This window comes from Faecalicoccus acidiformans (assembly GCF_014202635.1).
Lineage (GTDB): Bacteria > Bacillota_I > Bacilli_A > Erysipelotrichales > Erysipelotrichaceae > Faecalicoccus > Faecalicoccus acidiformans.
The window spans coordinates 1-57671 of record NZ_JACHHD010000003.1; the positions used below are offsets into that span (position 1 = coordinate 1).

A 57671-nucleotide genomic window follows, 5' to 3' on the forward strand; every position below is an offset into this window, starting at 1 on the left:
AAAAAGGGGTCAATTCACAGACCCCTAAAATGGTCCCCTAGATTGACCCCTAAATAGACCCCCAAATTGAAGACCCCTAATTATTTTGGATACCCGTTAAATATCCCAAACGCGAAACAACGCCTATGCAATCCTCTATAAACAACAAAGAAGTGAGCTCAAGCTCACTTCTTTACTCAAATCTATTAAAGCAAATTATTTGATGATTGAATAATATGTTTATAATAATAAAAAAAGGAGGTGTACTGGTGGCCAATATTGGCGAACGAATAAGAAAAATTCGCCTCTTACGTAACATGATGCAAGGCGAATTAACAGTGGCTATTGGATTTGAAGATAATGATTATGGTCGTGGAAGAGTTTTAAAATATGAAAGAGGAATACGTGTTCCAAAAGAAGATATGTTAATAAAAATTAGTAAAGCTTTAAATATAAACTCCTACTATTTAAGTCAGGAGGACAACACATATGCTTTAGATTTAGCATATGAATTATTCGATTGGGACGATGTATTACCTTTTAAATTTAAAAAAGATGAAAATGTAGTTGGGTTCAATTTGATAAGCAATATTTCGGTGACTTTATTAATGAATGGATAAAAATGAATCATAAATACATAAATGGAGATATTTCTTTAGAGAAATATCGTGAATGGAAATATCAATATGGAATAAAGGATAAATAAATTCTACGATTCAAAAATTCATCATCTAGGAGGGATTTTTATAGAAAATATTTTTAAATTTATAAAATTTCATAAAAAAACTGTAATTAGCGTTTGTATTTTATTATTTATAATAGTCCCCATTATCCCATTTATAAAGAGTCCTATAGGCATCTTCGATCGAGATTCAGCGTCCATTTTTATTCAATATTACGCGACCATTTTAGCTGGAATATCAGGTGGTTTTATTACTCTACTTGGCGTTTGGTGGACTATTGCTGATCAAAAAGTACAAAGAATTTATCAAGAAATCAAACAAAATGAGGATAGAAAAGAAGAATTAGAATTACAATACCGTTCTATTTTGTCTTTAAAACAAAATCCTCAAATTTTTTCTGAGTTAGTGGCAAAAAATTTCTTACAATTCAATTTCGAACTATTCAATTATGGAAACACGGAAGCCATAAACTTAGAAATTAGAATGAAGAATCCCAATGATTCAGTAATTTCACATAACTATATACATAGAGATATTTTGCTTCCAAATGAGAGTATAGAATTCACATTTACAGATTACAACAATTTTTATTCTCCCCTTGGAGCCCAATTAACTTGGCATGTAGAAATCTCATACAAAAATTCTTTTGAAAGCACATATATTACCAAATTTGATGTACAAGCTAAAATGATAAATCACGAAAAGTTTAAAATTCTTGATGATAAATTCTCAATAGAGAAAGTAAAAAAAGAAAAAATAAAAACCGCAAAGTTTTCAGCAGAAATAATCAACAATAGCATAAGTAAAATTAATTTTTAATAACTCATTTTTTATTATCCATTTGTAAAATGGTAGCATTTTGGTAGGACTCCTCGCTTAAACATTAAAAAAAAACGAAATATCCAAGAGTTCCAAACGACATCACCGATCCGGAATATTCCATCGAAGTCGGTGTTAAAACATTTACCGACTGCATTAAACAGGCAAAAGTTAAAGATCCTTTTAATACAGAAGACATCTACCTTGCGTTACAAGGATACAACTATGGAAACGGCTATATATCATGGGCCATCACCAATTTTGGTGGTTATTCCAAAGCCAACGCCAAAGTCTTCTCCAATATGAAATGTGAAGAACTAGGAGTCAACGGCTATGGTGACCCAGACTATATAGATCATGTCATGCGCTATGTTGGATTAGGATTTGGCAACATCCGAGGGGAACCAAACTTTGAAAATATGAAAGCTTGGGGCATGAATAACTATTACAGTCAGTTTGGATTATATGGCCAATGTACCTGGTTTGCCTGGGGAAGATTTTATGAAATCTATGGATACAGTCCCGGATTTACCGGAAACGGGAATCAATGCGTGGATCAGCTGGTTGCGGCACATCCTCATAAATTTGAAAAATCCAATACGCCAAAGGCAGGCGCTGTTTTCTCTGGTGTTGGACATAACCATGTCGGTATTGTGATCGCATGGGATGGAACAAATATCACCATCCAGGAAGGCAACATTGACGGCAAAACCAATACCTTCCAGGAAGCAAAAACGGACTGGCAAACTAAGACTTATACCCTTGCCCAACTTAACAGCATCTATAAAGGCGTGGTGTTTGCCAATCCAAAATAATCAACAAGTGAAAAGATGGTTGCCAACATTATTGGTTCCAACCATCTTTCCCAGTAATAATATTTATATTAAGAGTTAGTTCATTTTCCATTTTGAATTCTCACAGTAATTAAACCGTTAGAATTTCTTCCTCAGTTATTTGGCTATTAAAGTAATTCGTTTAAAAGATTCATGCATTTTATTTTCTGTTGCAAATTAGCACTACCATATACATTCAAAGTAAACGATACGTTTTTGTGCCCCAGAATCTCAGATAAAGACTTGATATCGAACTCTGGAATTTCTATTGCTCTAACCGCAAAAGTATGTCTTATTTCGTGGAATTTAACATTAGCCAGGTTATGACGCTTTAAGAACCTTGAAAAAAACTGCCTGTAAGTCCTTGGCTCGGTAGGCCTCGTCTTACCAGTTAAAAAATAATGATTTGGATTTTCATTGTAAAACTTCTTAATAATATTCACTAATAACGACGGTAAAGGAATAACTCTAGCAGATGTTTTTGTTTTTGGCGGACCAATATGAATAAATGATGTTCCTTTTTTCTTATCATAAATTCTTTGGACGGTTTTATTAATGTTAATCGTTTTCTCTGTCAGTGATATGTCCTTCATTTGTAGCCCACAAAGTTCCCCGATGCGAATTCCAGTAAATAGCGAAATTAATATCCCTGCTGTTTTTCTGTTTAAATTCATGTAAATGCATTGAATAAGTTCTTGTTCTTGATCTTTAGATAAAGAAACTACTTTCTTATTCCCCAACTCCTTAGGATATTCAATAAGATCCCAATTCAATAATGGTATGACTTTTTCTTTATAAGCATATTCCATTGCCAATCTTAAAACTAATACAACATCCCTAATTGTTTTAACAGTTAAACCCCCTGTTTTATCTAACCGTCCTGCATTATAAAGATAAACGATGTAATTTTGCACATCAGATTCGGTTATAGTTCCAATCTTCCTTTTGCCAAAATATGGAACTAAATGATTCTCCGTAATAAGTACAAAACTAGCAAATGTCGATGGCGTAATCATGGCTTTTTTGTTGTTTAACCATTTATTCACCAAAGTCTTAAATTGTGTATTTTCTGTCATAATGACCACCTCCACAAATATTATCTTGTAGAGGTATATCCATTAGTATTTATCCTCAATTAACGGTCTCGAAAAGTGTCCGAAGTTGCGATTTCCTGGCTTTGATGAGCCGTATAGGAAATACCAGATAGGTGATGTTTACGCCGAGCGAAGCCAGCGAGGAGCTGGCGATATGGAGCTACTTTCTGTGACAATGAATGATGGTGTAATGCCTCGCTCAGAGATAGAGGGAAAGGACAATTCAAGCGAAGATAAAAGCAATTACAAAATCGTTTGTAAAGGAGATATGGTGTATAACTCTATGCGGATGTGGCAAGGGGCAAATGGCGTTTCTAACTATAATGGAATAGTAAGTCCTGCATACACCGTGTTAATGCCTATCGAAGAGATTGATAATCAATACTTTGTAGCCTTATTCAAAACTTCAAATTTGATAAATGAGTTTAGGAAAAACTCGCAAGGATTAACATCGGACACTTGGAATCTTAAATATCCGCAAATCCGTGCCATCAAGCTCTATATTCCTTCTCTACAAGAACAGCACAAAATCTCTTCTTTCTTTAGTACACTCGAAGAAAGAATAGCCAAACAACGGCAACTCGTCGATACCCTCAAGAAGTATAAAAGAGGACTCTCGGATGAGCTTTTTGGGGAGAATGAGACAACCGAAGAATGGACAACAGTCCCGTTTGGTGAAGCTTTCGATCTGCTGCAAAACAACACATTCTCTCGGGACGAAATGTCATCCTAAAGCGGAATAGCTTATAACATTCACTATGGAGATGTTCTAATTAAATACGGAGTTGTGGTTGATCTTTCTAAGTCAAAGGTACCATACATTCGCTCGGATGTGAGCCTTTCAAAGTATGCTCAAAGCAGTTATCTGCGCGACGGGGACATTGTGATCGCAGATACCGCAGAAGATTATACAGTTGGCAAGGCGGTAGAAATTGTTGGAGTCGCTGATGTGAAGGCATTATCAGGACTTCACACAATACCATGCCGCCCTAAGATCTCGTTTGCACCTATGTATCTTGGTTACTTTATCAATTCCAAACGATTTAGAACGCAAATACTTCCGCTGGTACAAGGGACGAAGGTTTCCTCTATAAACAAAAGCGAAATTCTAAAAACTTCTATTGCATTTCCCTCATTCGGAGTGCAGTCACAAATAGCCACTATGCTTTATGCTTTGGATCATAGGATTGATATTTGTCAAGCTTGTGTTCAAGGACTTGCACGCACTAAGGAAGCATTGTTACAGCAACTTTTTATATGAATAGCTGCTGTAATAGTCCCTCTTTTAGATCGGACAAAAAAGCAAGCACATTTTCTTCATTCATAATCTGATCATCAAGCAAGGAAAGTAATCCTATAATCGTGTTCTGAGTGTTTTTATCCGGGTATGTCAATGTGAGTTTGCGCAATTCACTCGCTTGAATATGGACAACTGACTTCCCCTGTGCTATGCGGGCGATTTTTGCATTAACAACATGATTAAGCAGATAGCTTATAATTCGTCCATCCACCTTATCGCCACGGAAAATATTGAGGTCTCCGGCAAGAATGACACCGGGCAACATGACACAAGATGCAGTTGAAATCTCTTCTGGCGTTTCGCCGGAAGTCGGGATTACGACATCTCCTACACGGCTCAGAAATAACTCATCAACTTGTGCTTGCGTCCGCCGTTTAACACTGGTTATAACCTCGTTGTAGGTGGTATAAAGTTCTCCATAAAGGATAAAGGGTGTACCATCCTCGGATATATCGGCTTTGGAAAGAGGTGCTCCCTTTACAAAACTGCCGAGTTCACCCATCTTGGCAGTAGTCCATCTCGCTTTTTTCAGGGGACATGATTTTGGTGAAAGGAGATGCCTTACTGCACCTCTTTTATACTTCTTGAGGACGTCAATATATTTCCGCTGACAAACTATTTTTTCGTCTATGAGACCAATGAATTTTGATAACTTTTCCTGTTCGCGCTTTGAAGGCATATAGCACTTAACGGTCAAAAAGTCTTCCGGAGAAACTGCCATTCGCTCATATACAGTGCCTTGCTGATACCGTAAAGCCTTATTTATGAAATCCCATCTTGATAAGTTTTCACCAACAAAATCAGCGTCGTAATCGCTCTGGATTTCAAAGGTGACATATATGGGAGAAAAAATTGCATCCCCATATTTATTTAAACAAATTACACCAAATTTCAAATTTGCCGGATTGTAACACAAGTCGTTAATGTGCGTAACTTTGTACTTTTTGTTTTCGGTAGAGACTAGGAAATCACGATCATATCGTGCTGTTTTTCCGAATATTCCGTCTTTCGATAGCGTAGCATGTTCAAAGCTTCCATCTTTCTCTGCGAACTCGTTTTGGTACTATGTCAAGAAAATGGACAAGTTAAATAGAGAGTTTGTCCATTTTCTTGACATAGTACCACGTTTCAATCAGATCGAATATGAAAAGGCAGAGGATGTTCAGAATGCGCTGGAGAATCTCATCTCCAGATATCAAGATTCAGATCAACTCATATTCTATGATTTTTCTCGCTTTCTGGAATCCCACAAGGAAATGATCATCCATTCGTTCACAAGATTAAAGGTCCATAGAAAAACCGAAACCGAAGAAAAAGAATACTATAGCCGATTATCCAATGGACCGATGGAATCCTTCAACCGCAAGCCGAAGGATTATAAGAGAAACGCACGAGGCTTCTCTGATTTCCATTATACACGAAACCGCATCCTCTTAAGCATGCGAAGAAATCCAGCCATCAAGGGAGTCCCAAGACCCAGATCTGAGTTCAAGAAAAACGGGGCAAAACGTGGCTGTTACAATAAGACCAAGCTAAGATAATATATACATATACAGAATCAAAAATAGACTGGGAGATATGAAAAAGGAGAGCAAATTTTTGTCACCCTCCTTTTACATTTGAATTTTTAATTTAGGGGAGTAGAAAATTTTTGTCCTTGGGTTAATCCCCTAAATTCTCCCCCAGATTTTTGGCCGAGTCCCCTAAATTATTTGGTTACCCGACTATGAATTAATACTGCATTCTGATCAAGGGTCTGTATACGCTTCTAAAGATTTCAACGAAACCTTACCTCTTTATAACATCACAAGAAGTATGTCTCGTGCTGGTGCGCCTACGGATAATGGAGCTATGGAAGCTATCAATGGTTGGACTAAAGAAGAGTTGTTTACCGATTTTAAGATTACTGAATCGGATAATGTCTTAAAGAGTATCGGCGAGTATGTTATTTTCTTCAATAATGAAAGACCTGCCTACGCTCTTGGATACAAGACGCCTAAGCAAGTAAAGGATGAATACTTTCAGAGTGAGAAAAGCTAAAATTTATATGAAAGTGTCTACTTTCTGTTGACTAGTGCACTACATATTGGGAATTGATGTAAACTACATCCCATATTATAGAAGGAGTTCGTACTATATTTAAAATCTATATCGCCTAATTGTAGTTAAGAAATACTAGCTACATAAATATCATATTATTTCAGTTATGTTTTTTATTACTAATGCCAAAAATGATTAACTCTTCGCTTTAAATTCCTGCATACATATATAAGAAGCTTATTTTCAAAACAAGAAAACGAAATAATGTCCTTGTATAGAAACCCTGTTGTTTGGTCTACAAATGCAAAACTTTTTTTCTATACTGTTTCTGAATTTTTCTTTCGCTACACAGTGTTGCTTATTTTTAAGAAAGCTCTTCTTGAAATGAAAAGCCCAACCCGTGAACTTCATCAGTATCTGTCACAATTATAAATGCATTCGGGTCGACTTTCTGCGCTTCATATTGGAGTAGCGGATATTGTTTTTTTGAGACAACAACCATGATTACTGGACGATCTTCGTGTGTATACCCTCCATAACCACGGAGAATCGTAGTTCCTCTAGCTAAGTTTTGATGTATATAATGCAGCATTTCTTCATAGTGTTCTGAAATAATTATACAATTCTTTGACTTAATCGCTCCTAAGGTCAACATTTTATCTATAGAAACGCTGCTAATAAAGACAGATATAATACCCACCAAAGCAGCTTGAAAACCATACGTCAAAACGCCTAATAAAACGGTCAATGCATCCGTAATCAACACAAGTGTTGGTAAAGATATATGCGTATATTTGTGTATGACCAGAGGTGGAATGTCCGTACCCCCACTACTTGCCCCACAACGAAAGATAAGTCCAACACCACATCCCATAAAAATTCCGCCATAAATTGTTGCCAAATACCGATCCATGACAAAATAATTTTCTGGAAAATAAGCTGCTAAGAACCAAGATAATAATGAAATCAGCATTGGATAACAAATGGATGAAAGCAACGTTTTTAATGCAAATTGTTTTCCTAAAAAAATAAGTCCAACAAAAAATAAAGCTACCGTTAAAATATTAATGATAATCGTTGGATCAATGTCAATCAAAGGTTGTAACGCAACAGCAATTCCAGCAACACCACCTGTAAGTATATCGTTAGGCAAAACAAAAACTGTAACTCCAATCGCTAATACAAAATTACCTATAATAACCAAAAGGAAATCCTTCCAATTATCTTTTTTCATCATCATATCCACCTTCCTTTTACATTGTGTATCTTCCCAAAAAATTATAAATAAAAGAAAGATCATTAAAAACTCATGCAGAATATCACAATTTCTTTGTCCTTAATACCAATCAATTCTTTATCAGAATTAAAATAAAAACTTAACACCAACACATATTTGCTTTGAAAATAAAATCCTGGTTCAAACAGATTGTATTTTTACAAAAAATATAATAATTAAGAAAGCACTCAACAGTCACATGATCATCTAAATGGGTAGTGTCAACATTTATGTGTAAAAGTTATATCCCTAGCCAATTCAATTAGTCCTTAAACCAGTCTTCTCTTATCGTTTGTCCAAATCCTCGATGTATATGGTTCATATTCTTCTCGTTGTATCGATTAAATTGGATAACTAGATATTTCTCTTCTGATTGCTCCGTTGGAAACTGCTCCTTCTTTTTGAAGCTACGCTTAAGCTGCTTGTTATTTCCTTCGATCAGATTTGTAGAATAGATCGTTTGTCTAATACATTCAGGGTAGTCATAGAATGTGAACAGATTCTCATTGTTGCTTAGGCTTTTTACCATCGATGGATATTTGTGTTTCCATTTTTCGATAAACTGATCAAAAGCACTTGATGCGTCTTCTTTCGTTTTGGAGCGATAGACTTCTTTGAAGTCATTAGCCACCTCTTTTCGGTCAGAGACCCTTGTCTTGGCACATAAATTTCTTTGGATATGAACCAAGCATCTTTGGATATTGGATGCTGGAAAGGACTCGCTTATTACATTTTCCATTCCAGATAAACCATCTGTGCAGAACAAAGAAACACGTTCCACCCCTCTGGATCTAAGATCTTCCAAAAGTTCTTTCCAGATTTCAGAGGATTCGTTAGGAGCTATCTTGTAGCCTAAGATTTCTTTGGTTCCTTCTAGTGTGATCCCAAGTGCTATATGAACCATCTCTCGAGATACCGTGTCTCGTCGCAAGGCCATGGACGTACCATCAAGATAGATCACTGGATATTCTTTATTGAGCGTTCTATTCTTGAATGAATCGATACATTCCAAGGTCTTGTCGGTAATGTTGGAAATCGTCTGCTTGGAATAGTGATGTCCGCACAATTTTCGAATGATGGTGCAGATTTCAGAATTGCTCATTCCTTCTTCAAAAAGATCAAGGATGGTGGCTTCTGTTGAAAAGTCTCGTCTTCTATATTTAGGAATAAGGGAAGTAAAGAATTCACCGAGTCTGTCTCTAGGGATACGAAGTGTGAGAGGACCATACTTTGTGTCCAGCTTCCTTTCATAGAATCCGTTTCTAGAATTTTGACTATCGGTTCTTTGATAAGGTTCATAATCCAAAAAAGCAGTGAGTTCATAGGCTAATATTTCATTTAGAGACTTTTCGAGTTCAGAGCGGAAAAGTTCAGAAACAGCTTGTTCGAAAGCAGGAAGATTGTTGTCATTAGTAAATAGGCTTTTCATCAAAGATGTAGTAAAATAGTTCATGGGTATATTCCTTTCGTAAATTGTTTTTGGTCGAACTAATTTTACTAAGGATATACCTTTTTTTTATCTTTAAAGAAAATCACTTTTACACAAAATATTCTATGCTATCGATTAAAGATCCAATTAAGAAAAATACAGAGATACTTTTACGTAACGTTAATGTAATCCCAAATATAATAATATCAACAAATAGACTTGTAATCGGTTCAAACAATGATAACATTGCAGATGTTTGTGCTCCTACAGATCTAGTTCCATTTTGTAAGAAAATTAGGGCACATGTACTTAAAATTGCGATTATCACTAGAGTAATCACTGAATTATTATTGATAAGAAACGAATTGCCTATAAATAAAATCAACCCTCCATATAACAAAGCACTACCAATTGTATTTATAATCGATAAGCATAACATTTTAGTATGTTCTAAATTGAGTTTTTCCAACGAGTATAAATATATAGCATATGTTAACGAAGATAAAAAAGCTAATGATATTCCCTTTATTGAATCCCCTATATCATCAATAAACCCTAATACACCGAATATAGCTATAAATATCGAAATACAAATGTATTTATTTGGATACATTCTTTTATCTATACAATTTAAACAAATCACAAATAATGGATATAGAAAATGAATTGATGTTGCGGTTCCTGGCGATATACTGGCGATATATATTTATAAGAAATATTTAAAAATAGCATCGTAACTGCTGCAGGAATAACACAAAAGAATACTGATTTAATAAATTCACTTAAAGAGAGCAAAGTATTATTTTTAGACTTATTCCATAAAAATAATAGAAATGGAATACCTAGTAAATATCTATATAAAGAGACAATTACTGGAGACATTCCATTATTAATGAGATTGACTGATAAGGCTGGAATAAATCCATAAATAATCGCAGAAATTAATATTTGAAACTTATTTTTCAATACAATTTTTTTCAGATTCAATTCTATTTCTAAGTTCTGCCTTTGCTTCTTCGATTATTGTGTCATTTTTTAATAGTTCTATCACTGTCCTTGATAAACTTTTCATCGTAACTAAAATACATCGCTTACCTGCATTTGTAGATGCTAATTCTCTAAAATTAGGTGTGTGATTTGAAATTTTATAATCTGGAAAAATAGTTACATATGGATTACAAATAGGTATATATCTTGAAACATTACCTAAATCTTCACCACCATAATCTACTGGCATACCATCTAATAGAGGTTCTCCAATATCTATTAATTCTTTTCTACAAACTTCTGATAAAATCGTGTTAGGAACACGTCCTTGATAGCCATCATTAACGACTAAATTTGTTTCACACCCTAAAGCATCGCCACACCCTTTTGCACAGTTAACAATTCTTTTTTCTAGTTCCTCTAAATATGTAAAATTGAAACAAGCTAATGAGCATTTCAGTTGAGCTTTATCTGGAATTAATCCAGTTTCTTGACCCCCATCTGTAATAATACAAGAGAATCTAGCATCACTTTTAAAATGTTGTCGTAGTAATCCTGATGCCACACAAAATAAATTAGCAGCACTCAGAGCATTGACACCATTATCAGGATGACTACCAGCATGAGATGATTTACCTTCATAATCAATAATAATTTGTTTACTTGATAAACAAGCCCCTGCTAATCTAGTTAGATCACTTGTTGGATGCATAAAAACTATTGCATCTATATTGTCAAAATAATGATTTTTTAACATTATGATTTTACCGCCACCATCTTCTTCTGCGGGGGTTCCTAATACATAGATTGAACCAGATATATGATATTTATCAATAACCTCCTTAAGTACTAGTGCTGTTCCAACAGCACTAGCACAAATTAAATTATGTCCACATCCATGTCCTAAACCTGGCAGAGCATCATATTCTGAAATAATCCCGATATTTGATCCACCACGATCATATTTAGCAATAAATGCTGTTTCTAATTCTTCTACATTATCATCTATTTCAAATCCAGCTTGGCGTAGAATTTCGATTTGTTGTTCCTTTGCATAATATTCTTGGAAAGAAAGCTCTGGTTTTGAATGAATATCTAAAGAAAATTCCCAAATTTTATCTAAAATATTTTCAGCCAATTGATCACAATCTTTTTTAATCTCTTTCATAGTTTTATCCTAAAATACCGAAGAAACTTGCAATCATAGAAATAATGATAACTGAGAAGATTACTGTATTATATCCAACTTTTTTCTTAGTGAATGCAAAATAAATTCCGAAAATTGCAATTAGCGGTAACATTCCCATTACAATTGAGTCTAAAATATCTTGTAAAACAATTGGATTCGCATTTTCAAATTCAAATACTAGAGGAGTCTTCACTGAAACATATGAACTTGATAAAGCTCCCATCATGAATAATCCTAAAATACTAGCTCCGGTAATGACTGTATTAATAGTACCACTCTTCATTAGTTTCATTACAGCATCTTTACCTAAAGTATATCCAAATTTTAGTAAGAACCATCCTGCTATATAAGTTATAATGGCAAATAAGAATGGAAATACACCTCCAATAGGGTTTCCTTGTAAAGCAAATGTACATCCAAGTGCATAGATAATAGGTTTAATTGTACCCCATACTAACGTATCACCTATACCAGCAAGAGGCCCCATCAATCCTGTTTTAATACCAGTAATAATTTGTCCTGGCACTGCATGAGAAACCGCATTTTCTTCTTCCATAGATAATACAATTCCTTGAACCATCCCACCCATAGTTCCTTCAGAGTTGTAAAATTCCAAGTGACGAACCAATGCTTCTTTAAACTCATCGTCATTTTTGTAAAGCTTTCTTAATATTGTACTACTCGCATTACAAAATGCTAGAGCTTGTAATCTATCATAGGAGTTAGATAGTTCCGTTGAGAAATACCAACGATTCCACACCGTAAATAAATCTTTTTTTGTTAATACTTTATTATTATCTGTAGTCATCTTATTAAGCCTCCTTTTTTGATTTCTCAAAAATCACTAATAGAGCAAGACATGTTCCAAAAATAGCTGTTGCCATATTGTTCAATCCTAAATATTGAACAGCAAAGAAACCAATAAAGAAATATGGTAGTAATTTTGGTTTACCAATGGTAATTAAAATAATCGCAAATCCCATAGCTGGTAATATACCACCTGCTACAGAGAAACCTGTAATAATAAATTCTGGTAATGATTCAATTAGAGAAATTACAGAATCTGTACCTAATAATGAAATCAAAAATACAGGAACAAATCTTAAAAAGAAAATTACAATTTCAGGATAAATATAAGCACATTTGAAAATTCCTTTGATATCTCCTTTTTGCGCTAATTCATCAGCTTTACGTACCCAAATAGAGTTTGATGTTCTACGCAATTGATCCAAGAAAACACCTAATACACCAAATGGAACTGCAAGAGCTACTGCTGCATTTGCATCTAATCCTGATTTCATCGCAATAGGAATTGCGATAACTGCAGCTAAAGCATTATCTGCTGGCATATTTCCACCAGTGGAAATCATGCCCAAATATACCAATTGAATACTTGCTCCTAATGCTAGCCCTGTTATCATATCACCAAAAAATAAACCAAACATAAATCCAATAAACAATCCAGAACCTAAAGAAGATTCCAATGTATAACCAACTTTACAAGATGATAGCCAATATACAAATCCACTAAATAACGCTAATCCGACATCCATGATTTTCTCTCCTATTCTAAATTAAAGTTATATTTTTCTAAAACCTTTTTAAATGACATCTTTGCTTCTTCTGGAACTTGTTGTAAATATATCTCTGTTCCATTATCAGACATATGTTTTAATAAACTTGCATCGTGATCATTTAAAGTAATAGGACCATAAACATTTATTCGTCCTGGAGCTGATCCTAATCCTCCAATTTGAAGTTCATCAATTTTAAATCCATGAGAGTATGCTTTATATACTTGATCGACATTTTTAAATAAAACTAAAACTTTACCTTGTGCAAAAGTTTCATCATTCATCTTTTCAATCGCTTGCACTACAGAATAAACTCGCACTTTTGATCCAACTGGAGCACTCATTTCATAAATACTAGCCATAAAATCATCTTGAGATAAATCATCATCAATAATGACAATTTCATTTCCAGTAATCTGTCCAAACCATTTTGTTATGACTTGACCATGTATCAATCGAAAATCTAATCGTATTAACCTAATATCAAACATAATAATCTCATCTCTTTCTTAATTTTAATTCTTGAAATCTTTTTTTTACATCATGACCACTATTTGATAAAGTATCAAGAGCTGTCATTTTAAGTTGCTCAACCGTAAGTGATTGCAATAATGAATAAGTTTCAATTAGCATTGCAAGATTCAAGCCAGAAACTATTTCATAATTATCTCGTGGTATAGATGTAGCCATATTACATGGTGTTCCACCAAATAAATCCACTAAACATAAAACTCCACAATCTTCATGTTCGTCTAAATATTCAGTCATTAAACTCCTATATTGGAATGGATCCATTCCCTCTTTCAACGAAAAGTATTTAACATTTTCTGTTTTTCCAATGATCATTTCTGCTGAATGGATAATTTCTTTTCCAAAATCACCGTGTGTACAAATTATTAATAAATTCTTCATTATTTCATCCATGATATATTATTTCTTTATATAATCATGACCTCCAAATCCATTTCGTAATGCTGATAACATTTTATAAGCAAAATTATCTTCAATCTTAGATTCATTACGTGCCATTAAACTCAATGCTATAACAGGAACTGGAACTTCCATTTCCAAAGCTGTTTGAACAGTCCACTTAGCCTCTCCGCTAGCATCGACAACACCCTTGATATCATCTAAGTTTGGATGTTCATGAAATTGCTTTTCCGCCAATTCCATAAGCCAGCTTCGCACTACAGAACCATGATTCCAATTATTAGCAACTTTTTCTAAGTCGTAATCGAAGTTACTTTCTTTTAACACATGAAACCCTTCAGCTATAGCCTCCATCATTCCATATTCGATCCCATTATGAACCATTTTCAGAAAATGTCCGCTACCTGAATGACCAGTATATAGACATCCATCCTTTTTAGCAATTGACTTAAATACATTTTCTAAGTAATCGTAAGCTTCTTGTTCTCCTCCGATCATTAAACACGCTCCATGCCTTGCACCAGATACTCCACCAGAAGTTCCAGCATCTAAAAGAATTATTCCTTTTTGTTTTAAATTATTTGCGCGTCGAATTGAATCATTATAATTTGAATTTCCAGCATCAATTATGATATCTTCGTTGGTTAGAAGATCTTTTAAACTATCTATCGCATTCTCAGTCGGATTCCCGTTTGGAACCATCAACCATATAACTTTTCTTTTAGGAAGCTCACTAACTAAAGATTGGATTGAAGATACCACAGATATACCTTGTTTTGAAGCTAACATTCTAGAATTATTATCTATATCATAACCAACTACTTCAACACCTTGGTCTAGTAAATTCAAAGCTATATTTGCCCCCATTTTTCCTAAACCTACAACGCCGATTTTCATATTATTCTCCTTTCTTTTTGCACTTTCATATTATCAGAAAAATTTTTTTCTGTAAATGTATATTTTAAACAAAATATTTTTTATTATCGCTTTATAACCTTATTGCTTTATAACTTGATTATATATACAATTTATTATATAGGAGGCTAACATATGTCTGTAAAACTTAAAATTAAATCAATTTATCGCGATTGTAGTAAAACAGAGAAAGAAATAGCTGATTATATTCTACAAAATCCCAAAGAAGTCTCTAGAATGACCATTAATGAAATAGCCAGTAATTTAAAATTTGCTGATTCCACTATATTTCAATTCACCAAAAAATTAGGCTATAAAGGTTTTCGAGATTTTCGTAATGATTTATTAACTGAAGAATTTGATACCGAAATTTCTATTCATGAAAATCTTAATAAAGACGACGACTGCTCTACCATCGCTAGACAAGTATTTGAATCAAGCATTCAGTCATTAAAGAGTACTTTCAAAATTCTTTCTTTTAGTGATATCGAACAAGCTTCTAAAATAATACTTAATTCTAATTTAACCTTTTTATTTGGTATTGGAGGTTCCAATGTAGTTTGCGCAGATGCATACCATAAATTGCTACGCTCTCCTGTTAAAGCCATTTACAGTTCTGATTACCATATACAATTAATGAACGCTGCCCTAATGACTTCAAATGATTGCGCCTTTCTAGTATCACATTCTGGAATAACAAAAGAAATGATTCTAGTTGCCATAGAAATTAAAAAACACCATGCCAAATTAATCTTAATCACGGGATATCCAAAATGCGAACTATCTAAATATGCAGATGTCGTTTTATATACAGTTGCTGATGAAACCAAATATAGAAGTGAATCCCTATCAAGTCGTATTGCTCAACTAGCTATTATTGATACATTATTTACTATAATTATGCTTAACGATGAAGAACTATCAAAATCAACACTACACAAAATTAGAGAAGTAATTAACGAAACTAAAGAATAATATTTATTTTATACGAGTAATTTATTAAACTTATATATTTCAATATTCCAAGGTGTGAATATTTCCATTTCATCTTTGAAGATTGAGATAGCATAAAAGATCCAGAAAAAATACAAATGGAAACTGATGAAGAGTACTATATTATAACTTTACAATTTATTAAATAATCATTCTATGAGAGTGTAAACTTTTATTTAGAATTATAAGTTTTTCAAACAAGCCAGGTAATTCAGCGTGATAAAAAACTTTATATAATTTATAAGTTTTTACTTATTTTCGATAAAAACTTTTTGAAAAGAAAAGGAATGATCCATCTATGAACCATTCCTCTTATAATCGTTTTATACTATCTCTGTTTCCGGATATTTCTCGTCGATCAATTCTTCCATTATCCTGTATAACACCTCGCAGAAGATGATCCGTTCCGGTTTCTACTGTTTCATTGGGTTTTCCTGTATCTTCCATGATGACTTTCTGATCTTCACCAGTTGTCGCATCCGCTTTTGAAATCTTTACTTTTGTGATCTCATCTTTCTTAACTACCTTAGCTGGCTTGTCGCTATCATCAATAGTAAAAGTGATATCGGATGTCATAGTATAATCAATAAAGGCAAAATCTTCATGCAGAGTATATTCTTCATCGCTCTTCAATCCCCGAATCATTTGAGCTTCTTCGATCAATTACCATGTTTCAATCCGATTTCCTTCTGCATCGAAAACCGATAACTAACCACCCGGAACAATCCGCATACAGCAAGTTTATCCTATTTTTTTCTTGAAATGGCTGCGCTTTGCGCCTAAATTCAACATCTCTGTCTAGATTATACAACAATTTCTAGCTTTTTAGTATCATTTTGGTATCAAATTCTATACTGAAAAAATCGGGAAATAAGTTTTTTAAGTTTTGAAATGTCCTTTATTCATCGAGGCATAGACTATTCACATCCAATTAAAATTTTTTAAAATATAAGATAAAAGAAAAACCTAGCAGAATTCATTTACTGCTAGGTTGCACTCTATTTGTTGTTCTTTTTTAAGTATTCTTCCAAAGCTAACTCGACAATTGCTGTTTTTGTGAGTTTGGAATCACTGCTATACTGTTCTAACAATTGATAAATCTTATTATCAATCATAACGTTTAATGCTTTTGAATCTTTTTTAGGTCTGGGCATAAACATAACTCCTAACTGATGATTTTTTTCATGTCGTTATCAAATTCAATCTCGCGATTTTGCTCATTATAAAAATGAAACCCCCATATTTTATATTTATTGTCATCAGCAAATGTTGTCACTGGAATCGATGATTCTTCAATTTGTAATAAAAAATCTTCTTTCCATTTATCTTGTTCCAAAATATGGCTTCCTTTCGGTTCAATAAATATTTGCATTTGTTCATATCCATCTGTTTTAGATGAATGCAAGAATAATAAATAATCAGGTTCAAAACGTTGTCCATCATCAAACGAATAGATGGCAAGTTGCCGTTCATTTCTTAGTAAGTAAACTTTGTCATATTTCTGTCTTAATTCATCAACGTATTTTTTAAAATAAGCAACAAAAGATTTTTCTTCGCTTGTTCCATAATTGTCTTCATACGCATACCAATCTTCTTGTGAAAGGTCTATACGCCATTTATCTTTAACACTGACATCATTTTGAGATATTCCAATATCACCATCATGTGGATTTGTATAGTTGCACCGCTTATTTTTGAAAATATCATAGATATAGTAAGCTTTGAAATCTTTAGTCCCTTCATATGTTTCTTGAATAGCTGAGATACTATTTGCAACAGTTTTTAAAACTTTAAGGCAAGCTTGATATAAAATCTCATTTGATAAATTTTCGTATTTAGATGTAATATGAATGCGGATATTACCTAAATAGTTTTTACTTTGTATAAATTCCTTTGTAGATTTAAGATTTGGAAAACGGGACTTTAACGTGTTGAACTTAAAAATACTGTACTTGCAAATAGCTTTATTAACAATTGAATAATTAATATTTGCAATATCATGTATAGTGGTTTTATGAACATAAGTTTTCTGCTTAATATCTTGAAAAGAAGTGCTTTCTAAAAGAATATCTTCTCCTGACACACCAGCGGTGAATCGAATATCGTAAATTTTATCTTTAATAGAAGGCAACAAGCTATTAACAGTATTTCTGGATACCACTTTTCGTTCATTTATAAACACATATCCACTTTTATATAATTCATCTTGTTTAAAACTGTCTTTCAAAGTATGATTTCTTACAACCATTTCATCAAGGTCAACACCTATTTCACGTAATGCTGTATGCAATTCACTAATATAACGTGGTTCATTCCAACAATGATAATATAATTCTTCACAAATACGGAGTTGATTATCTATATCATTATCATATTTTCTTTTATATTTTTCTTGATTATTTGAAACTTTAAATGGGCAATATCTAGCCCCACGTCCTATAAGTTGAGCTTCTTTAGTTGTTGTTTGTCCAGGTTTACCTTTTTTTGCATCTCGAGTTTCATAAAGACGGACAATATCAAAAAGATTCAAAACATCCCATCCCTCATTTAACTTATCTACAGCAAATATAGCACGATATGGATTTTTCTCATCCTCTAATGAGTTAAGTATTATTTGTTTTTTTTCAACATCCTGATTATCGTTTGCAGAAATACAATGCTCCTCTGAAAAATCATCTTTTAATTCACTTGCTAACTCATCATATGAAATACCATTTTTAATAAAGTATTTCTGTGCTTCATTGATTGTCTGGCTTGTGGATTGTTCAAAAAGGTTCTTGATTTGCTCAGCCGTTAAAGATTTTACCATTTCAATAATTCTAGTCATATTTAAGGCATTTTCTTTTACTAATCTAGATTTAAAAAAAACAACTGGTTTTATGTTTTGTCTATAATCTTGGAACACTTTATAACGATATTGACTTAATATCAAAGCTTGTAGAGCACGACCTTCAACATCTAAATCTGAACGTAAAGTTTTTATTTCTTTCGAATATCCATCTGCACGAAACTTATAAAGAGGATAATCAAATACGATTTTATTCTCATATTCAGCTTTTATTAACGGTTCTTCAAGATTGCAAGTTGCTGTAAATTCAAGAAGAACATTATCTCGGTTAATATCAAAAATACGATGAACTGTATATTCCCAACTTCTATAGTTCTCTTCCTCTTCTTTATTCATCTTTTTTGTATCCGCATTCAAGTGATGAGCTTCATCAGAAATCAATACTACTTTTTGATTTTCAAAATCATCTACTGACAATGAGTTTTCTTTCATGCCCCACATATCAGCATGAAGTCCTTGCGTGGTAGTAAAACAAATATTAATAGCAGAATCGTCACTGTATTGAAAGTTAGATACTTCCTTTATTTTGATTATTTCTCCATCAATATTTATTTCTTCATTAAAAAGATATTTACTCGAAATGCTATTTAGAAAGTTTTCTTTTGTTTTTTGAACAATTTGTGATAGATTCACGAAAAATAAAAAGTTACGATATCCTTGCTTATAAAGATATAGCATAAGTCCTGCCATAATCAGTGTTTTTCCAGAACCTGTTGCCATATGAAAAAGTGTTTGTGTTGGCTTTTTACAAAGATGTTCATTTTCAAAATAAGTAATAAAATTTTCAAAAGCTCTAATTTGATAAGGGCGTAATTCAAAATTAGAATTTAAATTACTTGATATATATTCTGGGACTTTTTTTGAGTAACCCGACTCGATTAATGTATCTATTTTTTCATAAAGATAGCTCATTATCTAAACCTCCGTATAAAAACTTCTAGTAAAAGCTTTATCTTTTTCAGAGATATCAAATGTTTCATCATCTATGTCACAATAGTTTACATACAACTGATTTTTATCTAATAGTTCCATAAGTAATCTTTTTTTATCATCAATCGATAATTGAAGGAATTCATCAGAGTTATCATCAATTTCTTTCGGATTAACCTTGTAGCTGATAAACGCATTCTCTTTCATTTCGTTCCAAATATCAAGCAATTCTGTTCCTTCCGTTGCAGCTTCGATGCAATCAACATATTTTTGGTTCAGTTTTGCAAGCTCACAATATATAAATGAGCCACCACCTTGCCAGTCATATGTGTCATCGCCATTCATCAAAACATAACGCAATCTGTTTACTGCAACAGTTTCGATATAATCCATTTGTTCAATACCAATGTACTGTCTGTGCATCTTGTGTGCAACAGCACAAGTTGTTCCAGAGCCTAAATGATAATCTAAAACAATATCATTTTCTTCAGTTGCAACATAAAGAATTTGGTGAATGAGTTTTTCTGGCTTCGGAGTCGAAAAAACTTTATCATTAAAAATGCTTGTGATTTCTTTTTTTGCTTCATCGGTGTGTCCAGCTTCGTTAAAAGGCCAGAAATTAGTTACGACCTTGCCTTTGGCATCATCAAGATATGTTTTTCTTGCAATACCGCCATAGCCATTTTTAGTGAAAAAGAATTTAGGCCATTGTCCTCTCTTAATAATTTTTAATGCTTTTTCTTTGGCTGTTTCCAACGGCTCATCAAGCACTATTGAGAGAACATTTTTTCTGATTGCATCAACAGGAATGCCGCATACAGAAGCTCTTTTTTCATCATCGTTCAAATCTTCTAATTTATAATTAGCCCATTTACTCATTTCAGAAAACATTGAACTCTGCTCCAAAGGCCAACATGCACCATTATAAGGATATAAAAACTCACCCGTTATTGGATGCTGAATGGCATAAACCATTCCTTGGTGAGTAGCCGCAGAAGGAGCGAAGGCATCACTTGTTCGCCACGATGTATGGTCGTTATCTGGATTTTTATATACAGAATTCATTTTTTCAGTTCTCGGCAATTTTTTTGGTTTCCAGTTGGGGTTTTTACTATAAACCAAAATACTTTCAACCTCACTGCTAATGCCTTGTGAATCGTTTCGGGGAGAGTAAGTTTTTTGCCACGAAATATCAGATACAAAACAGTCTTGACCAAATATTTCGTCCATCAAAACTTTCAAATAATGTTGCCCGTCTACGCCTACACTCACCCAGATACTTCCGTCTGGGTGAAGCAATTTTCGGGATATCAGTAATCTATCCTTCATAAAAGTAAGCCATGTTGACAGCTTAAAATTTGAATTATATCCGAAAGTATCTCCGCTTTTATTATTTGTAAAATAATAAGGAGGGTCAATATAGATACACTTAATTGAATTTTCGTAGTCTTTAAGCAAAGAACTAATAACCAGCAAATTATTACCCTTAATAATCAAATTATCATCTACCAAAAAGCTGTTAGCAGTCGATACGCCATCAGCTGTATAGCGTTTAGCATCTGTCAGTACCTTTGGATAGAGCAGCCTGTCTACTTCATCGTGGGCAAGGGTTTCGTTGTAAAAAATCTCGCTGCGACTTTGGTCTTCCGTTGTCTGACCGCCTTCTAACACACAATCTTTGTATGGAAAAACAAGTTCGACATCATTAGATGAAGAAATATACTCTCCTTTATTGTTTACAAGCCCAATTTTGTTTTTGTATCGGGTATAACTATCAGGCAAAAATTCGCGATTGTTGATAACCCAACCAAAACCAACTTTATCAAAAACAGCAACGCCATCTATATCTGTAAAAAAATGTTTTTTAGTTTCCTCATTATTTAATAAAGATTTAATCAAGCTTGAATCCATTTTCATAGCTGCTTCATACACTGAATTTCTAAGCAATTGTCCATCTTCTGAAATAAAACGTTCATCATTTTTTAATACATTTACTAATTCATTATAAAGATTATTCTCTTCGATAGATTCTTGATTTATCATAAACAAACCTCCTACTAAGCAAAACTAGTATATCATCAATTTTGTAGGATTTTCTACATAATATAAGTTTTTGCGTTATAATAAACTCAAAGAAAGGCGATCTAAATGCCTCGCAAAAAACGTGAACCTTCATTTGATGAATTGTTAAGCTCCATTGAAAAGATGTCGAAACGTCAGCGTCAACAACTCATGACAAAAATCATTAAAGAAAATGGATATGCAGATAATAGAACAAAGAAATTCATTAATTATGATTTACAGGAACACATGAGAAAAGAAGGCTTTGGTAAAGTATGCCCAAATTGTGGGTCAACCATTATTGTCAAAGCCGGAGAACAGGAAAATGGGATACAAAGATTAAAATGTACAGATTGTGGACATAGATTCTCCTACTTTACTGGCACATTCTTAGAAAAAACGAAATATTCATGGGATGTCTGGGTCGAATTTATTTATCAAATGATACTGAATCATTCTTTGAAGCAAACTGTATCAGCCTTGGTTGAAGAATATCTTTGCCCCAGTCTTTCTGAGCGGACAGTTTTTAACTGGAGAATGAAGATTCCGGAAGTTGCTAAAGAGGTTAGGCAACCTAATCTAATTGGTGTAGTTGAAACCGATGAGAAGTTTATTCACGAAGGGCAAAAGGGTTCTCTCCATCTTATTTCGCCATTTGACAAAAACTCTACAAGAAAAGCACGGAAAACGGCCAAGCCAAGTAAATGTGGTTCTATGGGCCCGGAATTCGGAACGATTCTTTGTGCCTTGGACCATACAGGACATACTATCTAAAAACCATTCATGCCATAAAGGAATACACAAAATTTCACAATCTTCTAAAATGTATTTAACATTGTTTTTTATATGCATCATATTAAATGATTTGTAATTGTTTGAACATTTTATATACTCCATTATCATCTACATCATCGGCAATATAGGTTGCTTTTTGCTTTATTTCATCGTTTCCATTTTTCATGGCAATCTTTATATTACAGGCATTAAACATAGGAAGATCACTTGAAGAATCACCAAAACATATAGATTCTTTTTTATCTATATGTAAATAGTCCAGTAACTTATTGATAGCAAATTCTTTACTGATTCCTTCGGGACTGGTATCTCCATAAAGGGCAAGTTGCCCTTTTCCACCCCAGGTTCCCACAACCATATCCTTAAACTCTTTCACGGCATCCAGATAATCTTGATAACTATTTAATACAAATGCTGTCTTGTTTACATCATCTCTATATTTTGATGTCATTTTTCTAAAAGCTGGGTTTGTTGGTGCATTTACAGCTGATTTATTATTACCAAATGCATATTTCATACGAGCCTGTACTGACTTTTCCATATAATCATCACTGATATATATGCCACTGTTACACTCAAATCTATAGGCAAGAGATCTTGAAATACACCAATCTGTAAAATGTTTACATTGAACATAAGTTAATGGTTTATGAAATATTTCTGCGCCTTGTACTTCAATATAATTTCCATTTCCTCCAATAAAACCATCCAATTCAAAATCAAAATGTCTTTCCAGTATTTCCTGTTTAGAACATCCAGTACACAAAAATACAAAATGCCCATTTTTTCTTGCTGCGATAACCGCCTCTTTTGATGATGATGGTATTTGTGCTTTATAATTAATTAATGTCCCATCTACATCTAAAAACAATATTGCCATATTCACAACTCCTGATAAAAAAGATGTTCTATGATTTCCGAACATCTTTTCTATTTTTTATTCAATTCCTAAATCTTTGCCATTAGTACCAATGACTGTTTTGTACCAATTGTAACTCTTCTTCAGATATCTGTTTCCTGTACCATTTCCTTCATCATCCAAATCAACGTAGATGATGCCGTATCTCTTTGACATTTGTCCTGTACCATTAGAAACAATATCAATAGGCCCCCACATAGTATATCCGAACAGATCAACACCCTTTTCAATAGCTCTTTGCATAGCCTGAACATGTTTTCTCATGTAATCAATACGATAATCATCATTAATTACATTACCTTCCTCTACCGTGTCAATAGCGCCTAATCCATTTTCAGAAATAAATAATGGCTTCTGATATCTGTCATATAAATCCTGTAAAGCCAGCATTAATCCGTCTGGGTCAACTGACCATCCCCATCCTGTCTTTGGTAAATATGGATTTACAATACCTTCAAGTGTATTTGTATCAATAATCTTTTCAGCAGCTTCAGTCTCTTCAGAAGATACTACTCTGCTTCTGTAATAAGAGAATGTAATGAAGTCTACAGGATAAGAAGCAATAATTTCTTCATCTCCCTCTTCAAAAGTGATTTTGATATTATTTTCTTCAAAATACTGCCAGATATAATCCGGATACTTTCCTCTTACCTGAACATCGGAGAAGAAATACTCTTTTCTCTTTTCTTTTTCAGCAGCAATAACATCTTTTGGGTTACATGTGTAAGGATACACTGTCTTGTACGCAATCATTGCCCCAACTTTAGCATGGTTAGAATGCTGGTGAATATACTTTACTGCAAGTGCACTTGCTACAAACTGGTGATGTGCTGCCTGATACATTCTTTGCAGCAGATTTTCGCTGTCAGGATAAATACATGCAGCATCCCAACAGATAGGTTTTACAGCCGCGTTACCAATTTCATTAAATGTCAGCCAGTAATCAACAACATCGTCAAGATTATCAACAATCGTTCTGACAAACTTCATATAAAACTCAATAAATTTACGATTATCCCATCCACCATATGTATCTACTAAATACAATGGTGTTTCATAATGAGAAATAGTAACCATAACTTTCATTCCCAGTTCATGACAGTATTTAAACATATCATGATAGAAATCCAGTCCTTTTTGATTTGGAGTTTCTTCTTCACCCGTAGGATAAATTCTTGTCCAGTTGATAGATGTTCTGAAAATATTGAAATTAGCTTCAGCCATCAGTTTCAAATCACTCTTATAGGTGTGATAAAAGTCAATTGCCTTGTGAGTAGGATAATACTCCGCATCTCTTCTCAGTCCTCCAAAAAAGCCTCTTGCCTTGATATCTGCTGTAGACATTTGTTTGCCATCTTCCAGATAAGCACCCTCACACTGGTTGGCAGCTACCGCACCACCCCATAAAAATCCTTCAGGAAATTCTTTTTTTACTTTTTTATTTAACAATGCCATACTATTCTCCTTCTTCTTTATATTCAGCTACTACTGTTTTTCCTTTTTTTGCATATCCGTCTGTTGTAAAACTCATTTTCTTCTCACAGCCAGGGAAAATCATCATTGTTGTCAGATCATATCCTTCTTGTTTCAAATCATAGGAATTCATGCGAATGATTTTATCTCCTCTATGGACAACAGTTCCTGCTTCTACAAACTTTTTAAATCCCACACCTTGTTTATTTACAGTATCAATACCGATATGCACCAGTATTTCTACACCATCTTCATTTTTCATTCCAAATGCATGTATGGTAGGAAACAACATTGTGACCTCTCCATCACATGGAGCCACAATCACATCATCATCAGGTACAATGGCAACACCGTTTCCCATCATACCTTTAGAAAATACATCGTCATTCACTGCAGTAAGTGGAATGATTTTCCCACTTACCACAGCTGCAAAATCATTTGGGTTTTCTTCTTTTTTTGAAAACAACTTAAACATACTTACTTGATACTCTTTCCATCATATAAAACATAAGTGCATAGAAAGGAGACTACGAAGGAAACAGCAACACCAGCAAGAATTGCGCCCATAGTCTTTTCAAAAATAACCACACCAAGGATAGAAGAATAACCCATCGCAAAAGCTTTAGCACCCATAAATCCGGCAACAGCACCACCAGCAATACCACCGGCAACAAGACTGATCATCGGTTTCTTCAAGCGAAGATTAACACCATATAATGCAGGTTCAGATACACCAGAAAGCATAGCGCCGATACCTGCAGACAATGCAGTTGCCCTGAATTCTTTATCTTTAGTTTTTAAAGCAACAGCACAACAGGAACCGCACTCAGAAATGTTATGTAAAATCCAACCAGGTCTGAACACATTATCATATCCTGTACGAGAGAGTAATTCCATCATAGGAGCTACAGGCAACATATTTACACCCATCATAACCAGGAATGGCTGAGCTGCTGCAATAATACCCGGAGCAAATCCACCTACATGTGCCTGTAACCAGATGATACCTGCAACAATCCAGGAACCAACAATATTACCAATAGGACCTAATGCTAATACAACGATTGGAAAACCAATTAAGAATACACATAATGGAGCAAACACACTTCTGAATAATCCAGGAATAACTCTATAGAAGAATCTTTCCAGATATGCACATAAAATAGCTGTAAAAATGCCTGGAAGTAATGTACTACCATAGGAAGCTAAATGCACCGGAAGACCAAACATTGTAGTAGCTTCTCCAGCAGTCATAATAGTGTCAAATGCCGGATATACCAGTGTCAATGCAATTGCCATGGAAAATGCAGGGTTGGACTTTAAGACCTTGCTGGTACCATATGCCACTAATACAGGCATAAAGTAGAATGGTGCACTGGACATAAAGTCAAGCATTGTATATGCAGTATTACTTGCTACTGATGGGAAGAAGTAATTCAGTAAAGAGAGAATTACTTTCAGCATACCTGCACCATACACTACTGTAATGAATGGTGTCAGCGACTGAGACATAAATGTAATTGCTTTTTCAAAATAATATTTGAAGTTCTTCTTCTCATTACCAGACACAAGACCTTCATCAAGATTCTCATTAATTGGAGCTTCTGTTTGTACAGAGTAATTCTTTTCAAGGTTATCAAATACAGGGAATAAATGTTCACCAAGAATAATCTGGTACTGCTGATTTCCATAAACCACACCTAATACTCCAGGTAAATTTTTAATTTTTTCATCCTCAGCTTTATTTCTGTCATTCAAATATAATCTTAAACGTGTTACGCAATGTGTAATTGTTTTGATATTTTCGACGCCACCTACATATTCCACTATCTGCTTTGTCAAATTATCATAATCTATTTTAGCCATTAGTATTGTCCTCTCTTTGTAGCTCATGCAGCCTTACAATATGAATCATTAAATAAATACAATCTTCATCAGTACATCTGTAATCAAACTTTTCATTTATGAATTCACTGATTTCCTGAATACACCTGTCAACTCCTTCATACTTTGTGACCAGCTGACCGAATATATTAGTAGCCTCAATAGAACCGTTGGAAGTTTGATGCCTGACAATTCTGCTTAAGAAAAATTTCAGGTGAATAATGTACCTTGAATACGCTAATGAATCTTCATCTATTTGATTTCCAAGATATTTCATTGTGATGTCCACAATTCTGTTCACGCCTTCGAGCAATTCTCTTGTTTCAATATTTGTTTTTTCCTGAGACGCAACTATCAGATGGAAAGCAATTGATGTTGCTTCATCTTTTGGAAGATCTACATGCAGAGTTTCATTAATATATTGAATAGCAGATTTACCTACCAGGTACTCATCTTTATAGAATCTCTTGATTTCTTCATTGAACAACTTTGGGGTGTTATTTCCCTCTCTGAATTGTTTAACACTGAAATCAATATGATCCGAAAGACTGACAAGTAAGTTGACATTATATTTTTGAATTAATGTTTTCGTAGCATAATCAATAATATGTTGTGATACTTCAATCACTTCGAAAGGCACTTCTTCAAATAAAGTAAGATTTAAATTTTTCTGTCTGTCCAGATAAATATATGTCTTCATAATTTCTTCAGGATAGACAATATCATTCTTACTTTTTTTAAACCCCAGGCCCTTTCCTATTGCTATCATTTCACGGCCGTTTGAATCTTTAACGATAACAATATTGTTGTTCACAACTTTAAATGTCCTGTACACCTGTTTATCTAACTCCAGCATGTTTCTCCTTCCCCAATACAAATTAAAAAGGCAAATTCAAACATCTAGTTTACCACCTCTGATAAACTAACATAAGAATTTGCCTTAATAGCTTAGATTAAGTAACAAGTCTTAATTTGTATTACGTTGTAAGTATAGCATGTACCGCTTTCAATTTCAACAGTATTTTTATTTTTTTCTATACTGAAAAAATCGGGTGATAACTTTTTAAAAGTATTGTGTTGTCCTTTATTCATAGAAGTATAGATTGTTCTTCCGAATTTAGAATTTATAAAACATAGGGTAAAAATAAATGTATAATATCTCTATAAATTGGAATTTTCTGTTACAAGTGAAAGGAAAGAAATGGCTTTAAATTAAGCAATGCAACCTTAAGTTGCGCAAATGCAAAAGTAGGTTGGTAGAAAGTTATCCTCAGTTGAGTTACATTTTATTTGCAAGTAATTGCAATAATTCTGAAAAGAGGTTTGAATAATGAGTTTTGGAGAAAATCTTAAAAATGTTAGAAAGCAGAGAGGTATTACACAAGAAGAATTAGCAGAAATATTAGGAGTTTCGAGACAGGCAATTTCTAAATGGGAATCAGACAATGGTTATCCTGAAACAGAAAAATTACTATTGCTTTCGAAAACACTAAATATTTCTTTGGACTATTTAATGAATGATGCTTCAGAGATGCAGAAAAAGGAACAAACAGAAGAAAAAAGTGTTGTTATTGCACCATCAGGAAAAATTGCAATTACAACGCATGATAAGCAAAATGTGATTGTTTGTCATTCAGTAAAAAGTTCTAAAATAATGTTCCCACATAAAGATGAACCAGAATATATTTTGTTAGGAATTGATAAAGTGACTTTTTGGGGAGAGCATACAACTATACTTGGATGGTATGCGACATTAGAGGATGTAGAAAAAGAAATTCGGGAGATTGCAGAGGGTATCAGTATAGGAGAAGGTGCTTATAACCTTAAATATAATGCAGATGTTGAAATATCGGGATTCTTTGGAACTCCTAAAATAAAGAAATAAGGAACAGAAACTTTCAGTTTGTTAAGTAGACAAATCCGAAGTTGTAGAGCAGAAAATTACAATTTAAAGAGGAGGAATAATGCAATGAACTTCTTTGAAAATACTCGTAAGCCACAAGGCTTCGGCGGAAAATTGATGACGAAGATGATGAACATCGGTCACGCCAAGTTATCACAATAGGGATTCTCAAATATCTCAGTGAATCCGGACGCTGCGGTACTGGATGTTGGTTGCGGAGGCGGTGCAAATATTGTTGCCTGGTTGGGCAAATGCGGAAATGGACATGTGACAGGAATGGATTATTCGCAGGTCAGTGTGGCAGAATCTCAAAAACTGAACGCCGCCGCCATTAAACAAGGGAAATGCTGCGTGGTTCAAGGTGATGTATCTGCTATCCCTTTTCCTGATGCGGTTTTTGATTATGTTTCTGCTTTTGAGACCGTTTACTTCTGGCCGGGATTGAAAAAATGTTTTTTTGAGGTAAATCGAGTTCTGAAAAACGGAGGGACATTCCTGATTTGTAACGAATCTGACGGAACGAATGACGCAGATGAAAAATGGACAAAGTTGATTGATGGTATGAAGATTTACACATCTGATCAGCTCATTGCTGCTTTGAAAGAAGCAGGTTTTACAGAGATAAAAACGTATTCAAATAAAAAAAATCATTGGATAAGTATTGTTGCAACGAAATAGCCAATTTCCAATTTATAGAATTCTTATACATACCTATCGCACATTTCTCACTTCTTTTATCTATGACTATAATGAAATCATAAAGGAGTGGTGAAGATGTTCTTTAATAAGAAATATTGGTTATATCTATCTAAAGATGAATATGACTTGATCATCCATTGTTTGATCGATTTAAAGAACGATCTCATCAGACAAGGAAGATATACTGATGCAGTTGATGATGTCCTCATCAAAATGTTGAAATGTAAAAGAGTTGTGTTATAAAAAACAAATCCTCTGTCTTGAAGATGCTCACTACTTCAATTCAGAGGATTTTTTATGTATAGATCTAGTGTAAAGTGCACCAAAAAAAAGAACCTCTGCATACAATACAGAAGCTCAATTTTATAATCAAAATTTGTCTTTAACTTGCAAGCCTACTGGCACAATCGCACTTGTATCAGAAGACCTTTTTTAGTCATCGTGTATCAAAAGTGTATCAAAATCACTTTACCAAAAAGTCGACGCTTCACAAATACCGATAAATAAAGGCTTTTTGACGACCTCCAAACCGACTACTACTATTCGAACTCTATCGTCCCCGGCGGCTTACTCGTCAAATCATACATAACACGATTGACCCCACGCACCTCATTGATAATTCTGGACATCACCTTATTTAATACCTCATAAGGTATCTGCGCCGATTCGGCTGTCATAAAGTCAATTGTGTTGACAGCACGCAAGGCAATGGCATAATCATATGTTCTTTCATCGCCCATGACACCAACAGAGCGCATATTGGTCAACGCCGCAAAATACTGCCCGATTTCACGATCAAGTCCAGCCTTGGCAATCTCTTCACGATAAATCGCATCAGCATCCTGTACGATACGCACCTTATCAGCCGTTACCTCTCCAATGATACGAATACCAAGTCCCGGCCCCGGGAAAGGCTGACGGAATACCAAGTTTTCCGGAATTCCCAATTCCAATCCAGCTTTACGCACCTCATCTTTAAACAAATCACGCAAAGGCTCAATGATCTCCTTGAAATCGACATGATCCGGTAAACCACCTACATTGTGATGCGATTTAATGACAGCACTTTCGCCGCCTAATCCGCTCTCTACAACATCCGGATAAATCGTTCCCTGTACCAAGAAGTCCACCGTTCCGATCTTTTTGGCCTCTTCTTCAAACACACGAATGAATTCTTCACCAATGATCTTACGCTTCGCTTCCGGTTCCGTTACCCCTTTTAGTTTACTGTAATAACGCTCCTGCGCATTGACACGGATGAAGTTCAATTCATAAGGCCCCTCCGGTCCAAAGACAGCCTCCACTTCATCGCCCTCATTTTTACGCAATAAACCATGATCCACAAACACGCAAGTCAATTGATTTCCAATCGCCTTTGAAAGCAATACAGCCGCAACCGATGAATCAACACCACCACTTAAAGCACAAAGGACCTTTCCATCCCCAACTTTTTCACGAATGGCTTTGATCTGCTCATCCACGAAAGAATCCATACGCCAGTCACCAGAACATCCACAAACACCACGAACAAAGTTATACAACATCTTTGTCCCTTCCTGAGTATGCAATACCTCCGGATGGAACTGAATCGCATATAATTGATCTTTTGTATTTTCTGCCGAAGCACACGGACAGTTATCTGTATGACTTGTGATCTCAAATCCTGGAGCAACTTGAGAAATATAGTCAAAGTGTGACATCCAGCAAATCGTATTTTTCGAAACCCCTTCAAAGATCTTCGAAGAAGTCTTATCCACGATCACTTCGGTCTTTCCATATTCACGGGCATCCGCTTTCTCTACTTTTCCGCCAAGCACATGCATCATCAGCTGAGCACCGTAACACAATCCCAATACCGGGATTCCCAACTCAAATAACTCTTTAGAATACGTAGGCGAATCCGCTTCGTAACAACTGTTCGGTCCCCCCGTTAAAATAATGCCTTTTGGTTCCATTGCTTTGATCTTTTCCAAATCCGTCTTATACGAATAGATCTCACAATAGACATTGCATTCGCGGACACGACGTGCCACTAACTGGTTGTACTGTCCTCCAAAATCAAGAACGATGACTAGCTCTTTTTTCATCCTCTGTTTCCTCACTTTACCTTTGTCATTATACCATGTGCGCCTGATTTTCTAAATACGGGATCACATCCTTCAGACTCTTACACGTGGTTTGAATATACTTTTTCATCTCTTCATCCGGAACGATCTGATCCGGGACGAAAATGGATCGCATGCCTGCACTGCTGGCCGCAATGATCCCATTTTTACTATCCTCTAAAACCAGGCAATCCTCCGGTCTTTCCTGAAGTCGCCTTGCCGCCTCCAAAAAAATATCTGGTGCCGGTTTCGAAGGCATCCCTTCTTTAGAACTGGTTAAAGTCTTATAAGAGATCTTGAAACCCGCATATTCCACAAATCTTCGGATATCTTCCGGATAAGAGCTGGAGGCAATCCCATAAGGGATCTTTTTTTGATCCAAATATTCGATCAGCTCCTGTAATCCCGGCATATTGGCAGATCCCGGTTCTTTAAAAAAATCAAAAAAATATTCCACCCGATGTTTTTGACAATACGCCATGACTTCAGTGATGCCAGGATACTCTTCCTCAAAGATCTGGATCCTTCTCGAATCACAGCCGATCATTTCTTCAATAACCGAATCCGGTGCATCGATATGATTAAAATCCAAGGCCTCCCGAAACTGTTTTTTAAACATGACTTCCGTATTGAACATCAAGCCATCCATATCAAAAATAACTGCTTTTATCATATATTATTTTTCCTTCCTGCCTGTATTATTATAACGAGAATGCTACAATAAAACTATGAAAATCTTATGCATCGGACAAACCACTTACGATTTAAACTTCCCGATTTCACACTCTTTTCAAAAAAACCGTAAATACATCATCCAAAACCTTTCCCAATGCCCAGGCGGACCAGCGACCAACGCTGCCTTTCTTTTAGCAAACTGGGGTGCCGATACTTCCCTGATTGCCCGTGTCGGTTTGGATCCTTTCGGCCAGCTGATCCTTTCTCAAATGAAAGATGCAGGCATTTCCACAGAATCCATCTACATGGATCCAAAAGCCTCTACCAGTATCAGCTGCGTGATTGCCCATACATCCCACGGAGAAAGAACGGTTTTCAATGCCCCTGCACAAGAAACTCCATTCGAACCCGTTTGGCCCCAAGCCGATCCGGACTTGATCCTGGTTGACGGCAGAGAAACAAAAACAGCCCTGGAGGCTCTCCATCGCTATCCCCAAGCAATTTCCATCATGGATGCCGGCTCTTATCAGCCCTGGACAAAAGCTGTAGGATCTTTGGTCGATTATTTTGTATGCTCTGAAGACTTAAGCCGATCTTATACAAACATGGAAATCAAATTAGATAATTTAGAAGACTTAAAACCGATCTTTTTAAAACTTCACGAAATCACAAGCCACACCATTGTGATCACGATCGGCGAGCGCGGCGTCGTCTATGAAAAAGACAATAAGATTTATCATATACCGGCTTATCCTGCCCATACAATCGACACCACCGGAGCCGGCGATATATTTCATGGCGCCTTCACTTATTTTATAGGACAAGAACTTCCCTTGCCCTTCGCCATCCGGATGGCAAGCTTAACTGCCTCTATCTCTACAGAGACAATCGGCGCCTTGCCTTCCATTCCCTCATTAGAAACCGTACAAAAAAAGAAGTCCGAGATCAAACTATGATCCGGGCTTCATTACTGTTATTGAATTTCCCAGGAAGCATCGGCCGTTAAACTATCATCTGCACGCCTACCAGATCGATAAGCAATGGTGCCTGCCACAGCGATCATTCCCGCATTATCCGTGCAACAAGACATCGGCGGCACCGTAAAGGTAATGTTGGGATATTCTTTTTTTAATTCTTCCACCTTTTCACGAAGACGCGAATTCGCACTGACACCGCCCCCTACGACAAAGTGTTTGATTTCCGGGTGATCATCCAAGGCAAAATGAATCCGAGAGAAGATCTCATCCAGAGCACATTCCTGAAAGGAACAAGCTAAATCATTGAGATCATATGTTTGTCCTTGCCTTTCCATACGCTTAGTAAACTGAAGGACACTGCTTTTCAATCCCGAAAAACTAAAATCATATCGTCCCTGAGTCTTCGGTTTTGCCAACTCATAGACAGGCTTGCCCTCTTTTGCCATTTTATCGATCTTTGGCCCCCCGGGATAACCCAATCCCAATACGCGAGCCACCTTGTCATAAGCTTCCCCGATCGCATCGTCTTGCGTTTCTCCCAAGATCTCAAAACTGGTTTCATCCTTCATATAAACCAGCTCCGTGTTTCCTCCCGATACAACCAGAGCCAATAAAGGATATTTCATCTCTACGACCAATTCATTGGCATAGATATGAGCCGCCAAATGATGCACCGGAACCAAAGGCTTATGGTACGCAAACGCCAAAGCTTTCGCTGCCTGTACTCCCACATGAAGACATCCGATCAGTCCCGGCCCCTTGGTCACAGCCACAACATCTACATCCTCCATCGTACAATTTGCTTCCTTTAAGGCCGCTTCAATACAATAAGAAATATTCTCAATATGGATACGGCTTGCCACCTCCGGCACAACACCGCCAAACTCTTTATGCACATCGATCTGACTGGCTACGATCGAAGATAAGACTTCTTTTTTATCTTTGACTAACGCTACTGCCGTTTCATCGCAGCTGCTCTCGATTCCTAATACGATCATCTTTTCTCCTTCCTAGATCCCCATCGAATACACGATGGCATCTTCTCCATCCGGATAATATTGTTTCGAGCGATTGATTTCAATCAGTCCTGATGATTCATACAATGCCCTCGCTTGCTGATTCGATTCTCTGACTTCTAATGTAAATACATCGCACCCTTGTCTTTGGGCGATTTCGATCAAATGCTTCATCAAGATCGTTCCATACCCTTTTTGACGAAATTTCGGATCGATTCCAATACGCGCTAATTGCGCCAATTCAAAAGTGATCCACAAAAAAGCGTACCCGACGATCTGTTCTTCCTCTTTTAAAAGAATCCCCTGGCTAAAAGGATTTTCCCGCAATTCATACAGACATTGTTTATGATCCCAAGGATTTTTAAAACATTGCCCTTCCAACTCACAGACCAGATCCAGATCCTTTTCTTCCATAAGAACAAACGTCATACCTTATAAGCATCGCTTTCTTTAAGATAATCCGGAACCAAGGCATGGATATTCTCTACTTTCTGATATTCTGCCTTTAAATCTATAAAGTTCTTTAAGAAATTCGAAGTTTCTGTTTCCGACAACAAGGCATCGCCAAACACCTTTCCCGGATGTGCTTCCAAAAATTTCTTGACATCTTCCAAATCCAAAATCTGCGTACCGCCTATGATCTTTCCTTTTTCCAGATGCGCTACATAAGCACGATGACTGCGAGCATCCAGAATGACATTGGCACTTGGTTCCAGACCGGCATACAGCTGCATCGTTGAAATCGTATAGAGCTCTTTGTGCATCTGCGAACACAAGACCTTGGCAATGGTCATCGCAATGCGGATCCCCGTATACGAACCAGGTCCCTTGGTGATCACGATTCGATCGATATCTTTATAATCCAACTTTGTCTGCTCTAAAAGCTTATTTAACTCCACAAAGATCGTTTCACTTTGTTTCTTGAAAGCTTCCAAACTGATTCCCGCCAAAAGTGCATCATCTTCATAGAGACCTAAAACCAGCTGTTTATAAGCACTATCCATACATAAACTAATCATGATATCCCTCCAGGATCTCTTGTGTTTCTTTTCCCGTTGCCTCGATAACAATCGTACGATCTTCGCCGATCCCCTCTTCCAAAGAAATCGAAATGCGATCGTCCGGCAGCTGATCTTCGATATAATGAGACCACTCGATCACCGTGATCCCTTCATCAAAACAATCTTCAAATCCCAAATCTTGACTGGCCCCTTCCAAACGATAGGCATCGATATGATGCAAAGGCTTGCCATCCTCCTGTTTATAAGATTTCAAGATCGTAAAAGTAGGAGAATTGATGGTATTTTTGACACCTAAAGCTTTCCCAAAAGCTTTCGTCCAAGTAGTTTTCCCCGCTCCCAGATCACCATCCAGCGTGATCAAAACGTTTTTCCCCCGACAAAGTCTGGCCATTTCCTGGGCAAACTTCTGCGTTTCTGCAATGGAATGTATTTCAAGTTTCATATTATTTTCCCTTCTGTTGACGAATTTTATGATAATTGGCCTTAATGGCTTTGATTTGTGCTAAGCGCTTCTGCACCTTGATTTCCGATCCCTGATCCGAAGGATGATAGTATTCTTTTTTTACTAAAGAATCCGGCAGACAAGTCATATCCGTCATATGATACGCATAATCATGACTGTATTCATATCCGTCGCTATATCCAAGATCCTTCATCAGCGAAGTCGGCGCATTGCGAATATGCAAGGGCACCGGCTGATCTAACGTTTTGATCGCATCTGCCTTGACCGCATTATAAGCCACTTCCAAAGAGTTGGATTTTGGTGCCAGACATAAATATACGACCGCATGCGCCAGATGCACATTGCACTCCGGCATACCTAAAAAATGTGCTGCCTGATAAGCCGCCACCGTGATTTCCAAAGCCCGGGAATCCGCCATGCCGATGTCTTCACTCGCCATGCGCACCAGACGCCTGGCGACATAAAGAGGATCTTCTCCAGCCTCCAGCATCCGCGCCAGCCAATATAGGGCTGCATCCACATCACTGTTTCGTACACTTTTATGTAAGGCCGAGATCACATTATAGTGCTCTTCTCCTTTTTTGTCATACAACAAGGTTCTTCTTTGAAGACACTGCTGGAGGATCTCTTTTGAGACATGGATCCCTTCAATATCGCTGGGCGAATTATTGACGACCATCTCCAGAGTGTTCAAACAGATCCGCGCATCCCCGCCGGCAAATTCCGCAATGGCTTCCTTGGCATCCTGCGCCATATCAATATCCACATTTCCAAATCCTTTGGCGGACGTCAGTGCACGATCGATCAAATCCAGCAGATCCTCTTTTTCCAGCGAATTGAGCACAAAGACCTTACATCTCGACAACAAGGCACTGTTTACTTCAAAGCTGGGGTTTTCTGTCGTCGCCCCAATCAAAATGATGCTGCCTCTTTCCACATATGGCAAAAAAGCATCCTGCTGCGCCTTGTTGAAGCGATGGATCTCATCAACGAACAAGATCGTATTCTGCCCTAACTGCTTTCGCGTATCCGCCTGCTTCATGACCTCCTTGATCTCTTTGATTCCCGAAGTGACCGCACTGAAATCGACAAAGTAACTCTTTGTCTGATGCGCAATGATTCGAGCCAGCGTCGTTTTGCCGACCCCCGGCGGCCCCCAGAAAATCATCGACGTCACTTTATCATTTTCGATCATCTTCCATAAAAGACTGCCCTTAGAAATCAATTGTTTCTGCCCCACATACTCTTCCAAAGACTCTGGGCGCATGCGATCGGCCAAAGGACGAATATCTTCTGCCTGAAATAAACCTTCCTGTCTCATAATGAAATTATTATATCACAATCATTCCACCAAAAAAGCCAGAAGGTTTCATTCCTCCTGGCCGCTTTGCGGATTCTGATCGGACTTAAGAGATATAGCCTGTATTCAATAACCAAGTGCCATCTTCTTGAGTCAATTCATAATTGATCGTTAGAGAGCTCGATTCCGAATTTAAGAATGTTTCTTCCATCATATCAAACATCGTACCGGCAAGATCCTGCATCATCGCTTCCATCATCGCATCTTCGCCCTGTTCACTCATGATTTGATAGAGACGATCTGCATTTTCTGTCGCATAGTTTTCGACATAAGTATACAGTTCGGATTCTACACTGGTAAGATCCACATTTTGATAGTCCTTTCCTTGCGCACTGACAACCACGGTCACCGTGTTGTCCTCGCCCATTTCAGAACTGGTGATCTCATATTCTGTGATAGCCCCGCTGACGGCATTCTTCACAAATTCCCGGGCCTCATCATCAAAAGAATCTCCCATATCTAAGTCTTCCAACAAATCATCGATCTCACCCTGGATTCCATAAATGCCTAACGGATCATAGAAGTCATCCACAACATACGTATCCATCTGGTTGACATCTCCTGCTTGCACCGCATCAAAGTAACCTGTTACCGTTTTTTCGGCATTGGCCAATGTGTCTTCATTATTACCGGAACATCCAGCCACGCCTAATGCAAGTGCGAGCGCACAAAAACCTGAAAGTAATTTTTTCATGAAAGTTTCCCTCTCTTCTTTAACACCATTATAGAAGAAAAGGAAACATTTTGCACGAATAATGTTCTATTTTTACAAAAAGATGTAAGCGCTTTACGTAATTTTTACAATTCTAAGAATTTTTGTATTCTCTTTGCGTCTTGAACCCCTTTTTGATAGAGCTCTTCCAGCTGCTGCGGATCTCGGGTCAAGGTTTTCAGATCCCCGATTCCATTCGGAGCCAGAATGCAGACTTTTCCCTGCGCCTCTCCTTCTTTGGCTTGCGATGCCTGCCGGTTATAAAGCGCAGCGCGCAAGGCTAGTTTTTTTGCCGCCTGCGGATAAGAGCGTGCCAAAACTTTAGCGGGCAAGGCATCTTTTTTTGGATCCCGGATCAAATCCCTGGGCTTCGTCAAGATCACTACCAGGCGCTCTACTCCACGATCCCAAGCTCTTTGAATAGGAATCGGATCGCTTAATCCGCCATCAAAATAGATTTCATCCCCAATCGGATACGGAGTGCAGATCACAGGGATACAGCTGCTGGCTTTGAGAATATCATAATGATCGGCCGGCATTTTCTTCCCGTCAAAATAAACCGGCTCCCCCGTTCTGGCATTGGTGCCGACCACTTCAAATTCCATAGGATTGCGTACGAACACTTCATAGTCCATCGGATCCTCCCCGGTAGAATTTGCCAAGGTCCCATAGATATAATCCAAATCCAAATACTTTTTCTTTTTCACCAGATTGGAAAATGACATATATTCTTTGCGCATCGCATATTCCAAATAAAACCGTTTGTTTCGCCCTCTTTGTTTTGCCAAAAAGGTGGCAATGTTTCCGCTGCCGGCAGACACTCCGATTCCATAATCAAACGAAATATTCAGATCCAGGCAGCCATCCAAGATCCCTGCCCCATAAATATCGCGCATGCCGCCTCCGACATCAATGATTCCCGTTTTCATAGTCCCTATTATAACAAAAAAAGATGGACAAAGTTTTATTTCTGTCCATCTCTATGTTTATTATTCAACCGTATCCAAGATCTCCTTCATCTTCTTGGCGAGCCCTTTGATCTTGTCTACCGATAAAGAACATACCGCTACCCGGATCCCTAAATTGACCTTGACTGTATAAATGTGATTTTCCATCAGCGCTTCATGATATTTGTCGCGCGTTTCATTGGCCATTGACAAAGTCACAAAGAATCCTTCTTTATATGGATAGTGCTTCAAGCCTGCTTCTTTTGCCTCTTTGACAAAGATATCGCTTCTTTCCTTCAATAAAGCCACATAATGCAGACGCTCTTGATCATAGGCTTTTAAATGATGATCCATAACATCCACAAAAGTTGCCATAGCTCCGTTGTTGATATTGGACCAAGTCGCTCGAGCATCCTTTTCAAATACGATCTTCAATTCTTGCACTGCTTCTTCTCTTTGCCCCATTATAATGGCCGCTCCGCAGCGCAATCCATAACTTGTCATAGACTTGCTCAAACTGAATGCCACAATGACAACGATATTATCCGAGATTTGATCAAAGACCGAGAAGTATTCCTTTGCTTGTTTTTGTCCATAAGCGTAATCGATATAAGCAATATCATTCAATAAGACGACCGCATGTGTTTTCGAGCATTCATTCAGGAACGCGATCACTTCATTCCATTCTTCTTTGTTCAAAGAATAACCAGTCGGATTATGACAAGGATCGTTGATGACTACGACCAGCTTGTTTTGTTGAGCCATGACCATCTGACACGTGTGCTTAAAAGATTCGATATTAAAATGATCCTCTTCAAATAAAGCATACGTCGCAATCTGCAGATTGTTCATCTGTGCCATTAAGTTATAACTTCCCCAGGCAATCTCCGGTAAAATTACAGTTTGTCCCGCCTCTAGGCATTCCTGTATCGTCATCGCTACCGCTCCGGTTCCTCCCGGCGTCGCAATGATTTCATGATGAAGATGACTGTTACCATCCAAGACCCACTGATAGACGCGATCTTTAAAATCCTCATTCCCTGTAAAGCTGGCGGCATAGGCGGCCAAAACACGGTTATCCAGATTTTTTAAAGAAGAGAATACACTGTCTAACGCAACTAATTTCCCTTCTTCATCATAAAGCGAACCAATGGTCGCATCCACCACGACATCTTCTCCGCTTTTTGCCTTGTCTTCCTTAGCCTTTTTCACAATCGTAAATACTGTATCCACAATTGGTTTCTGACTGACGCTTTCTTTCACAAAACTCATCTTACTGTCCTCCTAATGAATAAGTTCCTAAACTCTTGATGCTTTCGCAATTCTCTTTCATATCTTCAATGCACGCCTGTACTTGTGCGGCATCCCCGTCCATTTCCACAAAGAAGAAATATTCAAAAGGTCTTCCTTTGATCGGGCGAGACTGAATGCTTTCCATATTGATATGATGACGCGCTATGACCTCAATGATCTTTGCCAGCGAACCGCTGGTATGCTGTACCGTCAAAAGCACGCTGGAGCGATTTCCTGATGTTTTGGGCTGTAGCCCAATCACCAGAAACCGCGTTGTATTTTCGGTATGCGCTTCAATCTGGCTTGCCAAGATCTCCAATCCATACAACTGAGCATTTTCCTTGGCCCCGATTGCTGCCTTGGTCTTATCATTTTGACTGGCTACATATTGTGCCGCCATAGCTGTATTGGGATAGCTGATCGTTTGAACGCTCAGCTGTTTTAAGAAATTGCGCGACTGCATCAAAGCCTGATCCTTAGAATAGACCCACTCTACATCCTTCAGGGTCGCTCCCGGGATCCCTAAAAGACATTGTTCCACTTTGAGATCGTAGACTTCCTGGATATAAACCGGATATTCTAACAAGGCATCCAACACTTCTCCCACTAAACCAGAATTGGTATTTTCAAAAGGGATCACGCCCCATTCTGCACGTTTATCCACTACTGCCTTAAAGACTTCTTCAAAGTTTTTGAAGTTCAGTTTCTGATCGTTGGGGAAAAGACGAGCCGCGGCAATTTGACTAAAGGCTCCTTGTACTCCTGCATAAGCTATCACATGCTGACTCAATAAAGTTCGCTGATAATCTTTTGAATTGTTCATCAGTTTCTTTAAAAAGTCTTTATAGAATTCCTGATATTCCGGATTCTGGATTCGGACACTGTTTTTATCGATCACCGCTTGTTCTCTTGTTTCATCAAAAACTGGCAATCCATTTTCTTTCTTATATGCCAAAACTTCTTTGACGGCATCCATACGTCGCTCATACAAAGAAGCCATTTCTGCATCGATTTGGTCGATTGTCTGGCGCGCTTTTTCTAATTGATTCATGATGATATTTTAGCACAAAACAACAAATACATACAAAGATCCCAAAGGTTTCCTCTGGGATCTTAGATCACGTATCTACTTTTTCTGCAGTCAGCGATTCATCGATTCCTAACAGATAGGTCACAATGGCAGAAACCGCAAAAGACAAAAGGGCCCCGATGATCGCAAAGACAATATTCATCGGCTCCGGACCGATAAACCCTAACAAGGCCAAGAAGCTGGCCACCGGCAAGAAATTATATACTTTCAAACCAACCATAGCCGCAAAGAGCCCCGCCGCCAGGCCTCCAGCCATCATTCCGATAAAAGGTCGCTTATAACGTACCCCGATTCCATAAAGACCTGGTTCCGTCACGCCGCCGATCATTTGAGCAATCAGATAAGAAATGCTTAGTGCCCTTTGTTCCTTGTCGTGAAGGCGCATCGCCGCCCCAAAACACATACCCCCTACGGTAAAAGCCGCCAGCAACACCGAAGGAGCCACGACCGTTTCCATCCCCTGATCGGCAATGATCATAAAAATCGTGGTGATAAACAGCCAATGCATCCCGGCCATGACAATATATTCCCATAAAGCAGCGATCAGCATCATGGCAAAGACCGTCATGATCCCGCCCATATTCCCTAAGGCGATCAAACCGATACTGATGTATTCCCCGACAATTGAACCGATCGGTCCTAATACGCAAAGCATGATCGGCAGCATTACAGCAACGGCAAGCATGGGTGAGAACACGGCCGACAAAGCTTTTGGAATATGTTTATCAAAGAAGCGTTCAACATATGAAAAAACAAAGACCGACAACATGATCGGAATGATCGATGAAGAATAATTTTGAACATGACAAGGAATACCATAGACAGTAAAAGCTTCTTCGCCTTGGGCCAAAGCGACAAATGTCGGATGCAGCATGATTGCCCCTAGAAACATGCCCAGGATCGGATTGCAGCCGAAACGTTTTGATGCCGTGTAGCCAATCATGATTGGGAAGAAATAGAAGCCGGCATCGCCCACAAAGCTAAACAAGACATAGAGATCATCCTTGGCATCGACCAGTCCCAACATATCGGGTCCGATGATGGCCGCAATGGTCTTAAATAAACTGGCCGCAATCAACATTGGAATCAGCGGCATCAAACACGATGCCAGAACATCCAAAAGTACCGATACTCCTTTTTTGATTTTCTTTTTCATATTTTTATTATACACCAGCAATCAAAATAGAAAAAAAAGAGATAAACATTTAATGTCTATCTCTTTATTCCGCGTTGCTGGCAGCAACTTTTACTTTACTGAAAAGCTCTGCAATGATTGTACGAGTTTGTTCATCATACTTGAACACTTCGTCCTGATCATTTCCGGTACGTGGAATATAGGCATTGATCCCTTCAAAATCTCCACCTTCACCACTTAACTCATTCATAACTTCTTCATTGGGCGAAGTATATCCAACATAGCTGGAGTTATCCATTGCCGCATCATAATTACATACATAATCGATGAACGCATGTGCCAATTCCGGATTTTCCGCATTCTTAGGAATAACCATGGCATCACTCCATAAGTTGGTTCCTGTTTCCGGCATATAGAAGCCCATGTCTTCATTTTCTGACATGACATAGGCTGCATCTCCAGAATAGATCAATCCTAAAGCTTTTCTTCCCTGCGCCATATTGTCAATGATCTCATCGGTCACGATTTCTGGTTCCATGGTTTCTACACATTCCACCAGCCATTGATACGCTTCCTGAAGCTCGGCTTCATTGGTTGTATTCATAGAATATCCCAATGCTTTTAACGCCATCATAAAGCTGTCTCGTTCAGAATCATATAAATAAATATCCCCTTTATATTTTGTATCCAGGAAAATGTTGTATCCTTCTTTTTCCAGATCTTCTTCACTAACCTTTGTTTTATCGTAAACGATACCTACAGTTCCCCAAAAATAAGGAATAGAGTAATCATTATTTGGATCGTAATCTAATCCCATGACACCATCCGATAACTGATCCAGGTTTGTCAGTTTATCCTTATCTAATGGTTGAAGCAGATCTTCCTGAATCAAACGTTCGATCATATAGTCGCTAGGAACCAAAACATCAAAAGATTCCCCATTGGCCACCTTGATATACATCTGTTCATTGGATTCAAAGTAATCCACATTCACAGTGGCACCTGTCTGTTCTTCAAAATCCGAGATTAAATTTTCTCCCATATATTCGCCCCAGTTATACAGATGAAGCTCCTGTCCTTCGAACTCACGTTCCTGCCCGCCGGATCCTGAACATCCGGTCATGCCCAGTGCCAAGGCACCCACTAGGGCACTAGCCAATAATTTTTTCATGTTTTTTCTCCCTTCTCTCCTTAATCATAGGTACTACATTGATAATCACAAGGACTACCGTTATCAATACTACAACCAGTGTAGATATTGCATTGATGCTTGGATTGATGCGCTTGCTCATGGTGTAAACCATAATACTTAAGTTTTTTACGCCTCCACCCGTTACAAAATAGGAAATGATGAAATCATCAAACGACATTGTAAATGCGATCAAAGCTCCCGAAACGATACCCGGCATAATCTGCGGTACAAGCACTTTGATCAACGCCTGCCACGGTGTAGCTCCTAAATCCATAGCCGCATCCGCCAAATTTGGATCTAATGAGCGAATTTTAGGCATGACACTTAAAATCACATATGGCGTACAAAAGGCTATATGCGCTAAAAGCATCGTCATATATCCTTTTTCAACATGGAATGTGATAAACAACAACATAAATCCGATTGCGGTCACGATTTCTGGATTCATGATGGGGAAATCATTCAGCTGTAAGATGATTTTTTGTAGAAACTTTCGGCTTTTTGAAAGTCCGATGGCACTGATGGTTCCTAAAATCGTTGATACTACTGTTGCTAACAAAGCAATCGTAATCGTTGTATAAAGTGATTCCATCATGTCACGATTTTGTAACATGTGCTCATACCAGCGAAGACTGAAACCTTCAAAATTCGTCAAAGATCGTCCTGAATTGAAAGAAAATACGATCATATATAAAATCGGAACGTAGAAGAACAATAAAGAAAGTACCATCAGCACTTTACCAAAAATGCGTTTTTCTTTTTTCATGCCTTCTTCTGCCTCCCTCCGTTATTATGCTCGTCCACACGACGGATCAGATACATACAAAGCATCATGATCACGGCCATGATCATGGAAATGGCACTACCGAAGTTCCACTCACCAACCGTAATAAACTGGTTTTCAATCACATTACCGATCAGGAAGAACTGTCCGCCTCCCAACAGTTTTGGAATAAAGAAGGAACTTACAGCCGGTAAGAATACCAAGGCAATTCCACTGATCACGCCGGAAAGCGACAATGGGAAAGTTACGCGCAAAAACGTCTGCAGCTTATTGGCACCAAGATCAGCACTGGCTTCCAGCAATGAAGAATCCATCTTACAAAGAGATGTATTGATCTGCAAGATCATAAATGGAATAAAGTTATAAACCATCCCCAGCAGTACAGCCCCTTCTGTATAAAGAAGCTCAGTATCCTGCAATCCAAACAAGTTTTGTAGAATGCCCCCTTCCGAAAGAAGGCCAATCCAGGAATAGGTTCGCACCAGCATATTGATCCAGGTTGGTAATGTAATAGCCAGTACCAAGATATTTCGAACCCGATCTGAACTTCGTGCAATAAAATACGCAATCGGATACCCTAACAACACACAAATCACAGTGGTTTTAAACGCAATAACTAAAGATCTCCATAAAATCAATAAAAAGTCATGGTCGGTAAAAAAACGAATAAAATGGTCAAACGTAAAGGTAAAGTTGATAATTTCGTTTCCTTGTGTGGTAAACGCATAAAACAATATCAACAACATTGGCAACAAAATCATCAAAATAACCCAAACTACATACGGAATGGCCAATTGTGAAAAACGTTTCATTTAAAACTCCATCTTCTCCATAACATGAATATCTTCCGGGAAGAAAGTTAAACCGACCTCTTTGCCTTCTTCCACAAAATCTGTTGTATGAATCTTAAATTCACGTCCTGTTGTCCAGAAAGTAACCTTGTAAATTCCTTCCGTTATCGTTTCCGGATCAAAGTCATAATCTACGCTTAGATCGATGCCTTCTTCTTCATTATCCAGCTTCCATCCCTGTGCATTGGCCCAAGTTTTTAAATCCGTATCCAAAGCTGGCGATTCTAAGATTTCATCTTTTGATTTAAAGAAGTTAAAAGCACTGACAGCTTCATTCGCCTTTTTATTCTCAACAACGCGCTGATCCACAACCCAAATTTTTCTTGTAACCTTCGTTCCGGAGTTAGTAGAGAAGGTAACAGCATATTCTCCGATCTCCTCTTTGAGATCAGTATCAACTTTGATTGAAATATATTCTTCCGTTTCCGGATTCCAGGCTTGCGCATCCGCACGGGCGATGATCTCTTTTTCGTCGATATCTTTCATATCTTCCAAGTCCAGATAGAAGTCGTTGGCACTGATGGCTTCCTTGCGATCTTCGCTGTAGATATTCTCATCTTTTTTCACATGCATATTGACGGTAACATGCGTTCCAGGAACTGTTTCTACCATCACTTCATAATGAACGCCTTTGAACAAGACACTTTCTACCGTTCCCGTCATCTTGCCCTTTTCCACATCGACAATATCGATATCTTCCGGGCGAATCACGACATCAACGGGTTCATTTTCTTTGAATCCTACATCTACACAATCAAATGTTTTATCATCAAAACGGACTAGTTTATCTTGAAGCATGCGCCCTGGCACGATATTGGATTCTCCGATAAAGTTAGCGACGTAGCGGTTTACCGGTTCATTGTAGATATCTTGTGGTGTGCCGGCCTGTTGAATCTCCCCGTCTTTCATCACAACGATCTTATCGGACATCGTCAAAGCTTCTTCCTGATCATGTGTTACATAAATAAAGGTGATTCCTACTTCCTGTTGGATACGTTTCAACTCATACTGCATTTCTTTTCGAAGCTTCAGATCTAAGGCTCCTAACGGCTCATCCAACAAAAGGACAGATGGTTCATTGACTAAAGCACGGGCAATCGCAACACGCTGCTGCTGACCCCCCGAAAGCAAAGTCACATTTTTCTTTTCATATCCTTCCAAATTGATCAGTTTCAGCATTTTCATAACTTTCTGATCGATGATATCTTTGGACATCTTTTTGATCTTCAAGCCAAAAGCGATGTTGTCGTAAACATTCATATGCGGAAATAACGCATATTTTTGAAAGACCGTATTTAATTCGCGCTTATACGGAGGCAATTTTAAAATATCCTGTCCATCAAAGATGACTTGTCCTTCAGTCGGTTCTAAAAAACCGCCTAAGATTCGAAGCAAAGTTGTCTTACCGCAACCGCTGGGTCCTAAAAGGGTCACAAATTCATTTTCATAGATATCCAGATCGATTCCCTTTAAAACGATCTGGCCGTCAAAATCTTTGACAATATGTTTAAACTGGATCAGTTTATTCTTTTCTTGTTCCATAACCCATTCCCTTTTCCTTTCCTAAAACATCGGCGGTGCTGCCACCCACAACAAGACCGCATCTTTCGATCCGACATTGCGAACAAAGTGGTTCTTTTCACCGTCTAAATAAAAAGTCTCTTTGGCCTTGAGCGGATAGACTTTTTTACCAATCACCAGTTCTAATTTTCCGGTTAAGACATAACCGAATTCCTGGCCCTCATTGGATTTCATCGTAAATGAGGAACAGCCCGGATGAATTGTGATTCGAATCGGTTCCATATCATTTTTTTGTGCATTCGGTACGATCCATTCCACCTTATGCTCTTCGCGTTCATCTACAAACACGTCGTTTTTCCCAAAAACGATCTGGCAATCCGGACTCGATGCAAAGAAAGAACTCAGATCCGTTCCTAAAGCCTCTAAGATATCTTCCAAAGTGGAGATGCTGGGAGAGGTCAAATCTCGTTCCAACTGTGATAAAAATCCCTTGGTCAGTTCACTGCGGCTTGCCAGCTCTTCCAAGGTCAAACCATTTTTGATTCGTAGATCTTTGATTTTCGATCCAATCTTCATAACATCCCTCCGGTTTTCTATCACTAAACTTTTAGTTTATATAAAGAAACAAGACAATTATACATGGTCTTGAAATAAATGCAATCAATTTCTGATATTTATCAACATAAAAAGATATTCTAAATTATAACGGGGTCACACCCTGCCTTTAAATTGGCGGGGTGTTTTTATTTTGCTTCCTTTAAATTTTGAACGGGGTGTTTTGCCATTGCTCAATTTCACCTTTGATACAATTGATTCGTTCGATTTTATCTGTCACGAGGTGTCAATGGAAAAGAATATCATTAAACTATTAAATCTGAATCCAGAAGATGTTGAATCCCTGGAACCCATTCGCTCATCAAATGGAAATTGCGATTATAAACTGATCCTCAAAAAAAGAAATCACATCTGCCCTTACTTTGACTAAACAACCATCAGAATCATCAACAAAGATATTCAGTCAAAGAAATAAAAAAACCAATTAAACATAAAGGAAAACAGAGAGGGAAATACAAAAAATGAGATGAAACCATAAAGAATGAAACAAGATAAAATCGAACCTTTAAAATCACAGCGGGGTGTTTCCACCCCGCTAGAATTTAAAGCGCCAAAAAGAAGAAATCATACAAATTTTGATTTCTTCTCATCTTTTTCTCTTCCTTATATATTATATCTACTTACTAAAATACTCCAAGACATCCTTAGGAATCTCTTTTGCCGCTTCTTCATCGATGACAAATTCCACATTGGGATGCATACGCAACCAAGATACCGGGAATTGAGGATCCAATTTCTCCGATTCAAACAGCCTCTTCAACAACGGTGCTTTATGCGCTCCCGAACAAACGACAAAATAGTGTTTGGCCTTCATATGTTCTTCCATCCCGGTAGTGATCGCATATCGCGGTACCCCTTCTTTGCGGTCTTCAAATGCCGATGCGTTCTGTTTACGCGTCATTTCATCCATTTTTACCACATGCGTTCTCGGCAAAAGATACTCACCCGGTTCATTGAAAGCGATATGTCCATCATCTCCAATCCCCGTGATCGCAATATCCAATCCTCCGGCATCCACGATATCCTGCGCATACTTTTTACACATCGCATCCAAATCATCTGCTAATGCATCCGGGTATTCTACATTGTCCATATTGATATTGACATGATCAAAGAAATGATGATGAAAGAAATAGACAAAACTATGCGGATCCTCAGGTCCGCAACCCACATACTCATCCATATCAAACGTACGAAGTCTAGAAAAATCCACCTTTCCTTCCTCATACATTTTTACAAGCTCCTTAAACATCCCGATGGGAGAATTCCCCGCCGGCAAACAAAATACCAGATTCGGCTTCTGGCGGATGAGCTTTGCTACTTTTTGCGCCATGACCTTGCTGAGATGTGCATAATCTTTACATACTGTGATCTTCATGTTTTCACCGCCTTTTCCTATCTTTATTATACTGGATTTCAAAAGAAAAGGCCGCCTTTAGCGACCCGCTTGTTCGATCCATGTTTTCGTTTTCATCAACTCATCCGGAAACGTCTTAAAATCCTTTAACTTCCAAGTCCAGTTTTGATCACCCACTGTGCCCGGCGCATTGATTCTGGCCTCCTCTTTATAACCACAGACATCCCAAATCGGCAAGATCACCAGATCCGCTTCAGAGTCCAAGGCAAAATGACAAACAATATCATAGAAAGCCCGTTCCTCATAACCACGTTTTTTAAAGAACCGACGCAAGGAGATCCGCCGATTGTTGTCATAATTGACATAATCCTGCATGATCGTGGCATTGTCATGCGTCCCTGTATATAAAACTTTATGCTGCGGTATCGGTTTTCTTAACTGCTTTGCCTCCATTTTAAACAAGAGCACTTCCATGCCAGGAATTTTATAAGCATCTGCCAATTCCGTTACTTCCTTGCGAATCATTCCTAAATCTTCCGCAATCAGCTCCACATCCGGACACGCCTTTAAGATCGCATCCAAAAGCTTTTCAGCAGGCCCCAAGATCCATTTGCCATCGATGGCCGTCGGACACTCAGCCGGAATCTTCCAGTATGTGTCAAAAGCGCGGAAATGATCAATGCGAATCTTGTCAAAGAAACGATTGGTCCAGTGAACCCTTTGGCACCAGAACTGATATCCATCTTTTTCCTGCGCTTCAAAATCATAGATCGGCATCCCCCAGCGCTGCCCGGTCTTACTAAAATAGTCCGGTGGACATCCCGCCACAAATTCCGGTTTTCCTTTTTCATCCAGTAAAAACAACTCTTTGTTGGCCCATACATCCGCACTGTCATAATCTACATAGAAAGGAACATCCCCCATGATTTCCAATCCTTTGGAATGCGCATACATCACGATTTCACTCAACTGTTTATAGAATATAAACTGCAAAAACCGCAAATAATCCATGCGCTCCTGGTAATCCGACAGATCCAAATCATGCTCTTCCGGATAGTTTCGATACTCTTCATCCCATTCGTTCCAGCTGGCCCCGTCATGCAGCTCATGAAAAAGCTGGAACGTGACCCAATCCTCCAGCCAGAAAGCATCGCGCAAGAAATTATTATATTCTTCTTCGTACGCATCAAAAACCTTTTTGAACGCTTTAAAAGCCCGTTCAAAATATTTTTCTTTAAATTCGCGGACCAAAGCATAGTCCACACGATTTTTAAACTTGTTACAATTAATGACTGAACTCTGCGTCACTAACCCCATTTCGCTCAAGCGGTCAATGTTGATATAGATGGGATCTCCCGCAAAACTCGAGAGATTCTGATAAGGAGAGTGGGTAAACCCCGTTACTTGCAGCGGCAGCATCTGCCAAACTTTATATCCGGCATCCGCTATACAATCAATCATTTTCAATGTTTTTGTGCCAAAGTCCCCAATTCCCTGATTGCCGGGTACCGAAAACATAGGGCATAAGATCCCTGCTTCTCTTTTCATTTTGTAACCCCTTTCAACACGAAAATTTTAGCACATTTCCAGGGGATTTAAACATTTTTTCAAAAGAAAAAGGGCAGTTGCCCCTATTCGATCGAAATCGGCGTATATCCAGCCTCTTCGACTGCACGATTCAAGCAATCATTATCGATTTCTTTATCCATATGAATCAAAGCACTCTTTGATTCCAGATCAACATCCACCTGTCTGACTCCTTCTACACCCTCTAATGCTTTCTTGACATGCGCCACGCAATGCTGGCACATCATGCCGTCTACTTTCATTGTTTTTGTCATACTTTCTTCCTCCTTTTTCTCTATGACTTTTTCTTTTTTCTCTATTTTATCCTCCAGTTGAACGCTTGGCCTAAACCATCGCAATCGCAAGGCGTTCGCACAGACACAAACCGAACTCAATGACATGGCAGCACTGCCAATCATAGGCGATAAACTCCATCCGAAAAACGGATAAAACAAGCCCGCCGCCAAAGGGATCCCTAAAGCATTATAGAAAAATGCCCAAAACAGATTCATATGAATATTGCGAATGGTTTTATGACTCAATTCAATGGCCGTATTGACATCCAGAAGCGAACTCTTCATTAAGATCACATCCGCACTGTCTGCTGCGATATCGGTTCCGTTGCCAATGGCAATTCCTATATCAGAGCGCATCAGACTCGGCGCATCATTGATGCCATCTCCCACCATGATAACTTTATGTCCCTGCGCTTGCAGATCCCGGATCACACTCTCTTTATCGGCCGGCAAGACATCACTGATCACCGTATCGATCTGCAGATCCTGTGCAATGGCCTTTGCCGTATTTTCATTATCTCCCGTCAACATCACCACATGAAGATTCTTTTTCTTGAATTCCTGAATGGCAGCACGACTCGTTTCTTTGACTGTATCCGCTACGCTGATCATTCCCTGTATCTTCTGATCTCTGGCAAACAACAGAGGCGTCCACCCCAAACGCGATGCCTGATCCATCGCATCAAGCATGGTCTGCGACAAAAGAATGCCCTCTTCTTGGCAATAGCGTTGATTGCCCGCCAGGTACGTGTGCCCTTGCCGGCTGGCTTTAATGCCTTTTCCAGTTACCGATTCAAATGAATCCATCGCCATAAAATCAATGTTTCGCTCTTTGACATACTCTACGACAGCCTGTCCCAGAGGATGTCCGCTGCCAGCCTCCAAACCAGCTGCCCAAGATAAGAATTCCTTTTCCTCTTCCAAAGAAAGAACCTTCTGCACACTCGGTTTTCCGCTTGTGATCGTTCCCGTCTTATCCAATACTATAGTATCCATGTGAGCCAAGTTCTCTAAAGATGCTGCACTTTTGACCAAGATGCCATATTCGGCTGCTTTCCCGGTAGAAACCATAATGGCCACCGGTGTAGCCAGCCCCAGCGCACAAGGACACGAAATCACCAAGACCGCCACCGCATTGGATAAGCTGAATTCAATACTTTGTCCCAGAAGGATCCAGATCACGCCTGTCAAAACCGCGATTCCGATCACGACCGGCACAAAGATCCCTGCCACCTTATCCGCAATACGAGCAATCGGTGCCTTAGAGTTTCCCGCCTCATCCACTAACTGAATGATTTGCGCCAGCGTCGATTCTTCCCCCACCTTTGAAGCTTCAAAAACAAAGGATCCATTTTGATTCAAGGTAGCCGAAAGAACCACATCTCCCGCTTCCTTATCCACAGGAATACTTTCCCCGGTGATCGCACTTTGGTCCACAACCCCGTTTCCTGAGACTACCGTCCCATCCGCCGGAATTCGGTCACCAGGACGAATGACGATTCGATCTCCTTTGACCAGTTCTTCAGCCGGAATCAGAATCTCGACACCACCTCGGATCACACTGGCCATCTTAGGCGTAAGATCCACCAGTTTATCCAATGCATCTCCCGTCTTTTTCTTAGAGCGCGATTCCAAATATTTACCCACACTGACCAAAGTCACGATCATGGCTGCCGATTCAAAATACATCGCATGCATCGAATGATGAACCATCTCCATATGACCATAACCAAAGCCATAAGCCATCTGGTAGACCGCATAAAGCCCATACAGATAACTGGCCCCCGATCCAATCGCAACCAAAGAATCCATGTTAGGGGCTCTATGGATCAGCGATTGAAAACCATGAATAAAGAAATGACGCTGAATGAATAGGATCAGCGTAGCCAACAAGACCTGACTCAAAGCCGATATCATCGCATTTTGTTCGCCCGATAAAATCGGAAGTCCCATCATCGGACCCATAGCGATCAACATCAAAGGAATCAACAACCCAACGGAAGTCATCAGCCGCACAAAAGAAGATCTTTGTTCCTTTTGCGCTTTTGACTGCCGATCATTCCATTCCTTTTGAAAAGAAGACCTTTCTTGCTTAGCCCCTTTTTCACTAGCTCCATAACCAATCTTGGAAACAACCTGGCAGATCATTTGACTGTCGACTTTAGAATCATCAAAGGTAACCTTCATCGAATTCGACAATAAAGAAACATCGACATCTTCTACACCCTCCAGTTTGGAAACAGCTCTTGTGACATTGGCTTGGCAAGCTGCACAAGTCATCCCCGTGACATCAAACTGCTTTTCCATCGTATCACCTCTATTTTAATTTCCTGATCAAAGTCAAAACTTCCTTCATGACTTCCTTGTCGTCTTCTTTGACTTTTTCTCGAACACAAGTCTCCAGATGATCCTGCAAGACCATATATCCTAAAGCCTGCAGAGCACTCTCGATCGCCGATATCTGAATCAAGATATCTCCACAGTAACGGCCATCATCCAACATCTTTTCAATACCGTTAAGCTGCCCCACCATACGATGCAGCCGACTCTTCATATTTCGCACTTCTTTTTCATCTCTTGGCATATGTTTATACTGTTTTTTTAATTCATTCATAAAATCACCACCACATACATATTATACCCCTAATAGGTATAAAACAAGCAAAATGCATGATACAATGAAAACAAAAAAGGAGGAACACTATGAATCCCAAACAAATTTCTTTTCAAAATACCGCTAAAACGATCATCGCAAATTTAGAAAAACGAAATATGAGCGGTTATTATTGCGCTACTAAAGAAGAAGCCTTGGCCAAAGCTTTAGAACTGATTCCGGAAAATAGCTCCATTGGCTGGGGCGGCTCCATGACCATGGAAGAAATCGGCTTGATCCAAACCGTAAAGGACAAAAACTATGATGCCATCGACCGCATGCAGGGAGACAAAAAAGAACAGGCGACCAAGATCTTTAATGCCGACTGGTTTTTGATGAGCGCCAATGCGATCACTCTGGATGGCGAACTGATCAATATTGACGGCACCGCCAATCGTATCTGTTATCTTTGTTTCGGACCAGAACACGTTTTAGTGATTGCCGGCATGAACAAAGTCGTTACCGATATTCCAAGCGGCATCGCCCGCGTCCGCAATATGGCAACCCCTCCCAACACGACAAGACTGCACAAAGATACTCCTTGTGCCCGCTTTGGACGATGCATGAATTGTCTGGAACCCGACTGTATCTGTAATCAGATCCTTGTCACAAGAAGAAGCGGCCAAGCCGGACGCATTCATGTGATCCTGGTCGGCGAAGAACTAGGATATTGATCCAACGCCACAAAGACCCAATCAACAATAGATTGGGCCTTTTTCTATCCTTGTATCACACTTTTTTTGTAGTAACCTATTTTATGTTAATTTTCAAATTTTACGTTACTTCTTCTATAAAATAAGAAATACATGGACGAATTTATATCAAAGATCAATACTATTTGATTCATGATATAGTTTTTTCGAATTATCATAAATTTTAATAAAAGTATCCTTAACTATTCTCATTCCGATAACTGGCCAAAAAAAGATCCATGTTGCCCTGGAACTCTAGCCATCCGGTATGAGCAGGAACCAAGATGGTTTCGCCCTGTTCAACCTTGATATCATTGACCATACCAGATCCTTTTACACAAGTATAGAACGCAAAGCGATCATGCAAAAACCGCCCTCGATCTTCTGTTTGAATTCGCATTAATGTATACAATCCCGGCTCATCCCAATAACGCGTCACTTTACATCCCCACTCCGTTGCCGACGGAAACATTAGAAACGATATCAATCGATCTGGTATATTAACATTTTCAAAGACAGCCTCAGGTTGAATAGGTCTTTTCTTTCCTGTATCTGGATCAACCCGATCATAGTCATAAAGCCGTAGTGTACAATCCGCATTCCTGGAAATATTGTAGGTTAATACGCCTTTGCCAATCGCATGCAAAGTCCCTGCCGGTATATCAATAAAACCGCCCACTGGTGTTTTAAGATAACGAAGGAGCTTTTGCCATTCTTTTTGTTCTGCCCAGCGAATAAACTCTTCTTTATTTTGAGCATAATGTCCAAATTCAATATATCCTTCTTCAGGAGCATCTAAAATAACCCAAGCTTCCGGTTTGCCGCGCCCCTTATTATATTGCCTTGCGAAATCATCATCAGGATGGATTTGAATGGATAGATCCTCCATCGGATCTAAAATATTGACACGAATAGGCAACTCTGGTGTTTCACATTCAAACCATTCCGGATAATGATCATATAATTCAGACAAAGTACAATTCATTTTCGGTACGAAACAATCCGCATGATGAGGCAAAGCCACTACATTATAGACTTCTCCTAGTGGTACCACTTCAGTCACATAATGAAATTCATTGCGCAATCTCGATCCTCCGCCCCACATTCTCGGTTCATAATAAGGCTCGATTTTTACTATTTTCTTCATAAATACCCACCGCCTTTTATATAAATCATTTTAAAGCTTATAAAAATCATTGTATATAAATAATCAATTATTTATAATAAAAGTAGGGATTTCCCTACTTTTGAAAGGTGGTGTAAATCTATGTTTTCTAATGCATTTATTGACAATGCCAAGGTCATGGCAAAAGGTCAAATCACGATTCCAAAAGATGTACGAGATGTATTAGGTGTATCGAATGGAGACCGAGTGACTTTTATAGTTGAGGGCAAAAGTGTCCGGCTCGTTAATTCCGCTGTTTACGCCATGCAGATGCTGCAACAAGAACTTTCGCAAGAAGCTGATAAAACAGGATTGACATCTGAGCGAGAAATCATCGATCTTGTAAAAGAAATCAGAAACGATAAAGAATGAGAGTTCTAATTGATACTAATATCATTATTTCAGCTGCACTCAACGTAAACAGTGTTCCATATTTTGCTTATATAAAAGCTGTTACATATCCAAATCACGGTTTAATTTGTGAACAAACAATAGATGAACTTAAACGAGTTTTTGCCAAGAAGTTTCCTCACAAGTTGGATGTTCTTAATCAATTTTTGTCTATATCTTGCATTTCTTTAGAAATTGTACCTGTACCTTTGAAAAAGAATCCTCTTGAAGATAAAGTTCGTGATAAAAATGATAGACCTATTTTGCGTGCTGCTTTACACGCAAACGCAGATGTTTTATTAACTGGCGACAAAGACTTTCTGGAATCTGGAATTCTTTATCCAAGAATTTTGGCACCTCATGAATTTTTAAACTCCCCTGTTTAAACAGGGGAGTTGTTTTGTGGATCAGGCTAGCTTTCTCATCCATTTCCTACGAAACAGACGAATCAAGAATAAGATCCCGCGCACATTCAATTCTAAGGCCATCGCAAACCAGACACCCGGTAAACCGTAAGTTCCTGCCAAAATGGCCGCCAGAGGAATACGGACACACCACATGCTGACAAGATTCATCAGCGAAGAAGATAAAGTATCTCCAGCTCCTTGAAGAACGCCGGCCACCACGATACTGGCACCATACATCGGTTCGGCAAAAGCCTCAATGCGAAGGATCTGTACCCCTAAAGCGACGATCTGAGCATCCGGACTCAAAAGATGCATCATCAATGGCGAACCAAAATACATAAACAATCCCGAACAAGTCATCAGTCCCGTTCCTAAGAATGTCGTCAGCACCCCTAAGCGAAAAGTCAGATCTTTACGCTTAGCGCCAATGCTTTGACCAATCAAAGTAATGGCCGCACTTTGCACCCCATAACCCGGCATATAACAAAGACTTTCGGCCGTGATACCAAAACTGTTGGCCGCAATCGCAATCGTTCCTAATGGAGAAACAATTCGCGTGAAGGCCACATAGGCACTGCTGGTGACCAGCCGATCTAAACCGACCGGAAGTCCGATTCGTAAGGCTTGAGAAAAAATCTCTTTATCCCAGTGGAATTTTTCCTCTTTACGAAGATGTAAAAACTCACTTTTGAAAAAGAGAAAGCCGCACATCAGTAAAGAAACTACCAGCTGCGAACAACCCGTTCCAATACTGGCGCCCATGACCCCCAGATCCAGATAAAAAATAAAGAACATATTAAAGAACACATCCAAAATACACATCAAGATATTCAAGATGCTGGGAACCTTCATATTCCCCGATGCCTGCAGCATCCCTGTGGCCAAATAATTCAATTGTTGAAAAGGAAGAAACAAGGCAAAGACCAGAAAGTACAAAAAGGCATTCTGTAAGATCTCTGGTGTTCCCCCTAACCATCCTGGTAAAAAGGAAGAAATTCCGGCGCCAACCACCGCCAAAACCAACGCAAACCCCTCGCCAAACAAGAAGCCCTGCTTCATAATATTGCGGGCGCGCACAAAATTTTTAGCTCCGATCGCATGGGCTACCTGAACAGTAAAGCCGGTAATGATCGCAAAACTTACACCACCAAACATCCATGTCGTACTGGAGACTAAACCAATGCTGGCAGAAGCCTGGGCGCCCAGACTTCCCACCATACTGGCATCGATATACTGCATCGCCGTACTGGAGATCTGCGATAATATGGCAGGGATCGCCAACAACAAGATCATCTTGATCTGCTGCGATAAATTTAAGGCTTCCCCATTGCGTAATCTGGAAAGTGTGTCGTTTTGCATATTCTTCTTTCAATTCTATCACTACAAATATTCTTTTGCTTGTTTTCCGGTACAAGTTTCGATTTCTAAAACTAAAACCTCACATTGATCCCCATACCGTTTGATTTCCGGATCGGGATCGATTCCCGGACTGTATTTTTCACTCAGCTTGATCAGCCCTTCTCGTTTTAAGGGAACCTTGGCAATCCATAGTTTTCCCTGAACGATCACGCTTTTATACTTTGTCGTGAAAGCTTCCGGCAATACATGATCCTGGTCGATCACCGTAAACGATGCCTTGGGATTCTCCTGGATCAAATCCAGTTTATGACCGCTTTTCGCAATGTGGAAAAAGATCCGATGATCCGCATACGCATAACTTAACGGGACCCCATAAGGCTGCCGATCCTTGCCACAAAGAGATAAGATGCCCGATGTATTTTGATATAGGATCCTTTCACATTCGATAGATGAAAGCTGTTGTCTGGCCCTTCTC

At 38.2% G+C, this 57671-nt stretch carries 63 protein-coding genes (2 of these 63 only partly in view); 17 read left to right on the forward strand and 46 right to left on the reverse strand.

The features are described from left to right. Nucleotides 1-248: 248 nt before the first annotated feature. The 3 genes from HNQ43_RS01805 to HNQ43_RS09275 all read left to right on the forward strand — a co-directional run bounded on the left by HNQ43_RS01805 (nt 249) and on the right by HNQ43_RS09275 (nt 2296). Nucleotides 249-599: a helix-turn-helix domain-containing protein gene (locus tag HNQ43_RS01805; protein WP_183374213.1), complete on the forward strand. Its 351-nt coding sequence runs from the start codon at nt 249-251 to the stop codon at nt 597-599. Nucleotides 600-1028: 429 nt separating this feature from the next. Then, complete coding sequence (locus HNQ43_RS01810) at nt 1029-1481, forward strand: hypothetical protein (protein WP_183374215.1); 453 nt, start codon at nt 1029-1031, stop codon at nt 1479-1481. A 101-nt stretch (nt 1482-1582) separates the two neighbouring features. Continuing rightward, nucleotides 1583-2296, forward strand: a complete 714-nt coding sequence (locus HNQ43_RS09275; protein WP_183374439.1) for a lysozyme family protein — start codon at nt 1583-1585, stop codon at nt 2294-2296. 146 nt (nt 2297-2442) lie between these two features. Here HNQ43_RS09275 and HNQ43_RS01820 read toward each other — a convergent pair whose 3' ends face one another. After that, nucleotides 2443-3390: a tyrosine-type recombinase/integrase gene (locus tag HNQ43_RS01820; RefSeq protein ID WP_183374217.1), complete on the reverse strand. Its 948-nt coding sequence runs from the start codon at nt 3388-3390 to the stop codon at nt 2443-2445. A 172-nt stretch (nt 3391-3562) separates the two neighbouring features. Between HNQ43_RS01820 and HNQ43_RS01825 the strand changes: the two genes are divergently transcribed. After that, nucleotides 3563-4141, forward strand: a complete 579-nt coding sequence (locus HNQ43_RS01825; RefSeq protein ID WP_183374219.1) for a restriction endonuclease subunit S — start codon at nt 3563-3565, stop codon at nt 4139-4141. 54 nt (nt 4142-4195) lie between these two features. Beyond that, nucleotides 4196-4669, forward strand: coding sequence for a restriction endonuclease subunit S (locus tag HNQ43_RS01830; protein ID WP_183374221.1), 474 nt, complete (start codon nt 4196-4198; stop codon nt 4667-4669). Here the strand turns inward: HNQ43_RS01830 and HNQ43_RS01835 are convergent. Next, on the reverse strand, nt 4662-5603 hold the full coding sequence (locus tag HNQ43_RS01835; protein WP_221247975.1) for a restriction endonuclease subunit S: 942 nt from the start codon (nt 5601-5603) through the stop codon (nt 4662-4664). The genes HNQ43_RS01830 and HNQ43_RS01835 overlap by 8 nt on opposite strands. A 181-nt stretch (nt 5604-5784) precedes the next feature. On the opposite strand from HNQ43_RS01835, the gene HNQ43_RS01840 reads away from it, so the two are divergent. Together HNQ43_RS01840 and HNQ43_RS09250 are read left to right on the forward strand one after the other, a co-directional pair. After that, entirely contained in the window at nt 5785-6249 is a 465-nt protein-coding gene (locus tag HNQ43_RS01840; protein ID WP_183374223.1) for a transposase, read from the forward strand. A 262-nt stretch (nt 6250-6511) separates the two neighbouring features. Further along, on the forward strand, nt 6512-6748 hold the full coding sequence (locus HNQ43_RS09250; RefSeq protein WP_342353952.1) for an integrase core domain-containing protein: 237 nt from the start codon (nt 6512-6514) through the stop codon (nt 6746-6748). 364 nt (nt 6749-7112) lie between these two features. Here the strand turns inward: HNQ43_RS09250 and HNQ43_RS01850 are convergent, their stop codons facing one another. From HNQ43_RS01850 to gnd, 10 genes are all read right to left on the reverse strand, one after another. After that, entirely contained in the window at nt 7113-7988 is an 876-nt protein-coding gene (locus HNQ43_RS01850) for a YitT family protein (protein WP_425321246.1), read from the reverse strand. Between the two features lie 298 nt (nt 7989-8286). After that, the gene (locus tag HNQ43_RS01855; protein WP_183374227.1) at nt 8287-9477 is read right to left on the reverse strand and encodes an IS256 family transposase; all 1191 of its coding nucleotides are present in this window, start codon (nt 9475-9477) and stop codon (nt 8287-8289) included. An 85-nt stretch (nt 9478-9562) separates the two neighbouring features. After that, a complete protein-coding gene (locus tag HNQ43_RS09315) occupies nt 9563-10066 on the reverse strand; it encodes an EamA family transporter (protein ID WP_183374229.1) in 504 nt (167 codons plus the stop codon). A 26-nt stretch (nt 10067-10092) separates the two neighbouring features. Beyond that, entirely contained in the window at nt 10093-10440 is a 348-nt protein-coding gene (locus tag HNQ43_RS09320; RefSeq protein ID WP_425321247.1) for an EamA family transporter, read from the reverse strand. Further along, on the reverse strand, nt 10409-11608 hold the full coding sequence (locus HNQ43_RS01870) for a M20 family metallopeptidase (RefSeq protein ID WP_183374233.1): 1200 nt from the start codon (nt 11606-11608) through the stop codon (nt 10409-10411). The genes HNQ43_RS09320 and HNQ43_RS01870 overlap by 32 nt, the downstream gene beginning before the upstream one ends. A 4-nt stretch (nt 11609-11612) precedes the next feature. Then, entirely contained in the window at nt 11613-12437 is an 825-nt protein-coding gene (locus tag HNQ43_RS01875) for a PTS system mannose/fructose/sorbose family transporter subunit IID (protein ID WP_183374235.1), read from the reverse strand. A gap of 4 nt (nt 12438-12441) precedes the next feature. Then, on the reverse strand, nt 12442-13182 hold the full coding sequence (locus HNQ43_RS01880) for a PTS mannose/fructose/sorbose/N-acetylgalactosamine transporter subunit IIC (RefSeq protein WP_183374237.1): 741 nt from the start codon (nt 13180-13182) through the stop codon (nt 12442-12444). An 11-nt stretch (nt 13183-13193) separates the two neighbouring features. Beyond that, nucleotides 13194-13694, reverse strand: coding sequence for a PTS sugar transporter subunit IIB (locus tag HNQ43_RS01885; protein WP_183374239.1), 501 nt, complete (start codon nt 13692-13694; stop codon nt 13194-13196). A gap of 7 nt (nt 13695-13701) precedes the next feature. Then, nucleotides 13702-14127 (reverse strand): PTS sugar transporter subunit IIA, encoded by a 426-nt coding sequence (locus HNQ43_RS01890; RefSeq protein WP_183374241.1) that lies wholly within the window; start codon nt 14125-14127, stop codon nt 13702-13704. 6 nt (nt 14128-14133) lie between these two features. Continuing rightward, on the reverse strand, nt 14134-15030 hold the full coding sequence (gene gnd, locus HNQ43_RS01895) for a phosphogluconate dehydrogenase (NAD(+)-dependent, decarboxylating) (RefSeq protein ID WP_183374243.1): 897 nt from the start codon (nt 15028-15030) through the stop codon (nt 14134-14136). 153 nt (nt 15031-15183) lie between these two features. On the opposite strand from gnd, the gene HNQ43_RS01900 reads away from it, so the two are divergent. After that, a complete protein-coding gene (locus HNQ43_RS01900; protein WP_183374245.1) occupies nt 15184-16023 on the forward strand; it encodes a MurR/RpiR family transcriptional regulator in 840 nt (279 codons plus the stop codon). Between the two features lie 330 nt (nt 16024-16353). On the opposite strand, the gene HNQ43_RS01905 is transcribed toward HNQ43_RS01900, so the two are convergent. The 4 genes from HNQ43_RS01905 to HNQ43_RS01920 form a co-directional block, all read right to left on the reverse strand. Continuing rightward, entirely contained in the window at nt 16354-16704 is a 351-nt protein-coding gene (locus tag HNQ43_RS01905) for a hypothetical protein (protein ID WP_183374247.1), read from the reverse strand. Between the two features lie 335 nt (nt 16705-17039). After that, nucleotides 17040-17195, reverse strand: coding sequence for a RepB family protein (locus tag HNQ43_RS01910; protein ID WP_183374249.1), 156 nt, complete (start codon nt 17193-17195; stop codon nt 17040-17042). An 11-nt stretch (nt 17196-17206) separates the two neighbouring features. Next, the gene (locus tag HNQ43_RS01915) at nt 17207-19801 is read right to left on the reverse strand and encodes a DEAD/DEAH box helicase family protein (RefSeq protein WP_183374252.1); all 2595 of its coding nucleotides are present in this window, start codon (nt 19799-19801) and stop codon (nt 17207-17209) included. 3 nt (nt 19802-19804) lie between these two features. Continuing rightward, nucleotides 19805-21862 (reverse strand): DNA methyltransferase, encoded by a 2058-nt coding sequence (locus HNQ43_RS01920; protein WP_183374254.1) that lies wholly within the window; start codon nt 21860-21862, stop codon nt 19805-19807. 105 nt (nt 21863-21967) lie between these two features. Here HNQ43_RS01920 and HNQ43_RS01925 point away from each other — a divergent pair, with 105 nt between their 5' ends. Next, entirely contained in the window at nt 21968-22654 is a 687-nt protein-coding gene (locus tag HNQ43_RS01925; protein WP_183374256.1) for a transposase-like zinc-binding domain-containing protein, read from the forward strand. Nucleotides 22655-22736: 82 nt separating this feature from the next. Here HNQ43_RS01925 and HNQ43_RS01930 read toward each other — a convergent pair whose 3' ends face one another. Genes HNQ43_RS01930 through HNQ43_RS01950 form a run of 5 tightly spaced genes read right to left on the reverse strand, consistent with a single transcriptional unit; the run spans nt 22737 to nt 27807 of the window. Next, nucleotides 22737-23555, reverse strand: coding sequence for a Cof-type HAD-IIB family hydrolase (locus HNQ43_RS01930; protein ID WP_244957017.1), 819 nt, complete (start codon nt 23553-23555; stop codon nt 22737-22739). 57 nt (nt 23556-23612) lie between these two features. Continuing rightward, entirely contained in the window at nt 23613-25049 is a 1437-nt protein-coding gene (locus HNQ43_RS01935; protein WP_183374260.1) for a glycoside hydrolase family 1 protein, read from the reverse strand. A 1-nt stretch (nt 25050) separates the two neighbouring features. Further along, on the reverse strand, nt 25051-25542 hold the full coding sequence (locus HNQ43_RS01940; protein WP_183374262.1) for a PTS sugar transporter subunit IIA: 492 nt from the start codon (nt 25540-25542) through the stop codon (nt 25051-25053). Nucleotides 25543-25544: 2 nt separating this feature from the next. Further along, a complete protein-coding gene (locus HNQ43_RS01945; protein WP_183374263.1) occupies nt 25545-26933 on the reverse strand; it encodes a PTS transporter subunit EIIC in 1389 nt (462 codons plus the stop codon). Further along, nucleotides 26926-27807: a PRD domain-containing protein gene (locus HNQ43_RS01950; RefSeq protein ID WP_183374265.1), complete on the reverse strand. Its 882-nt coding sequence runs from the start codon at nt 27805-27807 to the stop codon at nt 26926-26928. Before HNQ43_RS01950 ends, HNQ43_RS01945 begins: the two co-directional genes overlap by 8 nt. A 474-nt stretch (nt 27808-28281) precedes the next feature. Between HNQ43_RS01950 and HNQ43_RS01955 the strand changes: the two genes are divergently transcribed. From HNQ43_RS01955 to HNQ43_RS01965, 3 genes are all read left to right on the forward strand, one after another. Continuing rightward, nucleotides 28282-28836, forward strand: coding sequence for a helix-turn-helix domain-containing protein (locus HNQ43_RS01955; protein WP_183374268.1), 555 nt, complete (start codon nt 28282-28284; stop codon nt 28834-28836). A 198-nt stretch (nt 28837-29034) separates the two neighbouring features. Next, a complete protein-coding gene (locus tag HNQ43_RS01960; RefSeq protein WP_425321248.1) occupies nt 29035-29532 on the forward strand; it encodes a class I SAM-dependent methyltransferase in 498 nt (165 codons plus the stop codon). Between the two features lie 96 nt (nt 29533-29628). Continuing rightward, nucleotides 29629-29796, forward strand: coding sequence for a hypothetical protein (locus HNQ43_RS01965; RefSeq protein WP_183374269.1), 168 nt, complete (start codon nt 29629-29631; stop codon nt 29794-29796). 296 nt (nt 29797-30092) lie between these two features. Here HNQ43_RS01965 and guaA read toward each other — a convergent pair whose 3' ends face one another. Both guaA and HNQ43_RS01975 read right to left on the reverse strand, forming a co-directional pair. Further along, nucleotides 30093-31640: a glutamine-hydrolyzing GMP synthase gene (gene guaA / locus HNQ43_RS01970; RefSeq protein ID WP_183374270.1), complete on the reverse strand. Its 1548-nt coding sequence runs from the start codon at nt 31638-31640 to the stop codon at nt 30093-30095. Nucleotides 31641-31668: 28 nt separating this feature from the next. Further along, nucleotides 31669-32331, reverse strand: coding sequence for an HAD family hydrolase (locus tag HNQ43_RS01975; RefSeq protein ID WP_183374271.1), 663 nt, complete (start codon nt 32329-32331; stop codon nt 31669-31671). A 55-nt stretch (nt 32332-32386) separates the two neighbouring features. Between HNQ43_RS01975 and HNQ43_RS01980 the strand changes: the two genes are divergently transcribed. After that, complete coding sequence (locus HNQ43_RS01980) at nt 32387-33289, forward strand: carbohydrate kinase family protein (protein WP_183374272.1); 903 nt, start codon at nt 32387-32389, stop codon at nt 33287-33289. Nucleotides 33290-33306: 17 nt separating this feature from the next. Here HNQ43_RS01980 and tsaD read toward each other — a convergent pair whose 3' ends face one another. The 15 genes from tsaD to HNQ43_RS02055 form a co-directional block, all read right to left on the reverse strand. Further along, nucleotides 33307-34308 carry a tRNA (adenosine(37)-N6)-threonylcarbamoyltransferase complex transferase subunit TsaD gene (tsaD, locus tag HNQ43_RS01985; RefSeq protein WP_183374273.1) on the reverse strand — a complete coding sequence of 334 codons (1002 nt, stop codon included), beginning with the start codon at nt 34306-34308 and terminating at the stop codon, nt 33307-33309. Between the two features lie 12 nt (nt 34309-34320). Continuing rightward, a complete protein-coding gene (rimI, locus tag HNQ43_RS01990) occupies nt 34321-34755 on the reverse strand; it encodes a ribosomal protein S18-alanine N-acetyltransferase (RefSeq protein ID WP_183374274.1) in 435 nt (144 codons plus the stop codon). Further along, complete coding sequence (gene tsaB / locus HNQ43_RS01995; protein ID WP_183374276.1) at nt 34752-35345, reverse strand: tRNA (adenosine(37)-N6)-threonylcarbamoyltransferase complex dimerization subunit type 1 TsaB; 594 nt, start codon at nt 35343-35345, stop codon at nt 34752-34754. The genes rimI and tsaB overlap by 4 nt, the downstream gene beginning before the upstream one ends. Next, entirely contained in the window at nt 35338-35790 is a 453-nt protein-coding gene (gene tsaE / locus HNQ43_RS02000; RefSeq protein ID WP_183374277.1) for a tRNA (adenosine(37)-N6)-threonylcarbamoyltransferase complex ATPase subunit type 1 TsaE, read from the reverse strand. The genes tsaB and tsaE overlap by 8 nt, the downstream gene beginning before the upstream one ends. Before the next feature lies 1 nt (nt 35791). Then, nucleotides 35792-37132: a replication-associated recombination protein A gene (locus HNQ43_RS02005; protein WP_183374278.1), complete on the reverse strand. Its 1341-nt coding sequence runs from the start codon at nt 37130-37132 to the stop codon at nt 35792-35794. A gap of 85 nt (nt 37133-37217) precedes the next feature. Next, the gene (locus tag HNQ43_RS02010; protein ID WP_183374279.1) at nt 37218-37865 is read right to left on the reverse strand and encodes a hypothetical protein; all 648 of its coding nucleotides are present in this window, start codon (nt 37863-37865) and stop codon (nt 37218-37220) included. Between the two features lie 104 nt (nt 37866-37969). Continuing rightward, a complete protein-coding gene (locus HNQ43_RS02015) occupies nt 37970-38812 on the reverse strand; it encodes a patatin-like phospholipase family protein (RefSeq protein WP_183374280.1) in 843 nt (280 codons plus the stop codon). A 60-nt stretch (nt 38813-38872) separates the two neighbouring features. After that, the gene (locus tag HNQ43_RS02020; RefSeq protein WP_183374281.1) at nt 38873-40102 is read right to left on the reverse strand and encodes a pyridoxal phosphate-dependent aminotransferase; all 1230 of its coding nucleotides are present in this window, start codon (nt 40100-40102) and stop codon (nt 38873-38875) included. Between the two features lies 1 nt (nt 40103). Then, on the reverse strand, nt 40104-41174 hold the full coding sequence (locus HNQ43_RS02025) for a chorismate mutase (protein WP_183374282.1): 1071 nt from the start codon (nt 41172-41174) through the stop codon (nt 40104-40106). Between the two features lie 67 nt (nt 41175-41241). Further along, nucleotides 41242-42369: a PTS sugar transporter subunit IIC gene (locus HNQ43_RS02030; RefSeq protein ID WP_183374283.1), complete on the reverse strand. Its 1128-nt coding sequence runs from the start codon at nt 42367-42369 to the stop codon at nt 41242-41244. 64 nt (nt 42370-42433) lie between these two features. After that, nucleotides 42434-43519: an ABC transporter substrate-binding protein gene (locus tag HNQ43_RS02035; RefSeq protein ID WP_183374285.1), complete on the reverse strand. Its 1086-nt coding sequence runs from the start codon at nt 43517-43519 to the stop codon at nt 42434-42436. After that, the gene (locus HNQ43_RS02040) at nt 43500-44306 is read right to left on the reverse strand and encodes an ABC transporter permease (RefSeq protein WP_183374286.1); all 807 of its coding nucleotides are present in this window, start codon (nt 44304-44306) and stop codon (nt 43500-43502) included. The genes HNQ43_RS02035 and HNQ43_RS02040 overlap by 20 nt, the downstream gene beginning before the upstream one ends. Next, on the reverse strand, nt 44303-45136 hold the full coding sequence (locus HNQ43_RS02045; RefSeq protein WP_239461058.1) for an ABC transporter permease: 834 nt from the start codon (nt 45134-45136) through the stop codon (nt 44303-44305). The genes HNQ43_RS02040 and HNQ43_RS02045 overlap by 4 nt, the downstream gene beginning before the upstream one ends. Continuing rightward, nucleotides 45137-46717 (reverse strand): ABC transporter ATP-binding protein, encoded by a 1581-nt coding sequence (locus tag HNQ43_RS02050; protein WP_183374288.1) that lies wholly within the window; start codon nt 46715-46717, stop codon nt 45137-45139. Nucleotides 46718-46738: 21 nt separating this feature from the next. Continuing rightward, nucleotides 46739-47272 carry a helix-turn-helix domain-containing protein gene (locus tag HNQ43_RS02055; RefSeq protein WP_183374290.1) on the reverse strand — a complete coding sequence of 178 codons (534 nt, stop codon included), beginning with the start codon at nt 47270-47272 and terminating at the stop codon, nt 46739-46741. Between the two features lie 268 nt (nt 47273-47540). Between HNQ43_RS02055 and HNQ43_RS02060 the strand changes: the two genes are divergently transcribed. Continuing rightward, nucleotides 47541-47681 carry a hypothetical protein gene (locus tag HNQ43_RS02060; protein ID WP_183374292.1) on the forward strand — a complete coding sequence of 47 codons (141 nt, stop codon included), beginning with the start codon at nt 47541-47543 and terminating at the stop codon, nt 47679-47681. Between the two features lie 246 nt (nt 47682-47927). Here HNQ43_RS02060 and nagB read toward each other — a convergent pair whose 3' ends face one another. From nagB to HNQ43_RS02080, 4 genes are all read right to left on the reverse strand, one after another. Next, nucleotides 47928-48689: a glucosamine-6-phosphate deaminase gene (gene nagB / locus HNQ43_RS02065; RefSeq protein ID WP_183374294.1), complete on the reverse strand. Its 762-nt coding sequence runs from the start codon at nt 48687-48689 to the stop codon at nt 47928-47930. A gap of 57 nt (nt 48690-48746) precedes the next feature. Beyond that, nucleotides 48747-50216 (reverse strand): 4-alpha-glucanotransferase, encoded by a 1470-nt coding sequence (gene malQ, locus HNQ43_RS02070; protein ID WP_183374296.1) that lies wholly within the window; start codon nt 50214-50216, stop codon nt 48747-48749. Nucleotides 50217-50299: 83 nt separating this feature from the next. Beyond that, a complete protein-coding gene (locus HNQ43_RS02075) occupies nt 50300-52837 on the reverse strand; it encodes a heavy metal translocating P-type ATPase (protein ID WP_183374298.1) in 2538 nt (845 codons plus the stop codon). Nucleotides 52838-52847: 10 nt separating this feature from the next. After that, on the reverse strand, nt 52848-53144 hold the full coding sequence (locus tag HNQ43_RS02080; RefSeq protein WP_183374300.1) for a metal-sensing transcriptional repressor: 297 nt from the start codon (nt 53142-53144) through the stop codon (nt 52848-52850). A gap of 89 nt (nt 53145-53233) precedes the next feature. Between HNQ43_RS02080 and HNQ43_RS02085 the strand changes: the two genes are divergently transcribed. Beyond that, nucleotides 53234-53857 carry a lactate utilization protein gene (locus HNQ43_RS02085; protein ID WP_183374302.1) on the forward strand — a complete coding sequence of 208 codons (624 nt, stop codon included), beginning with the start codon at nt 53234-53236 and terminating at the stop codon, nt 53855-53857. Nucleotides 53858-54074: 217 nt separating this feature from the next. Here the strand turns inward: HNQ43_RS02085 and HNQ43_RS02090 are convergent, their stop codons facing one another. Then, nucleotides 54075-55022: a class I mannose-6-phosphate isomerase gene (locus HNQ43_RS02090; protein ID WP_183374304.1), complete on the reverse strand. Its 948-nt coding sequence runs from the start codon at nt 55020-55022 to the stop codon at nt 54075-54077. A gap of 120 nt (nt 55023-55142) precedes the next feature. Here HNQ43_RS02090 and HNQ43_RS02095 point away from each other — a divergent pair, with 120 nt between their 5' ends. Then, complete coding sequence (locus tag HNQ43_RS02095) at nt 55143-55412, forward strand: AbrB/MazE/SpoVT family DNA-binding domain-containing protein (protein WP_183374306.1); 270 nt, start codon at nt 55143-55145, stop codon at nt 55410-55412. Next, nucleotides 55409-55816: a putative toxin-antitoxin system toxin component, PIN family gene (locus tag HNQ43_RS02100; protein ID WP_183374308.1), complete on the forward strand. Its 408-nt coding sequence runs from the start codon at nt 55409-55411 to the stop codon at nt 55814-55816. The genes HNQ43_RS02095 and HNQ43_RS02100 overlap by 4 nt, the downstream gene beginning before the upstream one ends. Nucleotides 55817-55837: 21 nt before the next feature. Here HNQ43_RS02100 and HNQ43_RS02105 read toward each other — a convergent pair whose 3' ends face one another. Next, nucleotides 55838-57196 (reverse strand): MATE family efflux transporter, encoded by a 1359-nt coding sequence (locus tag HNQ43_RS02105; RefSeq protein WP_183374310.1) that lies wholly within the window; start codon nt 57194-57196, stop codon nt 55838-55840. Between the two features lie 21 nt (nt 57197-57217). Beyond that, on the reverse strand, nt 57218-57671 hold the 3' portion of the coding sequence (locus HNQ43_RS02110) for a pyridoxamine 5'-phosphate oxidase family protein (protein WP_183374312.1). Its footprint extends 2 nt past the window's final position; only the last 454 of its 456 coding nucleotides appear in the window; the start codon is cut by the window's right edge — 1 of its three bases falls inside, at nt 57671; the stop codon is at nt 57218-57220. Further along, nucleotides 57670-57671, reverse strand: partial view of a M3 family oligoendopeptidase gene (locus HNQ43_RS02115; RefSeq protein ID WP_183374314.1) — a 2-nt sliver only. Its footprint extends 1696 nt past the window's final position; only 2 of the gene's 1698 nt are visible here; its start codon lies off the right edge, out of view — the gene reads right to left on this strand; the stop codon is cut by the window's right edge — 2 of its three bases fall inside, at nt 57670-57671. Before HNQ43_RS02115 ends, HNQ43_RS02110 begins: the two co-directional genes overlap by 4 nt.

Excerpts from the sequence above, each read along its gene's own strand:
- HNQ43_RS01820 (WP_183374217.1), bottom strand. The coding sequence starts at position 3,390 with ATGACAGAAAATACACAATTTAAGACTTTGGTGAATAAATGGTTAAAC.
- HNQ43_RS01825 (WP_183374219.1), top strand. The coding sequence starts at position 3,563 with ATGGAGCTACTTTCTGTGACAATGAATGATGGTGTAATGCCTCGCTCA.
- HNQ43_RS01840 (WP_183374223.1), top strand. The coding sequence starts at position 5,785 with ATGGACAAGTTAAATAGAGAGTTTGTCCATTTTCTTGACATAGTACCA.
- HNQ43_RS01850 (WP_425321246.1), bottom strand. The coding sequence starts at position 7,988 with ATGATGATGAAAAAAGATAATTGGAAGGATTTCCTTTTGGTTATTATA.
- HNQ43_RS01855 (WP_183374227.1), bottom strand. The coding sequence starts at position 9,477 with ATGAACTATTTTACTACATCTTTGATGAAAAGCCTATTTACTAATGAC.
- HNQ43_RS09315 (WP_183374229.1), bottom strand. The coding sequence starts at position 10,066 with ATGTATCCAAATAAATACATTTGTATTTCGATATTTATAGCTATATTC.
- HNQ43_RS01870 (WP_183374233.1), bottom strand. The coding sequence starts at position 11,608 with ATGAAAGAGATTAAAAAAGATTGTGATCAATTGGCTGAAAATATTTTA.
- HNQ43_RS01875 (WP_183374235.1), bottom strand. The coding sequence starts at position 12,437 with ATGACTACAGATAATAATAAAGTATTAACAAAAAAAGATTTATTTACG.
- HNQ43_RS01880 (WP_183374237.1), bottom strand. The coding sequence starts at position 13,182 with ATGGATGTCGGATTAGCGTTATTTAGTGGATTTGTATATTGGCTATCA.
- HNQ43_RS01885 (WP_183374239.1), bottom strand. The coding sequence starts at position 13,694 with ATGTTTGATATTAGGTTAATACGATTAGATTTTCGATTGATACATGGT.
- HNQ43_RS01890 (WP_183374241.1), bottom strand. The coding sequence starts at position 14,127 with ATGGATGAAATAATGAAGAATTTATTAATAATTTGTACACACGGTGAT.
- gnd (WP_183374243.1), bottom strand. The coding sequence starts at position 15,030 with ATGAAAATCGGCGTTGTAGGTTTAGGAAAAATGGGGGCAAATATAGCT.
- HNQ43_RS01900 (WP_183374245.1), top strand. The coding sequence starts at position 15,184 with ATGTCTGTAAAACTTAAAATTAAATCAATTTATCGCGATTGTAGTAAA.
- HNQ43_RS01910 (WP_183374249.1), bottom strand. The coding sequence starts at position 17,195 with ATGCCCAGACCTAAAAAAGATTCAAAAGCATTAAACGTTATGATTGAT.
- HNQ43_RS01915 (WP_183374252.1), bottom strand. The coding sequence starts at position 19,801 with ATGAGCTATCTTTATGAAAAAATAGATACATTAATCGAGTCGGGTTAC.
- HNQ43_RS01920 (WP_183374254.1), bottom strand. The coding sequence starts at position 21,862 with ATGATAAATCAAGAATCTATCGAAGAGAATAATCTTTATAATGAATTA.
- HNQ43_RS01925 (WP_183374256.1), top strand. The coding sequence starts at position 21,968 with ATGCCTCGCAAAAAACGTGAACCTTCATTTGATGAATTGTTAAGCTCC.
- HNQ43_RS01930 (WP_244957017.1), bottom strand. The coding sequence starts at position 23,555 with ATGGCAATATTGTTTTTAGATGTAGATGGGACATTAATTAATTATAAA.
- HNQ43_RS01935 (WP_183374260.1), bottom strand. The coding sequence starts at position 25,049 with ATGGCATTGTTAAATAAAAAAGTAAAAAAAGAATTTCCTGAAGGATTT.
- HNQ43_RS01940 (WP_183374262.1), bottom strand. The coding sequence starts at position 25,542 with ATGTTTAAGTTGTTTTCAAAAAAAGAAGAAAACCCAAATGATTTTGCA.
- HNQ43_RS01945 (WP_183374263.1), bottom strand. The coding sequence starts at position 26,933 with ATGGCTAAAATAGATTATGATAATTTGACAAAGCAGATAGTGGAATAT.
- HNQ43_RS01950 (WP_183374265.1), bottom strand. The coding sequence starts at position 27,807 with ATGCTGGAGTTAGATAAACAGGTGTACAGGACATTTAAAGTTGTGAAC.
- HNQ43_RS01955 (WP_183374268.1), top strand. The coding sequence starts at position 28,282 with ATGAGTTTTGGAGAAAATCTTAAAAATGTTAGAAAGCAGAGAGGTATT.
- HNQ43_RS01965 (WP_183374269.1), top strand. The coding sequence starts at position 29,629 with ATGTTCTTTAATAAGAAATATTGGTTATATCTATCTAAAGATGAATAT.
- guaA (WP_183374270.1), bottom strand. The coding sequence starts at position 31,640 with ATGAAAAAAGAGCTAGTCATCGTTCTTGATTTTGGAGGACAGTACAAC.
- HNQ43_RS01975 (WP_183374271.1), bottom strand. The coding sequence starts at position 32,331 with ATGATAAAAGCAGTTATTTTTGATATGGATGGCTTGATGTTCAATACG.
- HNQ43_RS01980 (WP_183374272.1), top strand. The coding sequence starts at position 32,387 with ATGAAAATCTTATGCATCGGACAAACCACTTACGATTTAAACTTCCCG.
- tsaD (WP_183374273.1), bottom strand. The coding sequence starts at position 34,308 with ATGATCGTATTAGGAATCGAGAGCAGCTGCGATGAAACGGCAGTAGCG.
- rimI (WP_183374274.1), bottom strand. The coding sequence starts at position 34,755 with ATGACGTTTGTTCTTATGGAAGAAAAGGATCTGGATCTGGTCTGTGAG.
- tsaB (WP_183374276.1), bottom strand. The coding sequence starts at position 35,345 with ATGATTAGTTTATGTATGGATAGTGCTTATAAACAGCTGGTTTTAGGT.
- tsaE (WP_183374277.1), bottom strand. The coding sequence starts at position 35,790 with ATGAAACTTGAAATACATTCCATTGCAGAAACGCAGAAGTTTGCCCAG.
- HNQ43_RS02005 (WP_183374278.1), bottom strand. The coding sequence starts at position 37,132 with ATGAGACAGGAAGGTTTATTTCAGGCAGAAGATATTCGTCCTTTGGCC.
- HNQ43_RS02010 (WP_183374279.1), bottom strand. The coding sequence starts at position 37,865 with ATGAAAAAATTACTTTCAGGTTTTTGTGCGCTCGCACTTGCATTAGGC.
- HNQ43_RS02015 (WP_183374280.1), bottom strand. The coding sequence starts at position 38,812 with ATGAAAACGGGAATCATTGATGTCGGAGGCGGCATGCGCGATATTTAT.
- HNQ43_RS02020 (WP_183374281.1), bottom strand. The coding sequence starts at position 40,102 with ATGAGTTTTGTGAAAGAAAGCGTCAGTCAGAAACCAATTGTGGATACA.
- HNQ43_RS02025 (WP_183374282.1), bottom strand. The coding sequence starts at position 41,174 with ATGAATCAATTAGAAAAAGCGCGCCAGACAATCGACCAAATCGATGCA.
- HNQ43_RS02030 (WP_183374283.1), bottom strand. The coding sequence starts at position 42,369 with ATGAAAAAGAAAATCAAAAAAGGAGTATCGGTACTTTTGGATGTTCTG.
- HNQ43_RS02035 (WP_183374285.1), bottom strand. The coding sequence starts at position 43,519 with ATGAAAAAATTATTGGCTAGTGCCCTAGTGGGTGCCTTGGCACTGGGC.
- HNQ43_RS02040 (WP_183374286.1), bottom strand. The coding sequence starts at position 44,306 with ATGAAAAAAGAAAAACGCATTTTTGGTAAAGTGCTGATGGTACTTTCT.
- HNQ43_RS02045 (WP_239461058.1), bottom strand. The coding sequence starts at position 45,136 with ATGAAACGTTTTTCACAATTGGCCATTCCGTATGTAGTTTGGGTTATT.
- HNQ43_RS02050 (WP_183374288.1), bottom strand. The coding sequence starts at position 46,717 with ATGGAACAAGAAAAGAATAAACTGATCCAGTTTAAACATATTGTCAAA.
- HNQ43_RS02055 (WP_183374290.1), bottom strand. The coding sequence starts at position 47,272 with ATGAAGATTGGATCGAAAATCAAAGATCTACGAATCAAAAATGGTTTG.
- HNQ43_RS02060 (WP_183374292.1), top strand. The coding sequence starts at position 47,541 with ATGGAAAAGAATATCATTAAACTATTAAATCTGAATCCAGAAGATGTT.
- nagB (WP_183374294.1), bottom strand. The coding sequence starts at position 48,689 with ATGAAGATCACAGTATGTAAAGATTATGCACATCTCAGCAAGGTCATG.
- malQ (WP_183374296.1), bottom strand. The coding sequence starts at position 50,216 with ATGAAAAGAGAAGCAGGGATCTTATGCCCTATGTTTTCGGTACCCGGC.
- HNQ43_RS02075 (WP_183374298.1), bottom strand. The coding sequence starts at position 52,837 with ATGGAAAAGCAGTTTGATGTCACGGGGATGACTTGTGCAGCTTGCCAA.
- HNQ43_RS02080 (WP_183374300.1), bottom strand. The coding sequence starts at position 53,144 with ATGAATGAATTAAAAAAACAGTATAAACATATGCCAAGAGATGAAAAA.
- HNQ43_RS02085 (WP_183374302.1), top strand. The coding sequence starts at position 53,234 with ATGAATCCCAAACAAATTTCTTTTCAAAATACCGCTAAAACGATCATC.
- HNQ43_RS02090 (WP_183374304.1), bottom strand. The coding sequence starts at position 55,022 with ATGAAGAAAATAGTAAAAATCGAGCCTTATTATGAACCGAGAATGTGG.
- HNQ43_RS02095 (WP_183374306.1), top strand. The coding sequence starts at position 55,143 with ATGTTTTCTAATGCATTTATTGACAATGCCAAGGTCATGGCAAAAGGT.
- HNQ43_RS02100 (WP_183374308.1), top strand. The coding sequence starts at position 55,409 with ATGAGAGTTCTAATTGATACTAATATCATTATTTCAGCTGCACTCAAC.
- HNQ43_RS02105 (WP_183374310.1), bottom strand. The coding sequence starts at position 57,196 with ATGCAAAACGACACACTTTCCAGATTACGCAATGGGGAAGCCTTAAAT.